The organism is Luteimonas sp. MC1782, from assembly GCF_014164605.1.
GTDB lineage: Bacteria > Pseudomonadota > Gammaproteobacteria > Xanthomonadales > Xanthomonadaceae > Luteimonas.
The window spans coordinates 1-48554 of record NZ_JACJFT010000003.1 but is presented as its reverse complement, the minus strand read 5'-3'; the positions used below and the strand labels follow the sequence as shown (position 1 = coordinate 48554).

Annotated in this window: 53 protein-coding genes and 1 tRNA gene; 4 read left to right on the top strand and 50 right to left on the bottom strand. The window is 66.2% G+C overall.

Translation table 11 applies throughout. The features are described 5' to 3' along the window. The coding region (locus tag H5368_RS13165) for a porin family protein (protein WP_182825441.1) at nt 1-693 on the bottom strand (693 nt) is incomplete at its 3' end. 232 nt (nt 694-925) lie between these two features. Here H5368_RS13165 and H5368_RS13160 point away from each other — a divergent pair. The 3 genes from H5368_RS13160 (at nt 926) to H5368_RS13150 (ending at nt 4362) form a co-directional block, all read left to right on the top strand. After that, the gene (locus H5368_RS13160) at nt 926-2950 is read left to right on the top strand and encodes an NADPH-dependent 2,4-dienoyl-CoA reductase (RefSeq protein WP_182825439.1); all 2025 of its coding nucleotides are present in this window, start codon (nt 926-928) and stop codon (nt 2948-2950) included. Nucleotides 2951-3219: 269 nt separating this feature from the next. Continuing rightward, nucleotides 3220-3675, top strand: coding sequence for a cell wall hydrolase (locus tag H5368_RS13155; RefSeq protein ID WP_182825437.1), 456 nt, complete (start codon nt 3220-3222; stop codon nt 3673-3675). Nucleotides 3676-3750: 75 nt separating this feature from the next. Further along, nucleotides 3751-4362, top strand: a complete 612-nt coding sequence (locus H5368_RS13150; RefSeq protein WP_182825435.1) for a glutathione S-transferase N-terminal domain-containing protein — start codon at nt 3751-3753, stop codon at nt 4360-4362. 71 nt (nt 4363-4433) lie between these two features. Here the strand turns inward: H5368_RS13150 and prpC are convergent, their stop codons facing one another. The 6 genes from prpC to H5368_RS13120 form a co-directional block, all read right to left on the bottom strand. Then, on the bottom strand, nt 4434-5588 hold the full coding sequence (gene prpC / locus H5368_RS13145) for a 2-methylcitrate synthase (RefSeq protein ID WP_182825433.1): 1155 nt from the start codon (nt 5586-5588) through the stop codon (nt 4434-4436). 65 nt (nt 5589-5653) lie between these two features. After that, nucleotides 5654-6538, bottom strand: coding sequence for a methylisocitrate lyase (prpB, locus tag H5368_RS13140; RefSeq protein ID WP_182825431.1), 885 nt, complete (start codon nt 6536-6538; stop codon nt 5654-5656). 77 nt (nt 6539-6615) lie between these two features. Continuing rightward, the gene (gene prpE, locus H5368_RS13135; protein WP_182825429.1) at nt 6616-8502 is read right to left on the bottom strand and encodes a propionate--CoA ligase; all 1887 of its coding nucleotides are present in this window, start codon (nt 8500-8502) and stop codon (nt 6616-6618) included. Nucleotides 8503-8684: 182 nt separating this feature from the next. After that, nucleotides 8685-9671 carry a malate dehydrogenase gene (locus H5368_RS13130; protein WP_182825427.1) on the bottom strand — a complete coding sequence of 329 codons (987 nt, stop codon included), beginning with the start codon at nt 9669-9671 and terminating at the stop codon, nt 8685-8687. 40 nt (nt 9672-9711) lie between these two features. Beyond that, complete coding sequence (locus H5368_RS13125) at nt 9712-10911, bottom strand: aminotransferase class I/II-fold pyridoxal phosphate-dependent enzyme (RefSeq protein WP_182825425.1); 1200 nt, start codon at nt 10909-10911, stop codon at nt 9712-9714. Nucleotides 10912-11052: 141 nt separating this feature from the next. Continuing rightward, on the bottom strand, nt 11053-11547 hold the full coding sequence (locus H5368_RS13120) for a peptidylprolyl isomerase (RefSeq protein ID WP_182825423.1): 495 nt from the start codon (nt 11545-11547) through the stop codon (nt 11053-11055). A gap of 213 nt (nt 11548-11760) precedes the next feature. Between H5368_RS13120 and typA the strand changes: the two genes are divergently transcribed. Then, complete coding sequence (gene typA / locus H5368_RS13115; RefSeq protein WP_182825420.1) at nt 11761-13590, top strand: translational GTPase TypA; 1830 nt, start codon at nt 11761-11763, stop codon at nt 13588-13590. A gap of 272 nt (nt 13591-13862) precedes the next feature. On the opposite strand, the gene H5368_RS13110 is transcribed toward typA, so the two are convergent. The 43 genes from H5368_RS13110 to tuf (H5368_RS12900) form a co-directional block, all read right to left on the bottom strand. Next, the gene (locus tag H5368_RS13110) at nt 13863-15257 is read right to left on the bottom strand and encodes a 3-deoxy-7-phosphoheptulonate synthase class II (protein WP_182825418.1); all 1395 of its coding nucleotides are present in this window, start codon (nt 15255-15257) and stop codon (nt 13863-13865) included. A gap of 69 nt (nt 15258-15326) precedes the next feature. Further along, nucleotides 15327-15845 (bottom strand): disulfide bond formation protein B, encoded by a 519-nt coding sequence (locus H5368_RS13105; protein WP_182825416.1) that lies wholly within the window; start codon nt 15843-15845, stop codon nt 15327-15329. Nucleotides 15846-15931: 86 nt separating this feature from the next. After that, complete coding sequence (rplQ, locus tag H5368_RS13100; RefSeq protein WP_182825414.1) at nt 15932-16306, bottom strand: 50S ribosomal protein L17; 375 nt, start codon at nt 16304-16306, stop codon at nt 15932-15934. A gap of 24 nt (nt 16307-16330) precedes the next feature. After that, nucleotides 16331-17329 (bottom strand): DNA-directed RNA polymerase subunit alpha, encoded by a 999-nt coding sequence (gene rpoA / locus H5368_RS13095; RefSeq protein ID WP_182825412.1) that lies wholly within the window; start codon nt 17327-17329, stop codon nt 16331-16333. Between the two features lie 49 nt (nt 17330-17378). Next, nucleotides 17379-18014, bottom strand: a complete 636-nt coding sequence (rpsD, locus tag H5368_RS13090) for a 30S ribosomal protein S4 (protein ID WP_182825410.1) — start codon at nt 18012-18014, stop codon at nt 17379-17381. A 12-nt stretch (nt 18015-18026) separates the two neighbouring features. Continuing rightward, nucleotides 18027-18416 carry a 30S ribosomal protein S11 gene (gene rpsK / locus H5368_RS13085; RefSeq protein WP_132985250.1) on the bottom strand — a complete coding sequence of 130 codons (390 nt, stop codon included), beginning with the start codon at nt 18414-18416 and terminating at the stop codon, nt 18027-18029. A gap of 12 nt (nt 18417-18428) precedes the next feature. Continuing rightward, nucleotides 18429-18785: a 30S ribosomal protein S13 gene (gene rpsM, locus H5368_RS13080; protein ID WP_182825408.1), complete on the bottom strand. Its 357-nt coding sequence runs from the start codon at nt 18783-18785 to the stop codon at nt 18429-18431. Nucleotides 18786-19126: 341 nt separating this feature from the next. Further along, complete coding sequence (gene secY / locus H5368_RS13075; protein WP_182825406.1) at nt 19127-20482, bottom strand: preprotein translocase subunit SecY; 1356 nt, start codon at nt 20480-20482, stop codon at nt 19127-19129. A gap of 7 nt (nt 20483-20489) precedes the next feature. Further along, the gene (gene rplO / locus H5368_RS13070) at nt 20490-20924 is read right to left on the bottom strand and encodes a 50S ribosomal protein L15 (RefSeq protein WP_182825404.1); all 435 of its coding nucleotides are present in this window, start codon (nt 20922-20924) and stop codon (nt 20490-20492) included. 4 nt (nt 20925-20928) lie between these two features. Beyond that, nucleotides 20929-21126, bottom strand: coding sequence for a 50S ribosomal protein L30 (rpmD, locus tag H5368_RS13065; RefSeq protein ID WP_182825402.1), 198 nt, complete (start codon nt 21124-21126; stop codon nt 20929-20931). Continuing rightward, nucleotides 21119-21658, bottom strand: a complete 540-nt coding sequence (gene rpsE / locus H5368_RS13060; protein ID WP_182825400.1) for a 30S ribosomal protein S5 — start codon at nt 21656-21658, stop codon at nt 21119-21121. The genes rpmD and rpsE overlap by 8 nt, the downstream gene beginning before the upstream one ends. A gap of 176 nt (nt 21659-21834) precedes the next feature. Beyond that, nucleotides 21835-22188 carry a 50S ribosomal protein L18 gene (gene rplR / locus H5368_RS13055; protein ID WP_182825398.1) on the bottom strand — a complete coding sequence of 118 codons (354 nt, stop codon included), beginning with the start codon at nt 22186-22188 and terminating at the stop codon, nt 21835-21837. Between the two features lie 30 nt (nt 22189-22218). Further along, entirely contained in the window at nt 22219-22746 is a 528-nt protein-coding gene (gene rplF / locus H5368_RS13050) for a 50S ribosomal protein L6 (protein WP_182825396.1), read from the bottom strand. Between the two features lie 13 nt (nt 22747-22759). After that, nucleotides 22760-23155: a 30S ribosomal protein S8 gene (rpsH, locus tag H5368_RS13045; RefSeq protein WP_182825394.1), complete on the bottom strand. Its 396-nt coding sequence runs from the start codon at nt 23153-23155 to the stop codon at nt 22760-22762. Nucleotides 23156-23215: 60 nt separating this feature from the next. Further along, complete coding sequence (gene rpsN / locus H5368_RS13040; protein WP_182825392.1) at nt 23216-23521, bottom strand: 30S ribosomal protein S14; 306 nt, start codon at nt 23519-23521, stop codon at nt 23216-23218. 16 nt (nt 23522-23537) lie between these two features. Beyond that, complete coding sequence (gene rplE / locus H5368_RS13035) at nt 23538-24080, bottom strand: 50S ribosomal protein L5 (protein WP_182825390.1); 543 nt, start codon at nt 24078-24080, stop codon at nt 23538-23540. 10 nt (nt 24081-24090) lie between these two features. Further along, on the bottom strand, nt 24091-24405 hold the full coding sequence (gene rplX, locus H5368_RS13030) for a 50S ribosomal protein L24 (protein WP_182825388.1): 315 nt from the start codon (nt 24403-24405) through the stop codon (nt 24091-24093). Between the two features lie 22 nt (nt 24406-24427). Beyond that, nucleotides 24428-24796: a 50S ribosomal protein L14 gene (rplN, locus tag H5368_RS13025; RefSeq protein ID WP_182825386.1), complete on the bottom strand. Its 369-nt coding sequence runs from the start codon at nt 24794-24796 to the stop codon at nt 24428-24430. Nucleotides 24797-24808: 12 nt separating this feature from the next. Then, nucleotides 24809-25075, bottom strand: a complete 267-nt coding sequence (gene rpsQ, locus H5368_RS13020; RefSeq protein WP_182825384.1) for a 30S ribosomal protein S17 — start codon at nt 25073-25075, stop codon at nt 24809-24811. 13 nt (nt 25076-25088) lie between these two features. Further along, nucleotides 25089-25274 carry a 50S ribosomal protein L29 gene (gene rpmC, locus H5368_RS13015; RefSeq protein WP_182825382.1) on the bottom strand — a complete coding sequence of 62 codons (186 nt, stop codon included), beginning with the start codon at nt 25272-25274 and terminating at the stop codon, nt 25089-25091. Beyond that, nucleotides 25274-25687, bottom strand: a complete 414-nt coding sequence (rplP, locus tag H5368_RS13010; RefSeq protein ID WP_182825380.1) for a 50S ribosomal protein L16 — start codon at nt 25685-25687, stop codon at nt 25274-25276. The genes rpmC and rplP overlap by 1 nt, the downstream gene beginning before the upstream one ends. A gap of 6 nt (nt 25688-25693) precedes the next feature. Continuing rightward, the gene (gene rpsC / locus H5368_RS13005) at nt 25694-26434 is read right to left on the bottom strand and encodes a 30S ribosomal protein S3 (protein ID WP_182825378.1); all 741 of its coding nucleotides are present in this window, start codon (nt 26432-26434) and stop codon (nt 25694-25696) included. Nucleotides 26435-26437: 3 nt separating this feature from the next. Then, on the bottom strand, nt 26438-26773 hold the full coding sequence (rplV, locus tag H5368_RS13000; RefSeq protein ID WP_182825376.1) for a 50S ribosomal protein L22: 336 nt from the start codon (nt 26771-26773) through the stop codon (nt 26438-26440). A 10-nt stretch (nt 26774-26783) separates the two neighbouring features. Further along, nucleotides 26784-27050 (bottom strand): 30S ribosomal protein S19, encoded by a 267-nt coding sequence (gene rpsS / locus H5368_RS12995; protein ID WP_182825374.1) that lies wholly within the window; start codon nt 27048-27050, stop codon nt 26784-26786. 6 nt (nt 27051-27056) lie between these two features. After that, the gene (rplB, locus tag H5368_RS12990) at nt 27057-27884 is read right to left on the bottom strand and encodes a 50S ribosomal protein L2 (RefSeq protein WP_182825372.1); all 828 of its coding nucleotides are present in this window, start codon (nt 27882-27884) and stop codon (nt 27057-27059) included. 10 nt (nt 27885-27894) lie between these two features. Continuing rightward, nucleotides 27895-28194: a 50S ribosomal protein L23 gene (gene rplW, locus H5368_RS12985; RefSeq protein WP_182825370.1), complete on the bottom strand. Its 300-nt coding sequence runs from the start codon at nt 28192-28194 to the stop codon at nt 27895-27897. Beyond that, nucleotides 28191-28796: a 50S ribosomal protein L4 gene (rplD, locus tag H5368_RS12980; RefSeq protein WP_182825368.1), complete on the bottom strand. Its 606-nt coding sequence runs from the start codon at nt 28794-28796 to the stop codon at nt 28191-28193. Before rplD ends, rplW begins: the two co-directional genes overlap by 4 nt. A gap of 12 nt (nt 28797-28808) precedes the next feature. After that, nucleotides 28809-29462, bottom strand: a complete 654-nt coding sequence (gene rplC, locus H5368_RS12975; RefSeq protein WP_182825366.1) for a 50S ribosomal protein L3 — start codon at nt 29460-29462, stop codon at nt 28809-28811. A gap of 10 nt (nt 29463-29472) precedes the next feature. Then, nucleotides 29473-29784: a 30S ribosomal protein S10 gene (gene rpsJ, locus H5368_RS12970; RefSeq protein ID WP_024891232.1), complete on the bottom strand. Its 312-nt coding sequence runs from the start codon at nt 29782-29784 to the stop codon at nt 29473-29475. Nucleotides 29785-30285: 501 nt separating this feature from the next. Beyond that, nucleotides 30286-31476, bottom strand: a complete 1191-nt coding sequence (tuf, locus tag H5368_RS12965; RefSeq protein WP_182825364.1) for an elongation factor Tu — start codon at nt 31474-31476, stop codon at nt 30286-30288. Nucleotides 31477-31527: 51 nt separating this feature from the next. Then, nucleotides 31528-33618 carry an elongation factor G gene (fusA, locus tag H5368_RS12960; protein ID WP_182825362.1) on the bottom strand — a complete coding sequence of 697 codons (2091 nt, stop codon included), beginning with the start codon at nt 33616-33618 and terminating at the stop codon, nt 31528-31530. Between the two features lie 144 nt (nt 33619-33762). Next, nucleotides 33763-34230, bottom strand: a complete 468-nt coding sequence (gene rpsG / locus H5368_RS12955; RefSeq protein ID WP_182825360.1) for a 30S ribosomal protein S7 — start codon at nt 34228-34230, stop codon at nt 33763-33765. A 54-nt stretch (nt 34231-34284) separates the two neighbouring features. Next, nucleotides 34285-34659 (bottom strand): 30S ribosomal protein S12, encoded by a 375-nt coding sequence (rpsL, locus tag H5368_RS12950; RefSeq protein WP_182825358.1) that lies wholly within the window; start codon nt 34657-34659, stop codon nt 34285-34287. A 341-nt stretch (nt 34660-35000) separates the two neighbouring features. Beyond that, nucleotides 35001-39251 carry a DNA-directed RNA polymerase subunit beta' gene (gene rpoC / locus H5368_RS12945; protein ID WP_182825356.1) on the bottom strand — a complete coding sequence of 1417 codons (4251 nt, stop codon included), beginning with the start codon at nt 39249-39251 and terminating at the stop codon, nt 35001-35003. Between the two features lie 88 nt (nt 39252-39339). Continuing rightward, nucleotides 39340-43494: a DNA-directed RNA polymerase subunit beta gene (gene rpoB, locus H5368_RS12940; RefSeq protein ID WP_182825354.1), complete on the bottom strand. Its 4155-nt coding sequence runs from the start codon at nt 43492-43494 to the stop codon at nt 39340-39342. Between the two features lie 228 nt (nt 43495-43722). Next, nucleotides 43723-44094: a 50S ribosomal protein L7/L12 gene (rplL, locus tag H5368_RS12935; protein WP_182825352.1), complete on the bottom strand. Its 372-nt coding sequence runs from the start codon at nt 44092-44094 to the stop codon at nt 43723-43725. Nucleotides 44095-44163: 69 nt separating this feature from the next. Then, nucleotides 44164-44688 carry a 50S ribosomal protein L10 gene (rplJ, locus tag H5368_RS12930; RefSeq protein WP_182825350.1) on the bottom strand — a complete coding sequence of 175 codons (525 nt, stop codon included), beginning with the start codon at nt 44686-44688 and terminating at the stop codon, nt 44164-44166. A gap of 345 nt (nt 44689-45033) precedes the next feature. Continuing rightward, nucleotides 45034-45732: a 50S ribosomal protein L1 gene (gene rplA, locus H5368_RS12925; RefSeq protein ID WP_182825348.1), complete on the bottom strand. Its 699-nt coding sequence runs from the start codon at nt 45730-45732 to the stop codon at nt 45034-45036. Between the two features lie 4 nt (nt 45733-45736). Then, nucleotides 45737-46165, bottom strand: a complete 429-nt coding sequence (rplK, locus tag H5368_RS12920; protein ID WP_182825346.1) for a 50S ribosomal protein L11 — start codon at nt 46163-46165, stop codon at nt 45737-45739. Between the two features lie 185 nt (nt 46166-46350). After that, the gene (gene nusG, locus H5368_RS12915; protein ID WP_182825444.1) at nt 46351-46908 is read right to left on the bottom strand and encodes a transcription termination/antitermination protein NusG; all 558 of its coding nucleotides are present in this window, start codon (nt 46906-46908) and stop codon (nt 46351-46353) included. Between the two features lie 34 nt (nt 46909-46942). Beyond that, nucleotides 46943-47326 carry a preprotein translocase subunit SecE gene (gene secE / locus H5368_RS12910; protein WP_182825344.1) on the bottom strand — a complete coding sequence of 128 codons (384 nt, stop codon included), beginning with the start codon at nt 47324-47326 and terminating at the stop codon, nt 46943-46945. A 24-nt stretch (nt 47327-47350) separates the two neighbouring features. Further along, nucleotides 47351-47426 (bottom strand) — tRNA-Trp (locus H5368_RS12905). A gap of 96 nt (nt 47427-47522) precedes the next feature. Continuing rightward, nucleotides 47523-48554, bottom strand: a 1032-nt coding sequence (gene tuf, locus H5368_RS12900) for an elongation factor Tu (protein WP_182825342.1), incomplete at its 5' end; no start/stop codon positions are given.

The following is a 48554-nucleotide window of genomic DNA, read 5'->3' as shown; positions in this document are numbered from 1 at the left end:
CACGCCGTCGCCGTCGCTGTCCATGTCGGCGCAGCTCGGGGCCACCGGGGCCGGGGCGACCGGCGCGGTCGGCTCCGGGCCGAGCGGGATCACGACGCCGACCGAGGCCAGCACGTCGCCGAACCAGTCTTCACCGTCGTTGCGCTCCGGCGGCGGATCGTCGTTCAGAAACTGGGCGCGGGTGTCGTCAATGGCCACGGCACGATAGGCGAGCTCGGTGCGGACCTTCACGCGTCCGGTACCACCCTGCAGGCCGACGCCGAACTTGCCGGCGATCGCGCCTTCCTCTTCGTGGAACGGCGAGTCCGGATTGGGGAAGTTGTCCGTTTCAATCTCTTCGCGCTGATAACCCAGCCCCATCAGCAGGTACGGGTTCCACGAGCGGCCTTCGGTCACGAAGTGGCGGCGGGCATCGAACGAAATGCCGTACTGGCTCCAGTTCAGATCCTGATTGTCTTCGTGATTCGGGTTCTGATAGTTCAGTTCGGCGTCAAACGACCAGTTCGGGTTCAGGAACTTGCCCACGCCCAGGGTTCCGAACGGCGCGTTATTGGTACCGCGGTCATTGTCCTGCAAGTTGAAACCGGCGCTGCCGGTGATGTACCAGCGATCATCGAAATCCTGCGCGGAGGCAGCCTGCGCAACGCCCAGTCCACCAATCAGGATGGCCGTGCAAAGCAGTTTCTTGTTCATGTCGTTAGGGCTCCTTGGGTCGCTTCGACGGACCAGGCGGAAGTCAGCGGTCGCTATCGTGTTGGGGGAAAGATGGCCGCCACGCTGGCCACCATCGCGAGGCAGGTTAGGTTCGGGCCCGTGAAGACGGCGTTAACACCCAGATAACAATTAGCTGCGCGCCGTCGCGCGCCGCCTTGCCGCCCCGGCGCATTCCCGGCACTGTGCGCGATCCTCACCTCGCGCCAGCGGCATGCCCGACGCACCCTTGTATCCGCATCTGTTCGCGCCGCTGGACCTCGGCTTCACCACCCTGCGCAACCGGGTGCTGATGGGGTCGATGCATACCGGCCTCGAGGACCATCGCCGCGATTTCCCGAAGCTTGCCGCCTATTTCGCGGAGCGCGCCGAAGGCGGCGTCGGGCTGATCGTCACCGGCGGGTTTGCACCCAACGTGGTCGGCTGGCTGAAGCCCTTTGCCGGCAAGCTGAGCTGGCCCTGGGAATCGGCCAAGCATCGCCAGGTGACGTCGGCCGTGCACGCCCACGGCGCACGGATCTGCGTGCAGCTGCTGCACGCGGGGCGCTACGCGTACCACCCGCTGTCGGTGTCGGCATCGCGGCTGAAGGCGCCGATCAATCCGTTCACGCCACGTGCGCTCTCGGCGCGCGCCGTCGAGCGGCAGATCACGGCATTCGCCATCGCCGCCCGGCTCGCCCGCGACGGCGGCTACGACGGCGTGGAGATCATGGGTTCCGAAGGCTACCTGCTGAACCAGTTCACGGTGGCGCGGACCAACCAGCGCGACGACCGTTGGGGCGGCAGCGTCGAAAACCGCATGCGCTTCGCGGTGGAGATCGTGCGCCGGGTGCGCGAGGCCTGCGGACCCGACTTCATCATCATCTACCGCCTGTCGATGCTCGACCTGGTCGACGGCGGCAATGACTGGGACGCGATCGTGGCGCAGGCCCGCGCGGTCGAGGCCGCCGGCGCCACCATCCTCAATACCGGCATCGGCTGGCACGAGGCGCGCGTGCCGACGATCGCCACATCGGTGCCACGCGGCGTCTTCGCAGGCGTGACCGCCAAGCTGCGTCCGCTGGTGTCGCTGCCGGTGGTGGCGACCAACCGCATCAACATGCCGGACGTGGCCGAGCGCATCCTGGCCACGGGCGCCGCCGACATGGTGTCGATGGCACGCCCGCTGCTCGCCGATCCGCAGTGGGTGGCCAAGGCGCGCGCCGGCCGGCCGCAGGCCATCAACACCTGCATCGCCTGCAACCAGGCCTGCCTGGACCATGTCTTCCAGAACCGTCGCGCAAGCTGCCTGGTCAATCCCCGTGCCTGCCACGAGACCGAACTCAACTACGCCGCGACTGCGTCGCCTCGACGCATCGCGGTCGTGGGCGCGGGACCGGCCGGGCTGGCCTGCGCCACGGTCGCGGCGCAGCGCGGGCACGCGGTCACGCTGTTCGACGCCGCCGCTGAGATCGGCGGGCAGTTCAACCTTGCGCGGCGCGTGCCGGGCAAGGAAGAGTTCGACGAGACCGTGCGCTACTTCCGCGAGCGCATCGCCGAGACCGGGGTAGCGCTGCACCTTTGCACCACCGCCACGCCTGCGCTGCTGGCCGGCTTCGATGCCGTGGTGCTGGCAACGGGCGTGACGCCGCGCGGGGTGGACCTGCCGGGTCACGACCATCCCAAGGTCCTCGGCTACGCCGAAGTCCTGCGCGGTGAGGTCGTCCCCGGCCGCCGCGTGGCGATCATCGGCGCGGGCGGGATCGGCTTCGACGTGGCCGAATTTCTGGTGCAGGAAGGCCCCTCGCCCAGTCTCGATCCGGCGCGATGGATGGCCGAATGGGGCGTGGACCCCCGCTTCGCCACGAGCGGCGGCCTGGTGGCTGCCCGGCCCGAGGCACCGGCGCGAGAAGTCTGGTTGCTGCAACGCAGTCCGGGCCGGCCCGGCGCGCGCCTTGGCAAGACCACCGGATGGATCCATCGCGCGACGCTCAAGAGCAAGCGCGTGCAGATGCTGGGTGGCATCGCGTACGAGCGCATCGACGATGACGGCCTGCACCTGCGGGTCGGCGACGAAGCCCGCTTGCTGCCGGTGGACCATGTCGTGGTCTGCGCCGGGCAGGAGTCGCGACGCGACCTGGCCGGGCCGCTGCGCGATGCGGGAATCGAGATGCATGTCATCGGTGGCGCGGATGTGGCGGCCGAACTCGACGCCAAGCGCGCCATCGACCAGGGCTCCCGTCTCGCGGCCGCGTTCTAGCCGGATGGCGTGAACGCGGCAAGTGCCGCGCTCGCCACGCGTTCAGGTGAGGTTTTTAAAACGCGCATTAAGGTGCGCCCACTTTCCCGCCGCTTCTTCGGCGGAACCGGCGCGACACGCAACCCTGCGGGTTCGCGCCCGGGCAGCAAATGCGCCACAGAGTGCCGCCGCCCTCCCCAACACGCCATGCCGGTCCGCGACAGCGGCTTCCCGAATCCATTTGGACGGGTTGCGCCGTAGCGCCCGACGCAACGGAGCAAGGAGTCGTCATGAAACTCGCCTGGATCCTGTGGCTGGCCTCAGTGCTGCCACCACAGGCCGCGGATTCACTCTGCCTGAGCACCACGCTTTACCTTGAGGCCCGGGACCAGTCCGTCCTTGGCCAGCGCGCCGTGGCCGAAGTGGCCCTGCGCCGCACCGACAGCGGCCTGTGGGGCGATTCCGTGTGCGACGTGGTCACCGCGCGCAAACAGTTCGCGCCGACCATCGTGTCGCCGCGGACGCGCCTGACCAACACCGAAGCCTGGTCGCAGGCGGTGACGATCGCGCTGGAGTCCCAGCACAACTGGGCGTTGCCCGCGGGCGAGCGCAAGGAAGTCGTACCCGGTGCCAGCCACTTCCTGGCGCATGCGATCGCCAGCCCGAGCTGGCGCAACGCCTACCAGGTCGCCACGATCGGCGACCACACGTTCCTGAAAGTGCAGAGCCTGAAGCCGAAGACCTGATGCGGGCGAAGCCCCCGCATTGAGCGGGCGGCGGCTAGCGCCGATGATGGCGGGGTCTTCCAACTGGAGCCGCACATGAAGCTGTACACCAAGCCGGGCGCCTGCTCGACGGCCGTCCACATCGCCCTGCAGTGGGCCGGCGGCCCGTTCCAGGCCGAGATCCTCGACGGCCCGTCGATGAAGGCGCCGGCCTACCTCGCCATCAATCCCGCGGGCGCCGTGCCGGCGCTGGTCGACGGCGACTTCGTGCTCACCCAGAACGCCGCGATCATGGGCTACATCGCCGACACCCATCCGCAGGCGGGACTGGGCGGCGACGGATCGGCGCGCGAGCGTGCCGAGGCCACCCGCTGGCTGGCCTTCGTCAACTCCGATGTGCATCCGGCGTTCAAGCCGATGTTCTCGCCAGCCCGCTACATCGGTGAGGAGTCGGAGCACGATGCGGTCAAGGCAGCGGCACGGACGCTGGTGCGCGGACTGATGGAATCCGCCGACAGGCAGCTCGCCGACAACACGTGGCTGGCGGGATTCCGCAGTTTTGCCGACCCTTATTTCTACATGACCGTGCGCTGGGCACATGGCACCGGCGTGGACATGGCCGGCCTCGACAACATCGCCGCCTTCAAGGCGCGCATGGACGCCGACCCCGGCGTGCAGGCAACGCTCAAGGCGGAAGGCCTTGCCTGAGGCACTCCGCAACGCCACACACGAAAACGGCGCCCCCTGGGCGCCGTTTTCATTTCACGGACCCGGATCCGTCAGTCGCGCGCGGCGAGCGGCACCCAGGCGCGGTCTTCAGGACCGGTGTAGTTGGCGCTGGGGCGGATGATCTTGCCGTCGATGCGCTGCTCGATGACATGCGCGCTCCAGCCACTGGTGCGCGCCAGCACGAACAACGGCGTGAACATCGCCGTCGGCACGCCCATCATGTGGTAGCTCACCGCGCTGAACCAGTCGAGGTTGGGGAACATCTTCTTGATGTCCCACATCACCGTCTCCAGGCGCTCGGCGATGTCGTACATGCGCATGTCCTCGCGTTCGGCGGACAGGTCCTTGGCGACCTGCTTGATCACGTCGTTGCGCGGATCGCCGACGGTGTAGACCGGGTGGCCGAAGCCGATCACCACTTCCTTGCGGCCCACGCGCTCCCTGATGTCGGCCTCGGCCTCGTCGGCGCTGTCGTAGCGCTTCTGCACCTCGAACGCGACCTCGTTTGCACCACCGTGCTTCGGCCCGCGCAGCGCGCCGATCGCGCCGCTGATGCACGAATGCATGTCGCTGCCGGTGCCGGCGATGACGCGCGCGGTGAACGTGGACGCGTTGAACTCGTGCTCGGCGTAGAGGATCAGCGAGGTGTGCATGGCGCGCACCCACGACTCCGGTGGCGGCTCGCCGTGCAGCAGGTGCAGGAAATGCCCGCCGATGGTGTCGTCGTCGGTCTCGACATCGATGACCCGGCCGTTGTGGCTGTAGTGGTACCAGTACAGCAGCATCGAACCCAGCGACGCCATCAGCTTGTCGGCGATGTCGCGCGCGCCGGGATGGTTGTGGTCGTCCTTTTCCGGCTGCACACAGCCGAGGACGGAGACCGCGGTGCGCATGACGTCCATCGGGTGCGCCGACGGCGGCAGCTCCTCGAGCGCGGCCTTGACCGACGCCGGGATGCCGCGCAGCGACTTCAGCTTGGCCTTGTAGCCGGCAAGCTCCGGCTTGGACGGCAGCTTGCCGTGCACCAGCAGGTAGGCGATCTCCTCGAACTCGGCGGTGGTCGCGAAATCGAGGATGTCGTAACCGCGGTAATGCAGGTCGTTGCCGCTGCGGCCCACCGTGCACAGCGCGGTGTTGCCGGCGGGCGTGCCGGACAACGCCACCGACTTCTTCGGCTTCGGCGGGGTGGGTGCGGTATTGCTCATGTGCATGCTCCGGATCTGGTATCGGGGTGGTAGGCGCGCGCGCAGACGCGGCGGCCCGCGACGCGTCACTCTTCGCTGGCGAACAACGCGTCCAGCTTGTCCTCGTAGGCGTGGTAGCCGAGGTAGTCGTACAGCTCGGCGCGCGTCTGCATGGTGTCGACGATGCCCTTCTGCGTGCCCTCGCGACGCACGGTCTCGTAGAAGTTCAGCGCGGCCTTGTTCATGGCGCGATACGCGCCACAGCAGTACAGCGCGATGTCGACGCCGGCGCCGCGCAGCTCGTCGGTGGTGAAGAACGGCGTGGAGCCGAACTCGGTGAGGTTGGCGAGGATCGGCACCTTCACCGCATCCTTGAAGCGCGCGTAGTCGGCGAGCGAGTTCATCGCCTCCGGGAAAATCATGTCTGCGCCGGCCTCGACGTAGGCGACCGCGCGTTCGATCGCGGCGTCGATGCCTTCGACCGCGGCGGCATCGGTGCGCGCCATGATCACGAAGCCGGCATCGCTGCGGCCATCGACCGCGGCCTTCACCCGGTCCACCATCTCCGCCTTCGGCACGACTTCCTTGTTGGGGCGGTGGCCGCAGCGCTTCTGCCCCACCTGGTCTTCCATGTGCACCGCGGCCACGCCGGCGCGCTCGAACGAGCGGACGGTGCGCGCGATGTTGAACGCGCCACCCCAGCCGGTGTCGATGTCGACCAGCAGCGGCAGGCCGGTGGCGTCGACGATGCGGCGCGCGTCGACCAGCACGTCTTCCATGGTGCTGATGCCGAGGTCCGGCACGCCCAGCGAGTTGGCGGCCACGCCCCCGCCGGAGAGATACAGCGCCTTGTAGCCCACGCGCCGGGCCATGAGGCCGGCATAGGCGGTGATGGCGCCCATCACCTGCAGCGGGGATTCGGCGGCGACGGCGGCGCGGAAACGCGCGCCCGATGAGGTCGACTGGGACATGGCGAACCTGCGTGTTGCGGGACCGTCATTCTATCCGAGCGCGCGGCGCGGTCCTGCCGCGGGCGCGCTTCGCGGGCTCAGCTGCCGGCATCCGCCCCGCGCTCCAGCGCATCGCGGATCTCCTCCAGCGAGCCGGGGTCGTCGAGCGTCGACAGGTCGCCGGGATCGCGGGACTCGGCGAGCGCCTGGATCGAGCGCCGCAGCAGCTTGCCGGAGCGGGTCTTGGGCAGCGCACCCACCACGTATACCCGCGCCGGGCGCGCGATCGCACCGAGCTGCTCCACCACCCTGCCCTGCATCTCCTGCGCCGCCATCGCCGAATCCGCGGCCCGCTTGAGCGTGGCGAACACCACCGGCACCTGGCCCTTGAGCTCGTCGTGCACGCCGATCACCGCGACCTCGGCAACGCCGGGGTGGCTGGAGACCGATTCCTCGATCTCGCGCGTGCCCAGGCGATGGCCCGCGACATTGATGACGTCATCGGTGCGGCCCAGGATGAACGTGTAGCCGTCCTCGTCGCGGATCGCCCAGTCCAGCGAGCTGTAGAGCAGCTCCTTGAAGTGCGAGAAATAGCTGGACAGGAAGCGCTCGTCGTCGCGCCACACGGTGGTCATGCAGCCTGGTGGCAGCGGCGGCCTGATCACCAGCACGCCCTTCTGCCCGGGCGCGGCTTCCTCGCCGGTGGCCTCGTCAATCACGCGCAAGTCGTAGCCCGGCGTCGGCAGCCCGGGCGAGCCGAACTTCACCGGCTTCAGTTCCACGCCGGGCATCAGCGACAGCACCGGCCAGCCGGTCTCGGTCTGCCAGTAGTTGTCGATGATGGTCTTGCCCAGGCCTTCGTTGATCCAGTGCGCGGTGGGCTCGTCGAGCGGCTCGCCGGCAAGGAACAGGTACTTCAGCGCGGAGAGGTCGTACTTCGTGAGCCAGGCCGGGTCCTGCTTCTTCAGCACGCGCACCGCGGTCGGCGAGGAGAACATGGTGCGCACGCCGTATTGCTCGCAGATGCGCCACCAGATGCCGGCATCGGGCGTCGTGGGCAGTCCTTCGTACAGGATGGTCGTGGCGCCGGCGATCAACGGGCCGTAGACGTTGTACGAGTGGCCCACGGCCCACCCCACGTCGGAGGTGGAGAACATCACCTGGCCGGCGCGCACGTCGTAGATCGACCACATCGAGAGCGCCATGGCGACGGCGTAGCCACCGACGTCGCGCTGCACGCCCTTGGGCTTGCCGGTGGTGCCGGACGTGTACAGCAGGTAGCTGGGTTCGTTGGATTCCAGCCATTGCACCGGCACCTCGGCATGCGCGTACTGGCGGCGCGCCTCGTCGTAGTCGACGTCGCGGCCGTCGGTGCGGGCGTATGGCGCGAGGCCGCGGTCGACCATCAGCACGCGTGCCGGTGGCGACTTCGCCTGCTCGCAGGCGGCATCCACCAGTGGCTTGTAGGGAATGACCTTGCCGCCGCGGCTGCCTGCGTCGGCTGCGATCAGGAGCTTCGGCTCGGCATCGTCGATGCGCACCGCGAGGTTGTGCGCGGCAAACCCGCCGAACACCACCGAATGCACTGCGCCGATCCGCGCGCAGGCGAGCATGGCGAACACGGCCTCCGCAATGTTGGGCATGTAGACCACCACGCGGTCGCCCCGGCCCACGTCGAGCGACTTGAGCACAGCGGCGAAGGTGCTCACCTCGCGGTGCAGTTCGCGATAGGAGTATTCGCGCGTGCCGCCGGTCTCGCTCGAGACCGCCACCAGCGCAAGCTGGTCGCCACGCGCGGCGAGGTGGCGATCGATGGCGTTGTGGCAGAGGTTGGTCTCGCCGCCGGCGAACCAGCTGCGGAACGGCGGGTTGGCGTAGTCGAGGATCGACTGGGGCTGCCTGTGCCAATGGATCGCACGGGCCTGTTCGGCCCAGAACGCTTCCGGCTCCTCGATCGAACGGCGGTGGAAGTCTTCGTAGCGCATGTCTGCCTCCCGTGGGTTCGAACAGCCTGGGCGGTCGGCCGTACCCGCGCACTACGACGATGGTCCATGCCTGCGCCCGATGGCAAGCGCCGCGCGGCAGCGGCGGGTGGTGGCCGTCGCGGCCCGGAAACGAAAAAACCGGGCACGCGCCCGGTTTTCCCAGTATCGCCTGGCGCCTGGCCTCAACCGAGCAGGTGCGCCACGCCGGCGCGTTCCTCTTCGAGCTCGGCGAGGGTCCTGTCCATGGCGGCGCGGCTGAATGCGTCCACCTCGAGGCCCTCGACGCGCGTGTACACGCCGCCTTGGGTGGTCACCGGCACTCCGTAGATGATGCCCTCGGGAATGCCGTAGCTGCCGTCCGACGGCACGCCCATGGTCACCCACTTGCCCTTGCTGCCCAGCACCCAGTCGCGGATGTGGTCGATGGCCGCATTCGCCGCCGACGCCGCCGAGGACAGCCCGCGCGCCTCGATGATCGCCGCACCGCGCTTGCCGACCTGCGGAATGAAGGCGTTGGCATTCCAGTCGGCGTCGTTGACCTTGTCCTTCAGCGACGCACCGTTGACGGTGGCGAAGCGGTAGTCGGGATACATGGTCGGGCTGTGGTTGCCCCAGACGACCAGCTTCTCGATGTCACCCACGGCCACGCCGGCCTTGTTGGCCAACTGGCTGAGCGCGCGGTTGTGGTCGAGGCGCAGCATGGCGGTGAAGTTGGCGGCCGGAAGGTCCGGCGCCGACTTCATCGCGATGTAGGCGTTGGTGTTGGCCGGGTTGCCGACCACCAGCACCTTGACGTCGCGGCTGGCGACCTTGTTCAGCGCCGCGCCCTGTGCGGTGAAGATCTTGGCGTTCTCGAGCAGCAGGTCCTTGCGCTCCATGCCGGGGCCACGCGGGCGCGCGCCGACCAGTACGGCGACGTCGGCGTCCTTGAACGCGACCTCGGGGTCGTCGGTGCCGACCATGCCGGCCAGCAGCGGGAACGCGCAGTCTTCCAGCTCCATCATCACGCCCTTGAGCGCGGCCTGGGCCTTCTCCATCGGCAGCTCGAGCATCTGCAGGATCACGGGCTGGTCACGACCCAGCATTTCGCCGGAGGCGATGCGGAACAGGAGCGCATAGCCGATCTGGCCGGCGGCGCCGGTGACGGCAACTCGGACGGGGGCGTTCATCAGTGCGGGGACTCCGGGGTGTGGGGGTTGTCGTGGGGAATTACTGGAGTTCGGCGAAGAACGCCTGGATGCGCTCGAGCCCGGGCGCCAGCTGCGGTGTCGGGCAGGTGTAGCTGATGCGCATGCCGCGCGGCTCGCCGAAGGCGGAGCCCGGCACGCAAGCGACGCCCTTGGCTTCAAGCAGCGCCGCGCAGAAGTCGACGTCGTTGGCGATCACTTTGCCGGCGTGCGACTTGCCGTAGGCCACGCTGATGTCCGGGAAGGCATAGAACGCGCCCTGCGGCACCGGGCAGACCACGCCCGGGATCGCGCGCAGCGCCGCCACCACCTGGTCGCGCTTGGCCTGGAACTCGGCACAACGCGCCGCCGGCACGTCCTGCGGGCCCGACAGCGCGGCGACGGCGGCCGCAGTGACGATCTCCGGCAGGTTGGTGATGTGGTTGGAGTTCATGGTGGTCACGGCCTGGGCCACGACCTCCGGACCGGCCATGAAGCCTGCGCGCCAGCCCGGCATGCCGTAGGTCTTGGACAGCGAGTCCACGAAGATCACCCGGTCGCGCAGCTCGGGGCGCGCCTGCACGAAGTTGTGGTAGCCGACACCGTCGAACACCATGGTGTTGTAGATGTCGTCGGTGATGATCCAGGTGTCCGGATGGCGGGCGAACACGTCGGCCAGCGCGCTGATCTCGTCCCGGGTGTAGACCATGCCCGTCGGGTTGGATGGGTTGTTGAACAGGAACACCTTCGGCTTCTTCGCCAGCGCGGCGTCGAGCTGCGCGGGGCTGAGCTTGTAGTCCTGCTCGGGCGGGCACGGCAGCAGCTGGATGTCCGCGCCGACGATCTCGCCGATGTCCAGGTAGCTGGTCCAGTACGGGGTAGCGAAGGCGAACCCGTCGCCCTCGTCCAGCAGCGCTTCCGCCAGGTTGTAGAGCACGTGCTTGGCGCCCACGCCGGTGGCGCAGTTGGCACGGGTGTAGCCGTCGAGGCCGAGCGCCTGCATGTGCGCCAGGAAGGCATCCAGCAGCTCGTTGGCGCCGCGGTTGCTGCCGTACTGGCCGGAATCGTGCTCCAGCGCCTGGCGCGCGGCGGCGTAGACATGCTCGCCGGGCAGGAAGTTGGGAACACCGATCGAGAAACTGATGATGTCGCGGCCTTCGGCCTTGAGACGCTTGGCCTTTTCGGCCACGACCATGATCGCGCTGGGCTTGGCGCGGCCCATTCGCTTGGCGAGCTGCAGCATCGCGGAACCTCGGGAGTTGGGTGGGCTGGGCGGCGGGCCGGTGGCCGCGCCGCGCGTATTTCAGCCGGTTATTCTAACAGCCCGGGCATCGCCGGGGCCCTGCGCGGCCGCACGCGGCGGCGCGTCGCAGGGCGGCACGGGTCACGCGGAGAGGATGCGGTTCCACTCGGCGACGCGCTCCGGCTTGGCCGCCAGCGCGGCGTCGACGTCACCCTGCACGGTCACCGAGGTAATGGCGTCGCCCTGCTTGATCGCATCGACCACGTCCAGGCCTTCCACGACCTTGCCGAAGACGGTGTGCTTGCCGTCGAGCCAGTCGGTCTTGATGTGGGTGATGAAGAACTGGCTGCCATTGGTGTTGGGGCCGGCGTTGGCCATCGACAGCACGCCGCGCTCATGCTTCACGCCGTTGCCGGTCTCGTCCTCGAACTTGTAGCCGGGGCCGCCGGTACCGGTGCCCTGGGGGCAGCCGCCCTGGACCATGAAGTCCGGAATCACCCGGTGGAAGCTCAGGCCGTCGTAGAAGCCGTGCCTGGCGAGGTTGACGAAGCTGGCGACCGTGAGCGGGGCCTTGTCGGGGTAGAGCTCGACCTTGATCTGGCCACGGGCGGTGTCGAAAACGGCATTCAGGGACATGGTGGATTCCTGGTGGAGGGATGCTGGAAGGGCCGGCCCGGGCGCGGCTGACGGACCTCGTCGGGGCGACGGCACCGTGGCGACGATATGGAGCCGCCGGGGCGGATTCCAACACTAGATGACGCCAGCGGATGGGGCTGTATACTACCGGGCTTCCCAAAACAAGGTCCCGCGCGCCCTGCCCGACAACGGCACCCAGGTGCGGCTTTCCCGATGTCCATCGAACGCCTCCGCAATATCGCCATCGTCGCCCACGTCGACCACGGCAAGACCACCCTCGTCGATTGCCTGCTCAAGCAATCCGGTACGTTCAACGAACGCACGGTCACGGCCGAGCGGATGATGGACAGCAACGACCAGGAAAAGGAACGTGGCATCACGATCCTCTCCAAGAACACCGCCATCAACTGGAATGGCAACCGCATCAACATCGTCGACACCCCTGGACACGCCGACTTCGGTGGCGAGGTCGAGCGCGTGCTGTCGATGGTCGACTCGGTGCTGATCCTCGTCGACGCCATGGACGGACCGATGCCGCAGACGCGCTTCGTGACCCAGAAGGCGTTCGCGATGGGATTCAACCCGATCGTCGTGGTCAACAAGATCGACCGCCCGGGCGCGCGCCCGGACTGGGTGATCGACCAGGTGTTCGACCTGTTCGACAAGCTCGGCGCCACCAACGAACAGCTCGACTTCCCGATCGTCTACGCGTCGGCGCTGCACGGCTACGCGAGCCTGGAAGACACGGCCCGCGACGGCGACATGACCCCGCTGTACGAAGCGATCATGAAGCACGTGCCGCCGCCCACCGTGGATCCGGACGGCCCGTTCCAGATGCGCATCAGCCAGCTGGACTACAACAACTTCGTCGGCCTGATCGGCATCGGCCGCATCCAGCGCGGCACGGTGCGCACCAACATGCCGGTGAGCGTGGTCGACCGCCACGGCAAGAAGCGCCAGGCCAAGGTGATGCAGGTGCTGGGCTTCCTCGGCCTGGAGCGCGTCGAAGTCGATGAAGGCAAGGCAGGCGACATCCTCGCCCTCTCCGGCATCGCCGACCTGTCGATCTCCGACACCGTCTGCGCGCTCGACACGCCCGAGGCGCTGCCTGCGCTGACGGTCGACGAGCCGACCATCAGCATGACGTTCCAGGTCAACAATTCGCCGTTCGCCGGCAACAAGGACCGCAGCGGCGGCAAGTTCATCACCAGCCGCCAGATCCGCGAGCGCCTGGAACGCGAGACGCTGCACAACGTCGCGCTCAAGGTCGAGGAAGGCTCGGACCCGGACAAGTTCCTGGTCTCAGGCCGCGGCGAGCTGCACCTCTCGGTGCTGATCGAAACCATGCGCCGCGAAGGCTTCGAGCTTGCCGTGTCGCGCCCCGAAGTGATCATCAAGACCATCGACGGCCAGCAGATGGAGCCGGTCGAGCAGCTGGTGGTCGACATCGAGGAAGTGCACCAGGGCGGCGTGATGGAGAAGCTCGGCATCCGCAAGGGCCAGCTGAAGAACATGGAGTCCGACGGCAAGGGACGCGTGCGCCTGGACTACATGATCCCGGCCCGCGGCCTGATCGGCTTCCAGAACGAGTTCAAGACGCTGACCCAGGGCACCGGCCTGCTGTTCCATGTGTTCGACCATTACGGCCCGAAGGAACAGGGCGCGATCGCCAAGCGCACCAATGGCGTGATGATCGCCAATGCGCCGGGCGTCACCCCCGCCTACTCGCTGGGACCGCTGGAAGAACGCGGCAAGCTGTTCGCGGCCGAGGGCGACAACGTGTACGAGGGCCAGCTGATCGGCATCCACTCGAAGGACAACGACCTCACCGTCAATGCCATCAAGACCAAGCCGCTGACCAACATGCGTGCGTCGGGCAAGGATGACGCCATTAAGCTGACGCCGGCGATCAAGTACACGCTGGAGCAGGCGCTGGACTTCATCGAGGACGACGAGCTGGTCGAAGTCACCCCGAAGGAAATCCGCCTGCGCAAGAAGCACCTCAGCGAAACCGATCGCAAGCGCGCCAGCCGCGCGGCGTGATCTGGAAAGGCCCGGCAATGCCGGGCCTTTTTTTTGCTGACACGGGTGCCTGGGGCGCCGCCTTGCGCGGTGGCCCAGGAGCACACCTCGCGACCTCGCGCGTTGGCTTCCCCGAAACCTGCAGCACCACGCCCCGCCCCGAAGTGGCCGGAAGGCCTTCGCGGGGAAGTAAAGGAGGAGGCGCCCGCCGTGAGGCGGATGCCGGGGGACATGAGCCGCGAAGGCCTGCCGGCCACCACGGCGGTCCAGACCTCTTTCGTGATGTGGCAGCTTTACGCCGGCGCGGGCGTGGCCAGCTGCGCCTGCTTGCGCACGATCGCCATCGCGATCTCAAGCGACTGCTCGTAGTTGAGCCGCGGGTCCACCGATGACCGGTAGGCGCGTTCGAGGTCGATCTCGCCCAGGTCGCGCGCACCGCCGGTGCACTCGGTGACGTCCTCGCCGGTGAGTTCGAGGTGCACGCCGCCGAGGCGCGTGCCGGCCGCGGCGTGCAGGTCGTAGCTCTGCTCGATCTCGCTGCGGATGTTGTCGAAGCGCCGGGTCTTGTAACCGTTGCTGGTCGCTTCGGTGTTGCCGTGCATCGGATCGCAGATCCACAGCACGCGGCGGCCGTCTCGCTTGACCGCGTCCAGCAGGCGCGGCAGACGGTCGGCAACGTGGGCGGCGCCCATCCTGCAGATGAGGCTCAGCCGGCCGGGTTCGTCGTCGGGGTTCAGCAGGTCGACCAGGCGCAGCAGGTCGTCGGGTTCCACGGACGGGCCGATCTTCACCGCCACCGGGTTGCGGATGCCGCGGAAGTATTCGGCGTGCGCGCCATCGAGCGCCGCAGTGCGCATGCCGATCCACGGGAAGTGGGTGCTGAGATTGAACCAGCCCCACTGCCGCGGCACCTGGCGCGTCTGCGCCTCCTCGTACGGCAGCAGCAGCGCCTCGTGCGAGGTGTAGAAGTCGACCCGGTTGAGGTTGTGCACCTCGCTCCCGGACAGCGTCTCCATGAAGCGCACCGCGTCACCGATGTTGGCGACCATGCGGTGGTAGTCGTCGGCCAGCGGCGAATGCGTCACCCAGCCCAGGTCCCAGTATTCCGGGTGGTGCAGGTCGGCAAACCCGCCGTCGATCAGCGAACGCACGAAATTCATGGTCATCGCCGAACGCGCATGCGCCTTCACCATGCGCCGCGGGTCGGGGATGCGCGCCGAAGCGGTGAACTCCGGTCCGTTGACCATGTCGCCGCGATAGCTGGGCAAGGTGAGGTCGCCACGCGTCTCGGTATCGGCGGAGCGCGGCTTTGCGTACTGGCCGGCGAATCGCCCCACGCGCACCACCGGCAACCGCAGGCCATGCACCAGCACGAGGCTCATCTGCAGCAGCACCTTGAGGCGGTTGGACACCACCTGCGATGTGCAGTCGCTGAAGTTCTCGGCACAGTCGCCGCCCTGCAGCAGGAAGCGTCGACCTTCCTGCGCTTCGGCCAGCTGTTGCTTGAGCGCCTGGATCTCCCACGACGTGACCAGCGGCGGCAGCGCGCGCAGCTCGTCCTGCACGCGGCCGAGTTCGTCCGCGTCGGGATACGTCGGCAGCTGCAGGGCACGGCGCTGGCGCCAGCTTCTCGGGCTCCACTGCTCGGGCAGGTTCACGGAATGGAGGGCACGGTCGTTGGCGGGCATGGGTATCGGTCTTTGTTGCACTGCAGCGACACCATCATCCGCCGCTTGGGCGCGCGCCGCAATGGCGGATCACGCCCAGCGCGAGCGACGGCTGCGGAAGCCCGCGACCACGACCAGCGCGGCCAGCAGCACGAACCACACGAGGCTCCACGCGGGCATCGACAGCCCGAGGAACGTCCAGTCCACGGCGCCGCAGTCGCCGGTACCGGTCAGCACCTTGCGGATCACGTTCCCGGTCGACATGGTCTCGCGCAGGAACGACAACGGTGGCCCGCAGCCGGGGATCTCCGGCGGATTGAACTGCATCCAGACGTGGCGACCGGCAATCGCCATCCCCACCGCCGCGGCGAGGAAGCCCAGCGCGCCGTAGAACGCCCGGGTCGACGATGCCCGCGGCGAATGCACGGCCGCCACCAGGAACACCACGCCAAGCGCCGCGAACGCGATGCGCTGGAAGATGCACAGCGGGCACGGCTCCAGCCCCCACGCAAACTGCGAGAAGATCGCAAAACCGATCAGCGCGATGCAGGCGACAAAACCGGACAGGCACTGGGCGCGAAACGACCAGCGAAATGGATTGAGGACCATGGCAAGGGCTTCCCGAAAACGGCGGTCAACATAGCAAAAACCCCGGAACAGGTCCGGGGTTCTCACAGGTGGCGCATGCCGCGATGTTACTCGGCCGACGCTTCCGGGCGATCCACGAGCTCGACGTACGCCATCGGCGCGTTGTCACCGTCGCGGAAACCGCACTTCAGGATGCGCAGGTAGCCACCCGGGCGCGTCTGGTAGCGCGGGCCAAGCTCGACGAACAGCTTGCCCACCGCTTCCTTGTCGCGCAGGCGCGAGAAGGCGAGGCGACGATTGGCAACGCCGTCGGTCTTCGACATCGTGATCAGCGGCTCTGCGACGCGGCGCAGCTCCTTGGCTTTCGGAAGCGTGGTCTTGATCAGCTCATGCTTGATCAGCGACGCCGCCATGTTGGTGAACATGGCATCGCGGTGTGCGCTGGTGCGGCTGAACTTGCGTCCGGATTTCTGGTGGCGCATGGTCTTGGTTCCTGTTTGTCTGTCTTAGCCGAGCATGCCGTGCGCCGAGACGCCGGCCGGCGGCCAGTTCTCGAGCTTCATGCCGAGCGAAAGGCCACGCTGGGCCAGGACTTCCTTGATCTCGGTCAGCGACTTCTTGCCGAGGTTCGGGGTCTTGAGCAGCTCGACCTCGGTCTTCTGGATCAGGTCGCCCACGTAGTAGATGCTCTCGGCCTTGAGGCAATTGGCCGAACGCACCGTCAGCTCGAGGTCGTCGATCGGACGCAGCAGCATCGGGTCGACGCCAGGCGCGGTCGGCTGCGTGGGGCCGGCGGTGCGGCGGGTGAAATCGCCGAACACGCTCAACTGGTCGGTGAGGATGTCCGCGGCGGTGCGCACGGCTTCCTCGGCATCGATGGTGCCATTGGTCTCGATGTCGAGAACCAGCTTGTCGAGGTCGGTGCGCTGCTCGACGCGTGCGGCTTCCACTTCATACGCCACGCGGCGGACCGGCGAGAACGACGCATCCAGCATGAGCCTGCCGATGACGCGGGTCTCGTCGTCCGGGCGACGACGCGCGGCGGCCGGCTGGTAGCCGAAGCCACGCTCGATCTTCAGGCGCATGTTGACCGACGCATCCTTGGTCAGATGGCAGATCACATGCTCGCCGTTGAGGATCTCGACGTTGTGGTCGGTCTTGATGTCGGCGGCGGTCACCACGCCCGGGCCGGACTTGGCCAGGGTGAGGGTGGCGCTTTCGCCGGTGCCCATGCGGATGGCGACGTCCTTGAGGTTCAACAGCACCTCGAGCACGTCCTCCTGCAGGCCTTCGATCGTGCTGTACTCGTGCAGCACGCCGTCCATCTCCACTTCGGTGATGGCGAAGCCGGGAATCGAGGACAGCAGCACGCGGCGCAGGGCATTGCCGAGCGTGTGGCCGTAGCCGCGCTCGAGCGGCTCGATCACGACCTTCGCGCGATTGCCGGTAATGCGCTCGATCTGGGGACCACGCGGGCGCAGGACCTGGTTGGCGGTAACCGTCATGTTTGGTGTCTCCTGGGGCCCGTCGACTGACGCCGGCGGGCCAAGTGAATTACTTCGAATACAGCTCGACGATCAGCGCTTCGTTGATGTCAGCCGGCAGGTCGCCGCGGTCAGGGACCGCCTTGAACACGCCGCTGAACTTCTTCGAATCAACCTCGACCCAGGAGGGCGACAGGTCCATCGTGGAAGAGACCGTCAGGGCCTCCTGCACGCGGAGCTGCTTCTGTGCCTTCTCGGACAGTGCAATCGCGTCGCCAGCCTTGACCAGGTAGGACGGCAGGTTGACGGGCTTGCCGTTGACCGTGACGCCGCGGTGCGAGACCAGCTGGCGGGCCGCCGGGCGGGTGACCGCGAAGCCCATGCGGTAGATCACGTTGTCGAGGCGGGTTTCCAGCAGCTGCAGGAGGTTCTCGCCCGTGTTGCCCTTCTTGGTCGAGGCCTTCTTGTAGTAGTTGCGGAACTGGCGCTCGAGCAGGCCGTAGATACGCTTTACCTTCTGCTTTTCACGCAGCTGGATGGCGTAGTTGGAGAGCTTGCTCCGGCGGGCGCCGGTGCCGGCACCGTGCTGGCCGGGCTTCTGCTCCAGCTTGCACTTGGAATCAAGAGCGCGGGCGGGCGACTTGAGCGACAGGTCGGCGCCTTCGCGGCGCGCGAGCTTACAGGTGGGACCGATATAACGAGCCATTCTTATCGCCCCTTAGACGCGACGCTTCTTCGGCGGACGGCACCCGTTGTGCGGGATTGGCGTCACGTCGATGATGTTGGTGATCTTGTAGCCGACGTTGTTCAGCGAACGAACGGCAGATTCACGGCCCGGACCGGGTCCCTTGATGCGCACTTCCAGCGACTTGACGCCGTAGTCGAGGGCGGCCTTGCCGGCCTTCTCGGCGGCGACCTGGGCTGCGAACGGGGTCGACTTGCGCGAGCCGCGGAAACCCGCGCCGCCCGAAGTCGCCCACGAGAGCGCATTGCCCTGGCGGTCGGTGATCGTGATGATGGTGTTGTTGAACGAAGCGTGGACGTGGGCAACGCCGTCGGTGACGACGCGCTTGATCTTCTTCTTCGGTTTGGCTGCCGGCTTGGCCATGGTCTTGTTCCCTTATTTCCTGATGGCCTTGCGCGGACCCTTGCGGGTGCGGGCATTGGTCCGGGTGCGCTGGCCGCGCAGCGGCAGGCCGCGACGATGGCGGAGCCCGCGGTAGCAGGCGAGGTCCATCAGGCGCTTGATTGCCATGCCGATCTCGCGGCGCAGGTCGCCCTCGACCACGTACTTGCCGACTTCCGAGCGCAGGCGCTCGACGTCAGGCTCGGACAGGTCGCGGATCTTGATGGACGAATCGACGCCTGCCGCCTGGCAGACGAGCTTCGAACGGGTACGGCCAATGCCGTAGATGCTTTGCAGCCCGACCCAGACGTGTTTCTGGGCAGGCAGGTTGACACCTGCAATACGCGCCATGCGCGGATCTCCAACTGGTTTGGCGCACGGATGGGTTCATCCGACGCAGTGAACACGAAATTCTATCAGGATCCCGAGGTACAAGAAAGCCCGTGGCCGCCAATGGCGTCCAGCAAGCCCGGCATGGGGAGTGTGCCCATGCTCCGGCGAAGGTCCGATGCTGCAACCCCGCCCCTTGCGGGACCGGGTCCGCCCGGCGCTACTCTGGCGCCAGGACAGGCTTCGAACCACTCGCACGCGGGACCGCCGCGCGAGTCGCCCATCACGGTCCGACCGCGAAGCGGCGGGACCAGGATCCCCTCCCCGGCCAGCCGGCCGCGGGGGCATCCGCTTGAATATCGTCAGCCGCGCGGCAGGCCGCGCTGGCCTCCCTTGAGATTGGCCTTCTTGAGCAGGCTTTCGTACTGGTGCGACATCAGGTGGGCCTGGATCTGGGCAATGAAGTCCATGACCACGACCACCACGATCAGCAGCGACGTGCCGCCGAAATAGAACGACGCATTCAGCTCGGTGCGCATGAACTCCGGAAGCAGGCAGACCAGCACCAGGTAGGTCGCGCCGGCCGCGGTCAGCCGCGTCAGCACGCCATCGATGTAGTCCGCGGTCGCCTTGCCCGGGCGGATGCCCGGGATCAGCGCGCCCGACTTCTTCAGGTTGTCGGCGGTTTCCTGTGAATTGAAGACCAGCGCGGTGTAGAAGAAGGTGAAGCCCGCAATCAGCCCCGCATAGAGCAGGATGTAGAGCGGCTCGCCCGGCGACAGTGCCTGGCTGACCCGCTGCAGCCACGTTGCCGAACCCGCCTGGCTGAACCAGGTGGACGCGGTGGCCGGGAACATGATGATCGACGAGGCGAAGATCGCCGGGATCACGCCCGCCATGTTGAGCTTCAGCGGCAGGAACGAACTCTGGTTCATGTACGCGTTGCGGCCACCCTGGCGGCGCGCGTAGTTGACCGTGATCCGGCGCTGGCCACGCTCCACGAACACCACGAAGTAGGTGAACATGGCCACGATCAGCGCGATCAGGATCACCGCGATCGGGCTCATGTCGCCGTTGCGCGCGGCTTCGAACGTCGTGATGACCGCACTCGGAAGACCCGCCACGATGCCGGCGAAGATGATCAGCGACACGCCGTTGCCGATGCCGCGCTCGGTCACCTGCTCACCCAGCCACACCAGGAACATGGTGCCGGCCGTAAGCGCGATGATCGCGGTGACCACGAAGCCCATGCCGGGCGCATAGACCACCGGGATGCCATTGCTGGCGCCGGAACTCTGCAGGGCGACGGCGATGCCGGCCGACTGGAAGATCGCGAGCGGGATCGCGCCGATGCGCGACCACTGGGTGATCCTGCGACGTCCGGATTCGCCTTCCTTCGAGATCGCCTTCAGGCTGGGCAGGATCTGCACCAGCAGCTGGATGATGATCGACGCGGAAATGTAGGGAATGACGTTCAGCGCGAACAGGCTGAAGCGCGAGAGGGCGCCACCGGAGAACATGTTGAACATGTCCACGATGGTGCCTTCCTGCTGCTCCATGAGGCGCAGCATGGCGTCGGGGTTCACGCCGGGCACCGGGATGTAGCAGCCGATGCGGTAGACGATCAGTGCCCCGGCGACGAACAGCAGGCGCTGGCGGAGCTCGGTGAACTTGCCGAGCCCGCCGACCCCGGCCATCGCGTTGCCGCTACGTGCCATGCCCTTCTTACTCCTCGACCTTGCCGCCGGCCGCTTCGATCGCGGCGCGCGCACCGGCCGTGGCCAGGACGCCCTTCAGCACGAGGGCCTTGGTGACGTCGCCCTTCAGCACGATCTTGGCGCGCTTGGAGGTGGCCGGCACCAGCTTCGCGGCGCGCAGCGCCTTGAAGTCGATGTCGCCTTCCAGGCGCTCGAGCTGGTACAGCATGACCTCGGCGGTGTCGCCGGCGATGCGCGAGCGGAAGCCGACTTTCGGCAGACGCTTGCGCAGCGGCATCTGGCCGCCCTCGAAGCCGGCCTTGATCTTGCCCTTGCCCGAACGGGCAAAGGAACCCTTGTGGCCGCGGCCGGCGGTCTTGCCGAGGCCGGAACCGATGCCGCGACCGACGCGCTTGCGATCGGTGCGCGCGCCGGGCGTGGGGTGCAGAGTATTGAGCTTCATTGGATTATTCCTCGACCCGGACAAGGTAATGGACCTTGTTGATCAGTCCACGGACCTGCGGGCTGTCCTTCAGTTCACGGACGTCGTTGATCTTGCGCAGGCCCAGGGCCTGGACCGAGAGGCGGTGGATGCCCTGCGAGCCACGAAGGCCCTTGACCAGGCGCACCTTGAGCGTGCCGCCGGTCGCTTCCTTCTTAACCATTGACGATCTCCTCGACCTTCTTGCCGCGCTTGGCGGCAATGTTCGCCGGCGAGTGCATGCTCTCGAGACCGCGGACGGTCGCGCGCACCAGGTTGATGGGATTGCGCGAACCGACGGCCTTGGCCAGCACGTCCTTGACGCCGACGGCCTCGAGGACGGCGCGCATCGCGCCACCGGCGATGACGCCGGTACCCTCGGAAGCGGGCATCATGAACACGCGCGCGGCGCCATGGCCGGCCTTGACCGTGTGCCACAACGTACCGCCGTTCAGATCGACGGTGGACATGCTGCGACGCGCATATTCCATCGACTTCTGGATTGCCATCGGGACCTCGCGGGCCTTGCCGTAGCCGAAGCCGACCTTGCCGGCGCCGTCGCCGACCACGGTCAGCGCGGTGAAGGTGAACTGGCGGCCACCCTTGACGGTCTTGCTGACGCGGTTGACCGCGATCAGCTTTTCGATCATGCCGTCGTCGATCTCTTCCCGGTTGCGGTCGCGGTCACGACCGCGCGGAGCACGTTCCTCTGCCATCTCTGTATTGCCTCTGTCGTACGAAAGGGATGTACGGCTTCATGCCGCTTGGAGTTGTTGGTCGGGTCGGTGGACCACCGGACCGCGCAAAAGGCGGAGGGCGTCCGATGCAGCCCGCATCGGCAGGGGGCAATGGTGGGGACGGAGCCCCACCTTTCAACACATTGTCTTGCTGCCTAGAACTGCAGGCCACCTTCACGCGCGGCGTCGGCCAGGGCCTTGATCCGGCCATGATACCTGTAACCGGAGCGGTCGAACGCGACTTTTTCAATACCGGCAGCCTTGGCACGTTCCGCGATCACGCGGCCGACCTTGGCGGCAGCCTCGATGTTCTTGGCGCCCTTCAGGCCCTCGCGGACATCGGACTGGGTGGTGCTGGCCGAAGCCAGGACCTTGGAGCCATCTGCGGTGAACAGCTGGGCGTAGAGGTGCTGGCCGGTGCGCAGCACCGACAGGCGCGGCACGCCGAGCACGCGGATGTGCGAACGCGTCGACTTGGCGCGGCGCAGGCGGGCAATTTTCTTGAGCATGATGTCGTTCTCCGAAAGCTGAAGGCCCGCTTAGGCCTTCTTGGCTTCCTTGCGGATGATGTTCTCGCCGGCGTACTTGACGCCCTTGCCCTTGTACGGCTCCGGCGGGCGGAACCCGCGGATCTTCGCTGCAACCTCGCCGACCTGCTGCTTGTCGGCACCGGTCACCACGATTTCAGTCTGCGTGGGCGTCGCGATGCTGATGCCGGCCGGGGCCTTGAACAGCACCGGGTGCGAAAAGCCCAGCGACAGGTTGAGGTCCGGGCCCTGCATGGCGGCGCGGTAGCCGACGCCCACCAGCTCGAGCTTGCGCACGAAGCCTTCGGACACGCCGTGGACCATGTTCGCGATGATCGCGCGCATGGTGCCGGTCATGGCGATGTTGTCGGCATTCTGCGACGACAGCACGGCATGGCCGTCTTCGATCGTGACGTCCACGTCGGACGGCTTGGCCATCGACAGGGTGCCCTTCGGGCCCTTGACGCTGACACTGCCGGCCTGGATGTTCAGCTCGACGCCCTTCGGGAGGGCGATCGGCTTCTTGGCAACTCGGGACATTGCGGTTACTCCCTTAAGCCACGAAGCACAGAACCTCGCCGCCGACGCCCAACTGGCGCGCCTGCGCATCGGTCATGATGCCCTTCGAGGTGGAAATGATGGCGATGCCGAGGCCGTTGAGGACCTTCGGGATCGCGTCCTTGCCGCGGTACTGGCGCAGGCCGGAACGCGAGAAGCGCTGCATGCGCTCGATCACGGGACGACCTTCGTAATACTTGAGCTCGATTTCGAGTTCGGCCTTGGCGCCGTCCTCGGTCACGCGCGAACCGGAGATGTAACCCTCGTCCTTCAGGACCCTGGCGATAGCCACCTTGGTCTTGGACGACGGCATTTTCACCACCGGCTTGCCGACGGCCGCCGCATTGCGCATGCGGGTCAGCATATCGGCGATGGGATCAGTCATGCTCATCGTTGTTACCTTCTGAGTGCACCGATATCCGCAGGAATGCGAATTCGTAAATGGAGTTGCTTACCAGCTTGCCTTGCGCAGACCGGGGACGTCGCCGCGCATGGTCGCCTCGCGCAGCTTGTTGCGGCCGAGGCCGAACTTGCTGTACACGGCGCGCGGACGGCCGGTCAACGCGCAACGCGTGGTCTGGCGCGAGGTGGAGGAGTCACGCGGAAGCTTCTGCAGCCTGGTGGCGGCGTCCATCTTCTCCTCGAAGCTGGCGTCCTGGCTGCTGACAACCTTCTTCAACGCCTCGCGCTTCGCGGCGAACTTCTTCGCCAGCTTGGTGCGCTTCGTCTCGCGGTTGATCATTGAGGTCTTGGCCATGGTCTTCTTTGTCCGATCAGGTGCGGAACGGGAAACGGAAGGCTTCGAGCAGTGCCTTGGCTTCCTCGTTGGTCTTGGCGGTCGTGGTGATCGCGATGTCCATGCCGCGGATCGCGTCGACCTGGTCGAAATCGATCTCCGGGAAGATGATCTGTTCCTTGATGCCCATGTTGTAGTTGCCACGGCCATCGAACGACCGCGCGGACACGCCGCGGAAGTCACGGACGCGCGGCAGCGACACGTTCACCAGGCGATCGAGGAACTCGAACATCTTGGCGCGGCGCAGGGTCACCTTGCAGCCGATCGGCCAGCCGTCGCGGATCTTGAACGAAGCCACCGACACGCGGGACTTGGTCACGATCGGCTTCTGGCCGGAGAGCTTGGCCATGTCGGCGGTCGCGTTCTCCAGGACCTTCTTGTTCGCGGCGGCTTCGCCCACGCCCATGTTGAGCGTGATCTTGCTCAGGCGCGGAACCTGCATGGGATTGGTGTAGCCGAACTGCTTTGTCAGCTTCGGCACCACTTCTTCCTTGTAGAACTTTTCGAGACGGGTGTTCATTTCACATTCCTCAGGCGTCAATCGCCTCACCGCTCGAGCGGAAGACGCGGATGCGCCGTCCATCCTCGAGGACCTTGGTACCAATGCGCTCGCCCTTGCCGGAGGCAGGGTTGAACACCATCACGTTCGACGCGTGGATCGGCGCTTCGCGCTCGATCACGCCGCCAGGCTGGTTGGCCTGCGGGTTGGGCTTGGTGTGGCGCTTGATGACGTTGATGTTCGCGACGACGACCTTGTCGCCAAGCACGCGAACGACTTCACCCTGCTTGCCCTTGTCCTTGCCGGCGGTGACCATCACGCGGTCACCCTTCTTGATGCGATTCATGTCGGTTTCCTCTCCGTCCGGCTCAGAGCACTTCGGGCGCGAGCGAGACGATCTTCATGAACTTCTCGGTACGAAGCTCACGGGTCACGGGCCCGAAGATGCGGGTGCCGATCGGCTCCTGCTTGTTGTTGAGCAGCACGGCGGCGTTGCCGTCGAAGCGGATCAGCGAACCGTCGGGGCGGCGGACGCCCTTGCGGGTGCGCACGACGACCGCGTCGTAGACTTCGCCCTTCTTGACCTTGCCGCGCGGGATGGCGTCCTTGATGGACACCTTGATGATGTCACCGATGCCTGCATAGCGGCGCTTTGAGCCGCCCAGCACCTTGATGCACATCACTTCCTTGGCACCCGAATTGTCGGCCACATCGAGGTGGCTCTGCATCTGGATCATTGGAGAGCCTCCTTAGTCGGCCGCGCGCGTGACGATTTCAACGACGCGCCAGTTCTTGGTCTTGGACATCGGCGCGATTTCCACCACGCGGACGGTATCGCCCTCGTTGCAGGAATTCTCGGCGTCGTGGGCGTGGAGCTTCGTCGAACGGCGGATGTACTTGCCGTACAGCGCGTGCTTCACCTGGCGCTCGACGAGCACCGTCACGGTCTTGTCCATCTTGTTGCTGACAACGCGGCCTTCGACCGTGCGCAGCTTCTTTTCAGTGTTTTCGGTCATGTCTGCCCGGTCCTTACTGCTTGGCGCCGAGGAGGGTGTTGACGCGAGCGATCTCGCGGCGAACCCGGCGGGCGTCGTGGGTCTTGGCGAGCTGGCCGGTTGCCTTCTGCATGCGGAGCGAGAACGACTCCTTCTGCAGTTCAAGCAAATGTGCCTTCAGCTCGTCCGTCGACTTCTGGCGGAGTTCCTTGATTTCCATCAGCGCACCGTCCGCGTCACGAAAGTGGTGGTGACCGAGAGCTTGGCGGCCGCCAGGCGGAACGCCTCGCGTGCGGTCACCTCGTCGACGCCCTCGATCTCATAGATCATGCGGCCCGGCTGGATCTGGGCGACCCAGAATTCGACCGCACCCTTGCCCGAGCCCATGCGGACTTCGATGGGCTTCTTGGTGATCGGCTTGTCCGGGAACACGCGGATCCACATCTTGCCGCCGCGCTTCACATAGCGGCTGATGGCACGACGCGCGGACTCGATCTGGCGCGCGGTCAGCTGGCCGGTCTGCGTGGCCTTGAGGCCATACTCGCCGAAGCTGACGGCATTGCCGTTCCAGGCCAGGCCGTCATTGCGGCCCTTGTGCATCTTGCGGTACTTGGTTCGCTTGGGTTGCAGCATGGTTGATTACTCCCTCGCCTCGCGGTCGCGACGCGGGCCACGCGGGCGCTCGCGGTCACCGCGATCACCACGCTCGCCGCGCGGCGAATCGTCCTGCTTTTCCTGGCCGACCTGGGCGAAGTCGAAGATCTCGCCCTTGTAGATCCAGGTCTTGATTCCAATGATGCCGTACTGGGTCTTCGCCTCGGCGAAGCCGTAGTCGACGTCGGCGCGCAGCGTGTGCAGCGGCACGCGACCTTCGCGGTACCACTCCGAACGCGCGATCTCGGCGCCGTTGAGGCGGCCGGCCACGTTGACCTTGATGCCCAGCGAGCCAAGGCGCATCGCGTTGCCCACGGCGCGCTTCATCGCGCGACGGAACATGATGCGGCGCTCGAGCTGCTGCGCGATCGACTCGGCGACCAGCTGCGCGTCGAGCTCCGGCTTGCGGACCTCGGTCACGTTGATGTGCGCCGGGACGCCCATCAGCGCGGAGACTTCCTTGCGCAGCTTCTCGATGTCCTCGCCGCGCTTTCCGATCACCACGCCCGGGCGGGCGGTGTGGATCGTGACGCGCGCGGACTTCGAGGGACGCTCGATCAGGATCTTGCTGATGCCGGCCGCCGCGAGCTTCTTGCGAAGCATCTCGCGGACCTTGATGTCGGCGATCAGGTAACCGGCGAACTCCTTCTTGCCGGCGTACCACTTGGAATTCCAGTCCTTGGCGATGCCAAGGCGGATACCGGTGGGGTGGACTTTATGACCCATGAGTTACTTCCCCTCGCCGACGACGACGGTGATGTGGCTGGTGCGCTTGAGGATGCGGCTGCCGCGACCCTTGGCGCGTGCCATGAAGCGCTTCAGGGTGGGACCCTCGTCGACCGTGATCGCACTGACCTTGAGCTCGTCAACGTCGGCGCCCAGGTTGTTCTCGGCGTTCGACGTGGCCGAGTAGACGACCTTGTAGATCATGTGCGCGGCCTTCTTGTCGCTGAACTTCAAGAGGTCGAGCGCACGGGCTGCGGAGAGGCCGCGGATCTGGTCGGCGACCAGGCGTGCCTTCTGCGGGGAGATGCGCGCACTGCGCAGGATTGCCTTGGCTTCCATTGTCATCTCCTTAGCGCGACTTCTTGTCGCCGCCATGACCCTTGAAGGTCCTGGTCAGGGCGAACTCGCCGAGCTTGTGGCCCACCATGTTCTCGTTGACGAGCACCGGGACGTGGTTGCGGCCGTTGTGCACGGCGATGGTGAAACCCACCATCTCCGGCAGGATCATCGAGCGGCGCGACCAGGTCTTGATCGGGCGCTTGGTGTTGCCCGCGGTCTCCACCTTCTTGATCAGGTGGTGGTCGACGAACGGACCCTTTTTCAGTGAACGTGCCATGGTCGGTTAGCTCCTGCGATCGCGCACGATGAACTGCTGCGTCCGCTTGTTGTGGCGGGTCTTGTAACCCTTGGTCGGCACGCCCCACGGGGTGACCGGATGCGGGTTGCCCTGGCCGGCCTTGGCCTCGCCACCACCATGCGGGTGGTCGACGGGGTTCATGGCGGCACCACGGACGGTCGGCTTGATGCCGCGCCAGCGCGACGCACCGGCCTTGCCCAGCTTCTCGAGGTTGTGCTCGACGTTGCCCACTTCACCGATGGTGGCGCGGCACTCGGCAGGCACGCGGCGCATCTCGCCCGAACGCAGGCGGACGGTGGCGTAGATGCCGTCGCGGGAGACGAGCTGCACGCCGGCACCCGCGGCGCGGGCGAGCTGCGCGCCCTTGCCCGGCTTCATCTCGACGCAATGCACGGTGGAACCGACCGGGATGTTGCGCAGCGGCAGCGTGTTGCCCGCCTTGATCGGCGCGTCATTGCCCGCGATCACCTGGTCGCCGGCCTTGAGGCCCTTCGGCGCGATGATGTAGCGGCGCTCACCGTCGACGTAGCACAGCAGCGCGATGTGCGCGGTGCGGTTCGGGTCGTACTCGATGCGCTCCACGCGCGCCGGGATGCCTTCCTTGTCGCGCTTGAAGTCGATGATGCGGTAGTGCTGCTTGTGGCCGCCACCCATGTGCCGCGTGGTGATGCGGCCATGGTGGTTGCGACCACCGGTCTTGCTCTGCGGCTCGACGAGGGCGGCGTGCGGCGCACCCTTGTGCAGGTCCGGCGTGACCACGCGGACCGCTGAACGGCGGCCGGGCGAGGTGGGCTTGAATTTCATCAATGGCATGGGGTCTTCCTCAGGCCTTGGTGTTCATGACGTCGATCGACTGGCCTTCGGCCAGCGTCACGTACGCCTTGCGCCAGTCGCCGCGGCGACCATTGCGGTTGCGGAAGGCTTTCTGCTTGCCTTTCACGTTGAGCACGTTGACGGCCTCGACCTTGACGGCGAACAGCTTCTCGATCGCGATCTTGATGTCGGCCTTGGTGGCATCGGTCGCCACTTCGAACGCGTACTGGTTGGACACTTCCTGCAGGCGCGCGGTCTTCTCGGACACGCGCGGCGCACGGATCAGTGCGTAGAGCTTGGCGTCATTCATGCCAGCCACTCCTCGATCTTCTTGATGGCGTCGGCGGTGACCAGCACGCTGTCGGCGCCGACCAGCGAAACCGGGTCCAGGCCCTGCACGTCACGGATCTGCACGTACGGCAGGTTGCGCGCCGAGAGGTACAGGTGGTCCGAGGCGTCCTCGGTCACGATCAGCGGGCGCTTGCCCAGATCGAGGCCCTTGAGCTTTTCGGCGAACGCGCTGGTGTTGGTCTCCGCGACGTCGAAGGACTCGACGACCTGGAGGCGACCCTGGCGGGCCAGCTCGGACAGGATGGTCGACATCGCCGCGCGGTACATCTTGCGGTTGACCTTTTGCTCGAAGCTGCGCGGCTTGGCCGCGAACGTCACGCCGCCGCCGACGAAGATCGGGGCCGTCAGGGCGCCATGACGCGCGCCGCCGCCTTTCTGCTTCTTCGACTTCTTGGTCGTGCCGCTGACTTCCGAGCGCGTCTTCTGCGCCTTGGTGCCCGAACGGCCGGCATTGCGGTACGCAACCACGACCTGGTGGACCAGGTCCATGTTGAACTCGCGGCCGAACACGCCTTCGGAAACCGACATCTTGTCGCTGCTACCGTTGATGGAGAGTTCCATCGTCATCTCTCCTTATGCCTTGCTCGTGGGACGCACGATCACGTCGCCACCCGGGGCGCCCGGAACCGCGCCCTTGACGGCGATCAGGCCGCGCTCTGCGTCGACCCGGACCACTTCGAGGTTCTGCGTGCTCTGGCGCACCGCACCCATGTGACCGGACATCTTCTTGCCCGGGAACACGCGGCCCGGCGTCTGGCGCTGGCCGATGGAGCCGGGCGAACGGTGCGACAGCGAGTTGCCGTGCGTCGCGTCGCCCATCTTGAAGTTCCAGCGCTTGATCGTGCCCTGGAAGCCCTTGCCCTTGGTCACGCCCTCGACGTCGACGATCTGGCCGACTTCGAAGATGTCGGCGCGGATCTCGCCGCCCACTTCGAACCCGCCGATCTGGTCGTCACCGACGCGCAGCTCCCACAGGCCACGACCGGCTTCGACCTTGGCCTTGGCCAGGTGACCCGTCTCGGGCTTGTTGACCAGCACGGCACGCTTGGTGCCGACGGCGACCTGCACGGCGCTGTAGCCGTCGGTCTCCTGGGTCTTGATCTGGGTGATGCGGTTGGGGGTGGCTTCGATCAGGGTGACCGGGATGGACTGGCCATCCTCGGTGAACACCCGGGTCATGCCGGCCTTGCGACCGACAATGCCCAACGAATATCGCTTCGCGGTCATGGTGGCGTCCTCAGGTCAGCTTGATCTGGACGTCGACGCCAGCCGCGAGTTCGAGCTTCATCAGCGCGTCCACGGTCTTGTCGTTGGGGTCGACGATGTCGAGCACGCGCTTGTGCGTGCGGGTTTCATACTGGTCGCGCGCGTCCTTGTCGACGTGCGGCGAGGTCAGGATGGTGTAACGCTCGATCTTGGTCGGCAGGGGGATCGGGCCGCGCACCTGGGCGCCCGTCCGCTTGGCCGTTTCTACGATCTCGCTGGCCGAACGGTCGATCAGTCGATGATCGAACGCTTTCAGCCGGATCCGGATTTTCTGGTCCGCCATGACGGAATTCCTTCTTTAAAGAGCGACAGGCCCGCGGCTGGATGCGCGGAACCCCGTGAAATCAATGGATGCCGAGGCTGGAGACCCCTGCCCGGCGACCGTCCCTGCAAAAAACAAGGCAGGCCAGTTACCCGGCCCGCCCAGACGGAGATGCGGACGCGACGATTCCCCTGGTCACTTTGTCCCGAAGAGCTTCGGGACGAACCGGGGTACTGCCGCGCGACGTGTTCCCTGTCTGGCGAAAACGAGGCGCATCCTGCACCTCATTTCGCGGTTCCGGCGAGTCCCCAAAGGGGTCTTGCCGAAGTAGTCGAACATTATAGACACGTACCCGCCGGACGCGCAACACCCTCACCGACGAATCTGCAGGAAACCACATCCCGCGTGTCCAAAGGCCGTCGGCGCAAAGCCGATGGCCCCCGCCGGTGCTATCTGGATCGCCCTCGGCGATCCGGATCAACACCGGCACGTATCGCGGCGGCGCAAGCCGCCGGGATACGACTACTTGATGATCTTGGCGACCACGCCGGCGCCGACCGTACGGCCACCTTCGCGGATCGCGAAGCGCAGGCCGTCGTCCATCGCCACCGGGTTGATCAGCGTGACCACCATCTTCACGTTGTCGCCCGGCATCACCATCTCGACACCCTCAGGCAGCTCGCAGGCGCCGGTGATGTCGGTGGTGCGGAAGTAGAACTGCGGGCGGTAGCCCTTGAAGAACGGCGTATGACGGCCACCCTCGTCCTTCGACAGCACGTACACCTCGGCCTCGAACTCGGTGTGCGGCTTGATTGAACCCGGCTTGCACAGCACCTGGCCGCGCTCCACGTCGTCACGCTTGGTGCCGCGCAGCAAGAGGCCCGCGTTGTCGCCCGCCTGGCCCTGGTCGAGCAGCTTGCGGAACATCTCGACGCCGGTGACGGTGGTCTTGACGGTCGGACGGATGCCGACGATCTCGATTTCCTCGCCCACCTTGATGATGCCGCGCTCGATGCGACCGGTCACCACCGTGCCGCGGCCCGAGATCGAGAACACGTCCTCGACCGGCATCAGGAACGGCTTGTCCACGTCGCGCTCGGGCTCCGGGATCCAGGTGTCCAGCGCCTCGACCAGCTTCACGATCGCCGGCACGCCGATGTCCGACTGGTCGCCTTCCAGCGCCTTCAGCGCCGAACCCTGGATGATCGGGGTGTCGTCGCCGGGGAAGTCGTACTTCGAGAGCAGCTCGCGCACTTCCATCTCGACGAGCTCCATCAGCTCGGCGTCGTCGACCATGTCGGCCTTGTTCAGGAACACCACGATGTACGGCACGCCCACCTGGCGCGCCAGCAGGATGTGCTCGCGCGTCTGCGGCATCGGGCCGTCGGCGGCCGAACACACCAGGATCGCGCCGTCCATCTGCGCGGCACCGGTGATCATGTTCTTGACGTAGTCGGCGTGACCCGGGCAATCGACGTGCGCGTAGTGGCGGTTCGGCGATTCGTACTCGACGTGCGAGGTCGAAATGGTGATGCCGCGCGCCTTCTCTTCCGGCGCCTTGTCGATCGCGTCGTAGGCGTGGAATTCGCCGCCGAAGCGTTCCGCACCGATCTTCGTCAGCGCCGCCGTCAGCGTCGTCTTGCCGTGGTCGACGTGACCGATCGTGCCCACGTTCACGTGGGGCTTGGTGCGCTCGAACTTACCCTTGGCCATGATTCTTCACTCTCAGAAAGTTGTTGGAAGGGACCGCGTTGCCGCGGCCGCTTACTTCTTCTTGACGACTTCGTCGACGATGTTGGTCGGCGCGTCGGCGTAATGGTCGAACTCCATCGTGAACGTCGCGCGGCCCTGCGACATCGAACGCAGGCTGGTCGCGTAGCCGAACATTTCGCCCAGCGGGATCATCGCGTTGACGATCTTGCCCGACGGGCTGTCGTCCTGGCCCTGCAGGATGCCGCGACGACGGCTGACGTCGCCCATCACGTCACCGATGTAATCCTCGGGCGACACGATCTCGACCTTCATGATCGGCTCCAGCAGGACCGGACCGGCCTTGTGGAAACCTTCCTTGAAGCCCATGGAGCCGGCGATCTTGAACGCCATTTCCGAGGAGTCGACCTCGTGGTAGGAGCCGTCGATCAGCTTCACCTTGATGTCGACGATCGGGTAGCCGGCAAGCAGGCCGTTGGCCATCGCTTCCTGGATGCCCTTGTCGACCGCCGGGATGTATTCCTTCGGCACCGTTCCACCGACGATCGAGTTCTCGAACACGTAGCCGGCGCCGGCTTCCTGCGGCGAGATCTCAAGCCACACGTGGCCGAACTGGCCCTTGCCGCCCGACTGGCGCACGAACTTGCCTTCCGACTTGACCGTCTTGCGGATGGTCTCGCGGTAGGCAACCTGCGGCTTGCCGACGTTGGCTTCGACGTTGAACTCGCGCTTCATGCGGTCCACGAGGATGTCCAGGTGCAGCTCGCCCATGCCGGCAATGATGGTCTGGCCGGACTCCTCGTCGGTGCGCACGCGGAACGACGGATCCTCCTGCGCAAGGCGACCGAGCGCGAGGCCCATCTTCTCCTGGTCGGACTTGGTCTTGGGCTCGACCGCCATCGAGATGACGGGCTCCGGGAAGACCATCCGTTCCAGCGTGATGATGTGGTCCTGCGCGCACAGCGTGTCACCGGTGGTGACGTCCTTCAGGCCGACGGCCGCGGCGATGTCGCCGGCGCACACCTGCTTGATTTCCTGGCGGTCGTTGGAGTGCATCTGCAACAGGCGGCCGATGCGCTCCTTGCGGCTCTTGATCGGGTTGTACACCTGGTCGCCGGCGTTGAGGACGCCCGAGTACACGCGGAAGAACGTCAGCGAACCGACGAACGGGTCGGTCATGATCTTGAACGCCAGCGCCGAGAACGGCGCCTTGTCGTCCGCGAGGCGGGTATCGGGCTGCTCGCGGTCGTCGATGCCCTGGACCGGCGGACGGTCCGTGGGCGACGGCAGCAGCTGGATCACGCCGTCAAGCATCGCCTGGACGCCCTTGTTCTTGAACGCGGTGCCGCAGTACACCGGCACGATCTCGACGTTCAAGGTACGCAGGCGCAGGCCGGCGACGATCTCGTCCTCGGTGAGCTCGCCGCCCTCGAGGTACTTGTTCATCAGCTCTTCGGTGGCCTCTGCCGCCGATTCCACCATGAACGCACGCGCCTCGATGGCCTTGTCGGCAAGGTGCGCGGGAATCTCCTTGTACTCGAACACCATGCCCTGCGACGCGGTATCCCAATGGACCGCCTTCATCTTCAGCAGGTCGATGACGCCTTCGAAGCCGTCCTCGGCGCCGACCGGCACCTGCATCGGCACCGGGCTCGCGCCCAGGCGCGACTTGAGCTGCTCTACGACCTTGTCGAAGTTGGCGCCGGTGCGGTCCATCTTGTTGACGAACGCCATGCGGGGCACGTGGTACTTGTTGGCCTGGCGCCACACGGTCTCGGACTGCGGCTGCACGCCGCCAACGGCACACAGCACGAACACCGCGCCATCGAGCACGCGCAGGCTGCGTTCGACTTCGATCGTGAAGTCGACGTGCCCGGGGGTATCGATGATGTTGAAGCGGTGCTGCGGCAGCGACTTGTCCATGCCCGACCAGAACGCGGTGGTGGCCGCCGACTGGATCGTGATGCCGCGCTCCTGCTCCTGCTCCATCCAGTCCATGGTGGCGGCGCCGTCGTGCACTTCGCCCAGCTTGTGGCTGACACCGGTGTAGAACAGGATGCGCTCGGACGTGGTGGTCTTGCCGGCATCGATGTGGGCCATGATGCCGAAGTTGCGGTAGCGTTCGATGGGAGTGGTGCGAGCCACGGCGGTCTCTCTATTTTTTGTCCGCTGAGCGGAGAAGTTTCCGGATGGCCGAATGCCGCCAGAAGGCGGCACCCGGCTACTGCGATGTACTGGCGCCGGCGGGGCCGTCGCCGGCGGCGCGTGTTGCGCGCCGCCCGGGTGCCATTACCAGCGGTAGTGGGCGAACGCCTTGTTCGCCTCCGCCATGCGATGGGTTTCCTCGCGCTTCTTGATTGCGCCGCCACGGTTCTCGGAGGCGTCGATCAGTTCGGCCGCAAGCTTGCGCGGCATGGTGTTCTCGCCACGCTTGCGCGCGGAGTCGATCAGCCAGCGCATCGCCAGCGCCATGCGCCGCGACTGGCGCACTTCGACCGGCACCTGGTAGGTAGCACCGCCGACGCGACGGGACTTGACCTCGACCGAAGGCGAGATATTGCCAAGCGCCTTCTCGACGACTTCAAGCGGGTTCGGGGTCTTTTCGCCGATCACGTCCATGGCGCCGTAGACGATTTTCTCGGCGACGGACTTCTTGCCGCTGTACATGACCATGTTGATGAAGCGGGCGATGGTCTCGCTCCCGTGCTTCGGGTCGGGCAGCACCGAGCGCTGCGGGGTGTTTCCTTTACGCGACATTGTTCTTGTGCCTTTGTCAGTATCTGGTTCGACGGAGCGTCAACAGCCGGAGGCTCAGGCCTTCGGACGCTTCGCGCCGTACTTCGAACGCGCCTGCTTGCGCTTGGTGACGCCGGCGGCGTCGAGCGAGCCACGCACGGTGTGGTAACGCACGCCGGGGAGGTCCTTGACGCGACCGCCGCGGATCAGCACCACCGAGTGCTCCTGCAGGTTGTGGCCTTCGCCACCAATGTAGGAGATCACCTCGTAGCCGTTGGTCAGGCGCACCTTGGCGACCTTGCGCAGGGCCGAGTTCGGCTTCTTCGGCGTGGTGGTGTAGACACGCGTGCACACGCCGCGACGCTGGGGACAGTTCTCCAGGGCGGGCGAGTTGCTCTTGTAGGTTTCCGGGCTGCGCGACTTGCGCACGAGCTGGTTGATTGTTGCCATCGGTCTCGGGTCTTTGCTCTGGGCACGGGGCCCGCGGTGTGTGTGGCGGGCCTGGGCCCGGCTCTGGTGACAAGGACCTTGGGCCCTTGCCGGCCGCACGGTCCAGGTTCCGTGCGCGAAAACAAAGGCAGGCGGAATGATCCAGCCTGCCAGACGGAAAAGTATAGCGTGCGCCGACGACCAGCGTCAACGCAGCATACGACCCGCCATGCGCGCCCCGACTCGGGCGCGACCATGGCCGCGATCTCTTTCCCGCCCATCCTGGGCCGAACACGAAGCGCCTCCATGGCACCTCATTTCGGGATCTGGGACGGCCCCGAGGGGCCGTCACTAACTTGGTATCAGCCTTCGTCGCCCTCGCCCGCCGCTTCCGCGGCGGCCGGAGCCTCGATCATCACTGCGGGTTCCGCGGCAACCTCGGCCACGGTCCCCCCGGACAGCGCTTCCATTTCGGAGTCGGTCAGGCCGGAGGCGTTCTTGCGGCGCTGCGTATGGTACGCCAGGCCGGTGCCCGCCGGGATCAGGCGGCCGACGATGACGTTTTCCTTCAGGCCGCGCAGGCTGTCGCGGGTACCGCGGACGGCAGCCTCGGTCAGCACGCGGGTGGTTTCCTGGAAGGACGCCGCGGAGATGAACGACTCGGTCGCCAGCGACGCCTTGGTGATGCCGAGCAGCACCGGATCGTAGCGCACCGGCAACTGGCCCTTGGCATTGAGCTTGATGTTGTCCTCGATCACGCGCTGGCGCTCGGCCTGCTCGCCATTGAGGAAACGGCTGTCACCGGCGTCGGTGATCTCGACCTTGCGCAGCATCTGGCGGACGATCACCTCGATGTGCTTGTCGTTGATCTTCACGCCCTGCAAGCGATAGACGTCCTGGATTTCCTTGGTCAGGTACGACGCAAGTTCCTCGACGCCCTTGAGGCGCAGGATGTCCTGCGGGCTCGGCTCGCCGTCCACCACGGTCTCGCCCTTCTCGACGTGCTCGCCTTCGAACACGATGATCTGGCGGTACTTCGGGATCAGCTCCTCGTGATCGTCACCGTCGGCGCCCTTGATGATCAGGCGCTGCTTGCCCTTGGTGTCCTTGCCGAAGCTCACCACGCCCGACTTCTCGGCGAGGATCGCCGGGTCCTTGGGCTTGCGGGCTTCGAACAGGTCGGCCACGCGCGGCAGGCCGCCGGTGATGTCGCGGGTCTTGGACGCTTCCTGCGGGATCTTCGCCACCACGTCGCCCACGCCGACGGACGCGCCGTCCTGCATGTTGACGATCGAGCGCGGCGGGAGCATGTACTGCGCCGGCAGGTCGGTGTTCGGGATGCTGAGGTCCTTGCCGGTCTTCTCGTCGACGATGCGGATGATCGGGCGCAGGTCCTTGCCCTGCGAGCCGCGACGCTTCGGATCGGTGATCTCGCGCGAGGCGAGGCCGGTCAGGTCGTCGGTCTTCTCGATCACGGTGACGCCGTCGATGAAGTCGACGAAGCGCATCACGCCCTTCACTTCCGACACGATCGGGTGGTTATGCGGGTCCCAGTTGGCGACCGTCTGCCCAGCCTTGACAGCCTGCGTGTCCTTGACGTGGATGGTCGCGCCGTACGGGAGCTTGTAACGCTCGCGCTCGCGGCCGTGGGCGTCGAGGATCGACAGCTCGCCGGAGCGCGACACCGCCACCAGGTGGCCCTTGTCGTGCTGGACCGACTTGATGTTGTTGAACTTGACCGAGCCGGTGGTCTTGACCGTCACGTTGTCGATCGCCGCGGCACGCGACGCGGCGCCACCGATGTGGAACGTACGCATGGTCAGCTGGGTGCCGGGCTCGCCGATGGACTGCGCGGCGACCACGCCGACCGCCTCACCGTGGTTCACCTGGTGGCCGCGGCCAAGGTCGCGGCCGTAGCACAGCGCGCAGACACCGAACGAGGACTCGCAGGTGATGGTGGAGCGGACCTGGATGGTCTGCACGCCGTCGTCCTCGAGCTTCTGCACCCAGGCTTCGTCGAGCAGCGTGTTGCGGGTCACCACCGGCTCGTCGTCGTTGCCCGGCAGGAACACATCCTCGGCAACCACGCGACCCAGCACCCGATCCTTCAGCGGCTCGACCACGTCGCCGCCTTCCACGATCGGGGTCATGGTCAGGCCGTCGCGGGTGCCGCAGTCGGTTTCGGTGATCACCACGTCCTGTGCCACGTCGACCAGGCGACGGGTCAGGTAACCGGAGTTCGCGGTCTTCAGCGCGGTATCCGCGAGGCCCTTGCGGGCACCGTGGGTCGAGATGAAGTACTGCTGGACGTTCAGGCCCTCGCGGAAGTTCGAGGTGATCGGGGTCTCGATAATCGAGCCGTCGGGCTTGGCCATCAGGCCGCGCATGCCGGCCAGCTGGCGGATCTGCGCCTGCGAACCACGCGCGCCGGAGTCGGCCATGATGTAGACGGAGTTCATCGACTTCTGCGGGACCTGCTCGCCCTTGGCGTTGGTCACGGTCTCGGTGCCGATGGCCTCCATCATCGCCTTGGCGACGCGCTCGTTCGTGCGCGACCAGATGTCGACGACCTTGTTGTAGCGTTCGCCCGCGGTGACCAGGCCGGACTGGTACTGCTGCTGGATTTCCAGCACCTCGCCCTCGGCCTCGTCGAGGATGCCCTTCTTCTCGGGCGGGATGATCATGTCGTCGATGCCGATGGAGACGCCGGCGCGCGTGGCGTACGCAAAGCCGGTGTACATCAGGCGGTCGGCGAACACCACCGTGTCCTTCAGGCCCAGCATGCGGTAGCAGGTGTTGATCAGGCGGCTGATGTTCTTCTTGTTCAGCTCGGTGTTGGCCAGCGCGAACGGCAGGCCTTCCGGCAGGATTTCCGCCAGCAAGGCGCGACCGACCGTGGTCTCCACGATCGACGCGCCGGTCGTGCGGCCACCTTCTTCGTCGATCACGGTTTCGGAGATGCGCACCTTCACCTTGGCATGCAGGCCGGCGACCTTGGCGTCGTAGGCGCGCTTGACCTCGGAGACGTTGGCGAACGCCATGCCTTCGCCCGGGGTGTTTTCCAGCGCGCGGGTCATGTAGTACAGACCGAGCACGACGTCCTGCGACGGCACGATGATCGGCTCGCCGTTGGCCGGCGACAGGATGTTGTTGGACGACATCATCAGCGCGCGCGCTTCCAGCTGGGCTTCCAGCGAGAGCGGCACGTGGACGGCCATCTGGTCACCGTCGAAGTCGGCGTTGAACGCGGTGCAGACCAGCGGGTGCAGCTGGATGGCCTTGCCCTCGATCAGCACCGGCTCGAACGCCTGGATGCCCAGGCGGTGCAGGGTCGGCGCGCGGTTCAGCAGCACCGGATGCTCGCGGATCACCTCTTCGAGGATGTCCCACACCTCGGCCTCTTCGCGCTCGACGAGCTTCTTGGCGGCCTTGATGGTGGTGGCCAGGCCACGGCGCTGCAGCTTGGCGAAGATGAAGGGCTTGAACAGCTCGAGCGCCATCTTCTTCGGCAGGCCGCACTGGTGCAGCTTCAGGTACGGGCCGACCACGATGACCGAACGGCCCGAGTAGTCGACGCGCTTGCCGAGCAGGTTCTGGCGGAAGCGACCCTGCTTGCCCTTGATCATGTCGGCCAGCGACTTGAGCGGGCGCTTGTTGGTGCCGGTGATGGCGCGGCCGCGACGGCCGTTGTCCATCAGCGCGTCAACCGACTCCTGCAGCATGCGCTTCTCGTTGCGCACGATGATGTCGGGCGCGTTGAGCTCCAGCAGGCGGCGCAGGCGGTTGTTGCGGTTGATGACGCGGCGATACAGGTCGTTGAGGTCGGAGGTCGCGAAGCGGCCGCCATCCAGGGGAACGAGCGGACGCAGGTCCGGCGGCAGCACCGGCAGCACGGTCATGACCATCCACTCGGGGCGGTTGCCCGACTCGAGGAAAGCCTCGACCAGCTTGATGCGCTTGGTGAGGCGCTTGAGCTTGGTCTCGGAACCGGTGGCGGCGATGTCCTCGCGCAGCTGGACCATCTGCGCCTGAAGGTCGATCGTGCGCAGCAGGTCGAACACGGCCTCGGCGCCCATGGCGGCGTCGAAGTCGTCGCCGTGCTCCTGGCGCATCTGCATGTACTGCTCTTCGTTGAGCAGCTGGCCACGCTCCATCGGGGTCAGGCCCGGCTCGGTGACCACGAACGCCTCGAAATACAGGATGCGTTCGATGTCACGCAGGGTCATGTCCAGCATCAGGCCGATGCGCGAGGGCAGCGACTTGAGGAACCAGATGTGCGCGGTCGGGCTGGCCAGGTCGATGTGGCCCATGCGCTCGCGGCGCACCTTGGCCAGCGTCACTTCGGTGCCGCACTTCTCGCACACCACGCCGCGGTGCTTCATGCGCTTGTACTTGCCGCACAGGCACTCGTAGTCCTTGATCGGGCCGAAGATGGCCGAACAGAACAGGCCGTCACGCTCCGGCTTGAAGGTGCGGTAGTTGATGGTCTCGGGCTTCTTGACCTCGCCGAACGACCACGAACGGATCAGGTCGGGAGAGGCCAGCGCGATCTTGATCGCGTCGAAGTCGAGCGCCGGGCGCTGCTGGTTGAACAGGTTCAGAAGGTCTTTCATGTGTTTCTCCGGGATCGGGAATCGAGGACGGGGCTGCGGTGCTTGCGGGTGCGGGGCGCGTCAGGCGCGCCCTGCCCCGGCTGCGTCCTCAGTTCTCTTCCAGCTCCATGTTGATCGCGAGCGAGCGGATTTCCTTGACCAGCACGTTGAAGGACTCGGGCATGCCCGCGACCATCTCGTGTTCGCCGTCGACGATGTTCTTGTACATCTGGTTGCGGCCCTGCACGTCGTCCGACTTGACCGTCAGCATTTCCTGCAGCGTGTATGCCGCGCCGTAGGCTTCCAGCGCCCAGACCTCCATCTCGCCGAAGCGCTGGCCGCCGAACTGCGCCTTGCCGCCAAGCGGCTGCTGGGTGACGAGCGAGTACGGACCGGTCGAACGCGCGTGCATCTTGTCGTCGACCAGATGGTTGAGCTTCAGCATGTGCATGTAGCCCACGGTCACCTTGCGCTCGAAGGCGTCGCCCGTGCGGCCGTCGTACAGCTGCGCCTGGCCGTTGGTTGGCAGGTCGGCAAGCGTCAGCATCGCCTTGATCTCGGACTCGTCCGCGCCATCGAACACCGGGGTGGCCATCGGCACACCGTCGGTCAGGTTCTGCGCCAGCACCAGCAGTTCTTCGTCGCTGAACTGCGTGAGGTCGACGCGCTGGCCGTGCAGCTTGTCGTCGTGGTTGTAGATCTGGTCGAGGAACTTGCGCAGCTCGGTGATCTTGGCCTGCGCCTGCAGCATGCGGTCGATCTTCTGGCCCAGGCCCTTCGCGGCCCAGCCCAGGTGCACCTCGAGGATCTGGCCGATGTTCATTCGGCTCGGCACGCCCAGCGGGTTCAGCACGATGTCGACCGTCTGGCCATCGGCCATGTACGGCATGTCCTGCACCGGGACGATGGTGGACACCACGCCCTTGTTGCCGTGGCGGCCGGCCATCTTGTCGCCCGGCTGGATGCGGCGCTTCACGGCCAGGTAGACCTTGACCATCTTCAGCACGCCCGGGGCGAGGTCGTCACCCTGGGTGATCTTGCCGCGCTTGTCCTGGAAGCGGCGCTCGAACTCCTTCTCGTGGACCTCGAGCTGCTTCTGCGCGCGCTCGATCGCGTCGGCCGCGTCGTCGTCCTTCATGCGCAGCTGCAGCCACTCGGCCTTGCGGATGCCGTCGAGCACCAGCGAGGAGACGGTGTCGCCCTTCTTCACGCCCGGGCCGCCGTTGGCGACCTTGCCCAGCAGCTGGTCGCGCAGGCGCGCGTAGATCGCGCCCTCGAGGATGCGGAACTGGTCGTCAAAGTCCTTCTTGACGCTCTTGATCTCGTTTTCCTCGATCTGGCGCGCGCGCTTGTCCTTCTCGATGCCGTCACGGGTGAAGACCTGCACATCGATGACGGTGCCGTCCATGCCGGGCGGCACGCGCAGCGAGCTGTCCTTAACGTCGGAGGCCTTCTCGCCGAAGATCGCGCGCAGCAGCTTCTCTTCCGGGGTGAGCTGGCTCTCGCCCTTCGGCGTGACCTTGCCCACCAGGATGTCGCCGGCACGCACCTCGGCGCCGATGTACACCACGCCCGACTCGTCGAGGCGGTTCAGCGCCTGCTCGGAGACGTTCGGGATGTCGGCGGAGATCTCCTCCGGCCCGAGCTTGGTGTCACGCGCGACCGCGGTGAGCTCTTCGATGTGGATCGTGGTGTAGCGATCCTCCTCGACCACGCGCTCGGAGAGCAGGATCGAGTCCTCGAAGTTGTAGCCATTCCACGGCATGAACGCGACCAGCATGTTCTGGCCGAGCGCGAGCTCGCCGATGTCGGTCGAGGGACCGTCGGCCAGCACGTCGCCGCGGGCGACCACGTCGCCGACGTTGACCAGCGGAGTCTGGTTGATGCAGGTGTTCTGGTTGGAGCGCGTGTACTTGATCAGGTTGTAGATGTCGACGCCGGCATCGGTCTCGCCGGAAATCTCGTCCTCGTTGACCTTGACCACGATGCGGCCGGCGTCGATCTGCTCGATCACGCCGCCACGGCGCGCGTTCACCGTCACGCCCGAGTCGCGCGCCACGGCGCGCTCGATGCCGGTGCCGACCAGCGGCTTCTGGCTGCGCAGCGTGGGCACGGCCTGGCGCTGCATGTTGGCGCCCATCAACGCGCGGTTCGCGTCGTCGTGCTCCAGGAACGGCACGAGCGCCGCCGCGACCGACACGGTCTGCATCGGCGAGACGTCCATGTAGTGGATCTCGCTCGGCGGCTTGAGCAGGTTCTCGCCCTGGAAGCGGCAGGCGACGAACTGCGCGGTCAGCACGCCGTTCTCGTCCTGCGGCGCGCTCACCTGGGCAATGACGTACTCGTTTTCCTCGATCGCCGACAGGTACTCGACGTCGTCGGTGACCTTGCCATCCACCACCTTGCGGTACGGCGTCTCGAGGAAGCCGTAGTGGTTGGTGCGCGCGAACACGGCCAGCGAGTTGATCAGGCCGATGTTGGGGCCTTCGGGCGTTTCGATGGTGCAGACGCGGCCGTAATGCGTGGGGTGCACGTCGCGCACCTCGAAGCCGGCGCGCTCGCGGGTCAGGCCGCCCGGGCCGAGCGCCGACACGCGGCGCTTGTGGGTGACTTCCGAAAGCGGGTTGTTCTGGTCCATGAACTGCGACAGCTGCGACGAACCGAAGAACTCCTTCACCGCCGCCGCGACCGGCTTGGCGTTGATCAGTTCCTGCGGGGTCAGGCCGTCGTTCTCGGCCATCGTCAGGCGCTCGCGCACGGCGCGTTCCACGCGAACCAGGCCGACGCGGAACACGTTCTCGGCCATTTCGCCGACCGAGCGCACGCGACGGTTGCCGAGGTGGTCGATGTCATCGACGGTGCCGCGGCCGTTGCGGATCTCGGTGAGCACCTTGACCACGTCGAGGATGTCGGACATGTCGCCGAACTGTTCGCGCAGGCGCACGGAGTCTTCGTCCTTGCGCTCGGCGAAGTAACGCGCGTCGTACAGCACCGGCGCGCCGGTGGTTTCCTTGCGGCCGATGCGGCGGTTGAACTTCATGCGGCCGACCGACGACAGGTCGTAGCGCTCGAAGGTGAAGAACAGGTTGTGGAAGAGGTTCTGCGCGGCATCCTTGGTCGGCGGCTCGCCGGGACGCATCATGCGGTAGATCTCGACCAGTGCCTCGAGCTGCGTCTTGGTGCCGTCGATGCGCAGCGTGTTGGACATGTACGGGCCACGGTCCAGGTCGTTGACCCAGATGGTGCCCACCGCCTCGACGCCGGCCTTGCGCAGGCCTTCCAGCATCTCGTCGGTGATCTCGTCGTTGGCGCTGGCGATCAGCTCGCCGGTGGCGGCATCGATCACGTCATGCGACAGGATGCGGCCGACCAGGTAACTGTCCGGCACGGCCAGGGCTTCGATGCCCGAATCGGTGAGCTGCTTGACGTGGCGCGCGGTGATGCGCTTGCCCGCCTCGACGATGACGCGGTCGCCATCGGCCAGGTCGAAATCGAGCGTCTCGCCGCGCAGGCGGTCGGCGACAAGCGCCAGCTGCACGCCTTCCTCGGGGTCGATGTGGAACGTGTCGATCTCGAAGAACTCGTTGAGCATTTCTTCGTTGTTGTAGCCGAGCGCGCGCAGCAGCACGGACACCGGCAGCTTGCGGCGGCGGTCGATGCGGGTGAACAGCGCGTCCTTCGGGTCGAACTCGAAGTCGAGCCAGGAACCGCGGTACGGGATGATGCGGGCGCTGTACAGCAGCTTGCCCGAGCTGTGGGTCTTGCCACGGTCGTGGTCGAAGAACACGCCCGGCGAGCGGTGGAGCTGGGAGACGATGACGCGCTCGGTGCCGTTGACGATGAAGGTGCCGTTGTCGGTCATGAGCGGGATCTCGCCCATGTAGACCTCCTGCTCCTTCACGTACTTGATGGCCTTGTTCGACGACTCGCGGTCGTAGATCACCAGGCGCACGGTCACGCGCAGCGGGGCGCCATAGCTGAGGCCGCGGTTGCGGCACTCGCGCTCGTCGAACACCGGGCTGCCGAGCTTGTAGCCGACATACTCCAGCGCTGCATAACCGTTGTAGCTGACGATCGGGAACACCGACTTCAGCGCGGCATGGAGGCCGCGGTCGTCGCGGCGGGCCGGATCCACGTCGGCCTGCAGGAATTCGCGGTACGAATCGACCTGGATCGCGAGCAGGAACGGGACCTCGAGGATCGAACGGCGCTTGCCGAAGTCCTTGCGGATGCGCTTCTTCTCGGTGAACGAATACGTCGTCATGGGGCTACCGCCTTGGGCATCTGCGGGGCGCGCGTCCGCGCCCCTGGGGGAATCGAAGTGAATCGCCAGTTGGAAGTCGCTGGTATTGCCGGCACCAGCACGCCTTCTGCTGCTACTTCCAACTACCGACTCGATGTCGGGGTTTTTTACTTGCTACAACGGCCGAAGGCCGGGGGCTTTCGCCCCCAGCCCCGGTGGTCGCCCATCACGCAGGCGACGCAACAACGCTTACTTGACTTCGACCGTGGCGCCGGCCGTTTCCAGATCCTTCTTGATCTTCGCGGCTTCGTCCTTCGAAGCGCTGTCCTTGACCACGCCACCGGCTTCGGTCAGGTCCTTCGCTTCCTTCAGGCCGAGGCCGGTGATCGCGCGGACCACCTTGATCACTTCGACCTTCTTCTCGCCGGGCGACTTCAGGGTCACGGTGAACTCGGTCTGCTCTTCGACCGGGGCGGCGGCGGCGGCCGGACCGGCGGCAGCGGCCACCGGGGCGGCGGCGGACACGCCGAACTTCTCTTCCATCGCCTTGACCAGCTCCATCACCTCGATGAGGGTCTTGCTGCTGATCGCTTCGATGATCTGCTCGTTGGAAAGGGACATCTCTATACCTCTGTTATCTAAGTTGGAAAACGTCTGGGGTCAGTTGTCGTGACCGAACGATTGGGTGCCTCAAGCCGCCTTTTGCTGGCCGACCGCGCTCGTGGCGCGGGCAACCTGCGTGGCCGGCTCGGCCAGTACGCGCACCAGCATGGTGGCGGGCTGGACCATGACGCTGAGCAGCATCGACAGGGCCTGGTCGCGGGTGGGCAGTGCAGCCAGGACGTCCACGTGGGACCCCGGGTACATCTGTCCGCCCATCGCCACCAGGCGCGGCTTCAGCTTGTCGTTCGCCTTGGCGAACTCCTTGATCAGGCGTCCTGCGGCGCCGGGGTCTTCCTGCGAGAAGGCAAACAGCAGCGGACCGGTCAGCTCGTCCTTGACGACGGCGTAATCGGTATCCTCCACCGCGCGCGAGACCAGCGTGTTCTTGGCAACTTTCAAGAACACGCCTTCCAGGCGCGCTTTCTTCCGCATGTTGGTCAATTGCTCGACCGTCAGACCCGCGTACTCCGCGGCAACCAGCGAGTGCGCCTTGGAGGCGACCTCGGCCAGTTCGGCAACGACTTCCTTCTTCTGGTTCAGATTGAGAGCCATTGCACTCCTCCGTACATCGAATTCCGTCCTGGCGAATCCTCGCCGGGACGGTACTGGGGCGACGCCAGTCCCTTGGCGCCGGGAACGCCGCGAGCGGCGTTCCGGTGGTGGCCGTTTTCCAGCAGATCGTGAAGCATTGATCTTGAGGAGGGTCGGCAACCATCTGCGCAGGCCCGTCCCCGCTCGCGCGGTTCGAGGATTAAGCGCCCTGTGCGGGCAACGACGGCGATTCCATGCCAGTTCGAGCATCCATGCCCGTCGTCATTGCCGCGCAGGCCGCGCCTGCGGTCTTTGACGGCTCCGCCTCGGGCCTGGGCCCTGGGCGACGCCCTCAAAACTTGCTGATTACTTGAGCGAGAGCGACGACGCGTCGACCGCGACGCCCGGGCCCATGGTGGAGCTCACCGAAATCTTCTGCAGGTACTGGCCCTTGGCGGTGGCCGGCTTGGCCTTCACCAGGTCGGCCAGCAGCGCCTGCAGGTTTTCCTTCAGGCGGTCCGCGTCGAAATCGGCCTTGCCGATGGTGCAGTGGATGATGCCGGCCTTGTCGGTGCGGTAGCGCACCTGGCCGCCCTTGGCGTTCTTCACGGCTTCGCCCGGATTCGGGGACACCGTGCCGACCTTGGGGTTGGGCATCAGGCCACGCGGACCGAGCAGCGTGCCGAGCTTGCCGACCACGCGCATCGCATCCGGGGTGGCGATGACGACGTCATAGCTGAGGTCGCCCGCCTGCATCTTCTCGGCCAGGTCGTCCATGCCAACCGCGTCCGCACCGGCGGCCAGGGCTTCTTCCGCCTTGGCACCCGCCGGGGCAAACACCGCCACGCGCACGCTCTTGCCGGTACCGCCCGGCAGCACGGTGGAACCGCGCACCTGCTGGTCCGACTTGCGCGCGTCCACGCCGAGGCGGACGGCAACGTCCACGGCCTCGACGAACTTGGACTTGCTGTTGTCCTTGACGATCTTCAGCGCTTCATCGATCGGGTAGATCTTGCCCGGGACGACTGCCGCCTTGGCCGCCTTCTGTCGCTTGGTCTCTGCCATGGTCTCAGCCCTCCACCGACAAGCCCATCGAACGGGCGGAGCCCGTGATGGTGCGTACTGCAGCTTCCAGATCGGCCGCCGTCAGGTCGGCTTCCTTCGCCTTGGCGATCTCTTCGATCTGCGCGCGGGTCACCTTGCCCACCTTCTCGGTGTTCGGGCGCTTGGAACCCGAGGTCACGCCCGCCGCCTTCTTGAGCAGCACGGCAGCCGGGGTGCTCTTGGTGATGAAGGTGAACGTGCGATCCGAGTACGCGGTGATGATCACGGGAGTCGGGAGACCCGGCTCGAGCTTCTGCGTGGCGGCATTGAACGCCTTGCAGAATTCCATGATGTTCAGGCCGCGCTGGCCCAGGGCCGGGCCGACGGGCGGCGACGGATTCGCCTGGCCTGCCTTGACCTGCAGTTTGATGTAACCGACTACTTTCTTTGCCATGTTGCTCTCCGGGTGCGAACGCCGTTCAGGCTCCCCATCGGGCCGGGAATACGCACGCGTCCCGGCATCGCGTTGTCTGGTGCGCGAAAGGCCGCCCATCCGGCGGCCAGTGCGTTTGCCCGCCAGTGGCGGGCAGGAAGCCGCGTACTATAGCAGCTTCCGGGGCGCCGGCACAGGGCCGGCGATCAGGCCTTTTCGACCTGCCCGAACTCGAGCTCCACCGGGGTGGACCGGCCGAAGATCAGCACCGCCACGCGCAGGCGGCTCTTCTCGTAATTGACTTCCTCGACCACGCCATTGAAGTCGTTGAACGGGCCGTCGGTGACGCGGACCATCTGGCCGGCCTCGAACAGCACCTTCGGGCGCGGCTTCTCCACGCCTTCCTGGACGCGGGCGAGGATGGCATCGGCCTCGTCGTCGCGGATCGGCAGCGGGTTGGCGGCGGTTCCGCCGATGAAACCCATGACCTTGGGCGTTTCCTTCACCAGGTGCCAGCTCTCGCTGTCGATGCGCGGGATGCCGCCCTCGTCGTGGGTGGCGATCTGCACCAGCACGTAACCCGGGAAGAACTTGCGCTCGGAGCGGCGCTTCTGCCCGGCGCGCATCTCGATCACTTCCTCGGTGGGCACCATCACGTCGCCGAACTTGTCTTCCATCTCAAGGCGGGCAATGCGGTCGCGCAGCGCCTGGGCCACCGACTTCTCGAAGCCGGAATAGGCGTGGACCACGTACCAGCGCTTGATGACTTCGGTTTCCATATGACTTAGACAGCCTTTATCAATTGCCGAGCAGCAGGCGGATCACCCACTGGATGACCAGGTCGAAGCCGGCGAGCAGCAGGCTGATGATGACCACCACCAGCATGACCACCCACGTCATGCGCATGGCCTCCTGGCGCGTCGGCCAGACCACCTTGCGCAGCTCGAAGCGGGCCTCGGACAGGAACTCCCGCAACTGCAGGCCCTTGGCGCTGGTCAGGAACACCACCAGGCCGGAGGCGACGCCAGCGACAACCGCCAGCACGCGCAGCGGCGTGGGCCACTGCCCATCGAACCAATAGAACGCCACCAGACCGGCGACAACCAGCAGTCCAGCTATGACGTACTTGGCCACATCGCCAGCCGAAGACTGGTTCCGCGAATGATCGACCCTGCTGTTCAAGTCGTTACTGCCCTCGTTGCGGCATGGCACGCCAGGAGGGACTCGAACCCCCAACCTGCGGTTTTGGAGACCGCTGCTCTGCCAATTGAGCTACTGGCGTGTAAATCGAAAAATTGGCCTTCCTGAGACGCCAACGGCGAGCCGTCACCGACTCGCCCCGGCACGTACCACGGCGGCCTTGGCCGCCGGGATACGACTACTTGATGATCTTGGCAACCACGCCGGCGCCGACCGTACGGCCACCTTCGCGGATCGCGAAGCGCAGGCCGTCGTCCATCGCCACCGGGTTGATCAGCGTGACCACCATCTTCACGTTGTCGCCCGGCATCACCATCTCGACACCCTCAGGCAGCTCGCAGGCGCCGGTGATGTCGGTGGTGCGGAAGTAGAACTGCGGGCGGTAGCCCTTGAAGAACGGCGTATGACGGCCACCCTCGTCCTTCGACAGCACGTACACCTCGGCCTCGAACTCGGTGTGCGGCTTGATTGAACCCGGCTTGCACAGCACCTGGCCGCGCTCCACGTCGTCACGCTTGGTGCCGCGCAGCAAGAGGCCCGCGTTGTCGCCCGCCTGGCCCTGGTCGAGCAGCTTGCGGAACATCTCGACGCCGGTGACGGTGGTCTTGACGGTCGGACGGATGCCGACGATCTCGATTTCCTCGCCCACCTTGATGATGCCGCGCTCGATGCGACCGGTCACCACCGTGCCGCGGCCCGAGATCGAGAACACGTCCTCGACCGGCATCAGGAACGGCTTGTCCACGTCGCGCTCGGGCTCCGGGATCCAGGTGTCCAGCGCCTCGACCAGCTTCACGATCGCCGGCACGCCGATGTCCGACTGGTCGCCTTCCAGCGCCTTCAGCGCCGAACCCTGGATGATCGGGGTGTCGTCGCCGGGGAAGTCGTACTTCGAGAGCAGCTCGCGCACTTCCATCTCGACGAGCTCCATCAGCTCGGCGTCGTCGACCATGTCGGCCTTGTTCAGGAACACCACGATGTACGGCACGCCCACCTGGCGCGCCAGCAGGATGTGCTCGCGCGTCTGCGGCATCGGGCCGTCGGCGGCCGAACACACCAGGATCGCGCCGTCCATCTGCGCGGCACCGGTGATCATGTTCTTGACGTAGTCGGCGTGACCCGGGCAATCGACGTGCGCGTAGTGGCGGTTCGGCGATTCGTACTCGACGTGCGAGGTCGAAATGGTGATGCCGCGCGCCTTCTCTTCCGG

Excerpts from the sequence above, each read along its gene's own strand:
- H5368_RS13160 (WP_182825439.1), top strand. The coding sequence starts at position 926 with ATGCCCGACGCACCCTTGTATCCGCATCTGTTCGCGCCGCTGGACCTC.
- H5368_RS13155 (WP_182825437.1), top strand. The coding sequence starts at position 3,220 with ATGAAACTCGCCTGGATCCTGTGGCTGGCCTCAGTGCTGCCACCACAG.
- H5368_RS13150 (WP_182825435.1), top strand. The coding sequence starts at position 3,751 with ATGAAGCTGTACACCAAGCCGGGCGCCTGCTCGACGGCCGTCCACATC.
- prpC (WP_182825433.1), bottom strand. The coding sequence starts at position 5,588 with ATGAGCAATACCGCACCCACCCCGCCGAAGCCGAAGAAGTCGGTGGCG.
- prpB (WP_182825431.1), bottom strand. The coding sequence starts at position 6,538 with ATGTCCCAGTCGACCTCATCGGGCGCGCGTTTCCGCGCCGCCGTCGCC.
- prpE (WP_182825429.1), bottom strand. The coding sequence starts at position 8,502 with ATGCGCTACGAAGACTTCCACCGCCGTTCGATCGAGGAGCCGGAAGCG.
- H5368_RS13130 (WP_182825427.1), bottom strand. The coding sequence starts at position 9,671 with ATGAACGCCCCCGTCCGAGTTGCCGTCACCGGCGCCGCCGGCCAGATC.
- H5368_RS13125 (WP_182825425.1), bottom strand. The coding sequence starts at position 10,911 with ATGCTGCAGCTCGCCAAGCGAATGGGCCGCGCCAAGCCCAGCGCGATC.
- H5368_RS13120 (WP_182825423.1), bottom strand. The coding sequence starts at position 11,547 with ATGTCCCTGAATGCCGTTTTCGACACCGCCCGTGGCCAGATCAAGGTC.
- typA (WP_182825420.1), top strand. The coding sequence starts at position 11,761 with ATGTCCATCGAACGCCTCCGCAATATCGCCATCGTCGCCCACGTCGAC.
- H5368_RS13110 (WP_182825418.1), bottom strand. The coding sequence starts at position 15,257 with ATGCCCGCCAACGACCGTGCCCTCCATTCCGTGAACCTGCCCGAGCAG.
- H5368_RS13105 (WP_182825416.1), bottom strand. The coding sequence starts at position 15,845 with ATGGTCCTCAATCCATTTCGCTGGTCGTTTCGCGCCCAGTGCCTGTCC.
- rplQ (WP_182825414.1), bottom strand. The coding sequence starts at position 16,306 with ATGCGCCACCAGAAATCCGGACGCAAGTTCAGCCGCACCAGCGCACAC.
- rpoA (WP_182825412.1), bottom strand. The coding sequence starts at position 17,329 with ATGACGGTTACCGCCAACCAGGTCCTGCGCCCGCGTGGTCCCCAGATC.
- rpsD (WP_182825410.1), bottom strand. The coding sequence starts at position 18,014 with ATGGCTCGTTATATCGGTCCCACCTGTAAGCTCGCGCGCCGCGAAGGC.
- rpsK (WP_132985250.1), bottom strand. The coding sequence starts at position 18,416 with ATGGCCAAGCCGGCAGCCAAACCGAAGAAGAAGATCAAGCGCGTCGTC.
- rpsM (WP_182825408.1), bottom strand. The coding sequence starts at position 18,785 with ATGGCGCGTATTGCAGGTGTCAACCTGCCTGCCCAGAAACACGTCTGG.
- secY (WP_182825406.1), bottom strand. The coding sequence starts at position 20,482 with ATGGCACGTAGCGGCAACGCGATGGCCGGGGTCGGCGGGCTCGGCAAG.
- rplO (WP_182825404.1), bottom strand. The coding sequence starts at position 20,924 with ATGAAGCTCAATACTCTGCACCCCACGCCCGGCGCGCGCACCGATCGC.
- rpmD (WP_182825402.1), bottom strand. The coding sequence starts at position 21,126 with ATGGTTAAGAAGGAAGCGACCGGCGGCACGCTCAAGGTGCGCCTGGTC.
- rpsE (WP_182825400.1), bottom strand. The coding sequence starts at position 21,658 with ATGGCAGAGGAACGTGCTCCGCGCGGTCGTGACCGCGACCGCAACCGG.
- rplR (WP_182825398.1), bottom strand. The coding sequence starts at position 22,188 with ATGCTCAAGAAAATTGCCCGCCTGCGCCGCGCCAAGTCGACGCGTTCG.
- rplF (WP_182825396.1), bottom strand. The coding sequence starts at position 22,746 with ATGTCCCGAGTTGCCAAGAAGCCGATCGCCCTCCCGAAGGGCGTCGAG.
- rpsH (WP_182825394.1), bottom strand. The coding sequence starts at position 23,155 with ATGAGCATGACTGATCCCATCGCCGATATGCTGACCCGCATGCGCAAT.
- rpsN (WP_182825392.1), bottom strand. The coding sequence starts at position 23,521 with ATGGCCAAGACCTCAATGATCAACCGCGAGACGAAGCGCACCAAGCTG.
- rplE (WP_182825390.1), bottom strand. The coding sequence starts at position 24,080 with ATGAACACCCGTCTCGAAAAGTTCTACAAGGAAGAAGTGGTGCCGAAG.
- rplX (WP_182825388.1), bottom strand. The coding sequence starts at position 24,405 with ATGAATCGCATCAAGAAGGGTGACCGCGTGATGGTCACCGCCGGCAAG.
- rplN (WP_182825386.1), bottom strand. The coding sequence starts at position 24,796 with ATGATCCAGATGCAGAGCCACCTCGATGTGGCCGACAATTCGGGTGCC.
- rpsQ (WP_182825384.1), bottom strand. The coding sequence starts at position 25,075 with ATGACCGAAAACACTGAAAAGAAGCTGCGCACGGTCGAAGGCCGCGTT.
- rpmC (WP_182825382.1), bottom strand. The coding sequence starts at position 25,274 with ATGGAAATCAAGGAACTCCGCCAGAAGTCGACGGACGAGCTGAAGGCA.
- rplP (WP_182825380.1), bottom strand. The coding sequence starts at position 25,687 with ATGCTGCAACCCAAGCGAACCAAGTACCGCAAGATGCACAAGGGCCGC.
- rpsC (WP_182825378.1), bottom strand. The coding sequence starts at position 26,434 with ATGGGTCATAAAGTCCACCCCACCGGTATCCGCCTTGGCATCGCCAAG.
- rplV (WP_182825376.1), bottom strand. The coding sequence starts at position 26,773 with ATGGAAGCCAAGGCAATCCTGCGCAGTGCGCGCATCTCCCCGCAGAAG.
- rpsS (WP_182825374.1), bottom strand. The coding sequence starts at position 27,050 with ATGGCACGTTCACTGAAAAAGGGTCCGTTCGTCGACCACCACCTGATC.
- rplB (WP_182825372.1), bottom strand. The coding sequence starts at position 27,884 with ATGCCATTGATGAAATTCAAGCCCACCTCGCCCGGCCGCCGTTCAGCG.
- rplW (WP_182825370.1), bottom strand. The coding sequence starts at position 28,194 with ATGAATGACGCCAAGCTCTACGCACTGATCCGTGCGCCGCGCGTGTCC.
- rplD (WP_182825368.1), bottom strand. The coding sequence starts at position 28,796 with ATGGAACTCTCCATCAACGGTAGCAGCGACAAGATGTCGGTTTCCGAA.
- rplC (WP_182825366.1), bottom strand. The coding sequence starts at position 29,462 with ATGACCGCGAAGCGATATTCGTTGGGCATTGTCGGTCGCAAGGCCGGC.
- rpsJ (WP_024891232.1), bottom strand. The coding sequence starts at position 29,784 with ATGGCGGACCAGAAAATCCGGATCCGGCTGAAAGCGTTCGATCATCGA.
- tuf (WP_182825364.1), bottom strand. The coding sequence starts at position 31,476 with ATGGCCAAGGGTAAGTTCGAGCGCACCAAGCCCCACGTGAACGTGGGC.
- rpsG (WP_182825360.1), bottom strand. The coding sequence starts at position 34,230 with ATGTCGCGTAAAGGAAACACCCCGCAGCGCTCGGTGCTGCCCGACCCG.
- rpsL (WP_182825358.1), bottom strand. The coding sequence starts at position 34,659 with ATGGCAACAATCAACCAGCTCGTGCGCAAGTCGCGCAGCCCGGAAACC.
- rpoC (WP_182825356.1), bottom strand. The coding sequence starts at position 39,251 with ATGAAAGACCTTCTGAACCTGTTCAACCAGCAGCGCCCGGCGCTCGAC.
- rpoB (WP_182825354.1), bottom strand. The coding sequence starts at position 43,494 with ATGACGACGTATTCGTTCACCGAGAAGAAGCGCATCCGCAAGGACTTC.
- rplL (WP_182825352.1), bottom strand. The coding sequence starts at position 44,094 with ATGTCCCTTTCCAACGAGCAGATCATCGAAGCGATCAGCAGCAAGACC.
- rplJ (WP_182825350.1), bottom strand. The coding sequence starts at position 44,688 with ATGGCTCTCAATCTGAACCAGAAGAAGGAAGTCGTTGCCGAACTGGCC.
- rplA (WP_182825348.1), bottom strand. The coding sequence starts at position 45,732 with ATGGCAGAGACCAAGCGACAGAAGGCGGCCAAGGCGGCAGTCGTCCCG.
- rplK (WP_182825346.1), bottom strand. The coding sequence starts at position 46,165 with ATGGCAAAGAAAGTAGTCGGTTACATCAAACTGCAGGTCAAGGCAGGC.